The organism is Gimesia chilikensis (assembly GCF_007744075.1).
Lineage (GTDB): Bacteria > Planctomycetota > Planctomycetia > Planctomycetales > Planctomycetaceae > Gimesia > Gimesia chilikensis_A.
The window spans coordinates 3,042,461-3,100,131 of sequence record NZ_CP036266.1; the positions used below are offsets into that span (position 1 = coordinate 3,042,461).

At 49.7% G+C, this 57,671-nt stretch carries 36 protein-coding genes (2 of these 36 running past the window's edge); 13 read left to right on the forward strand and 23 right to left on the reverse strand.

The annotated features are described in order from the left end of the window. From HG66A1_RS11630 to HG66A1_RS11645, 4 genes are all read right to left on the reverse strand, one after another. Window positions 1-513, reverse strand: the 5' portion of a protein-coding gene (locus tag HG66A1_RS11630; RefSeq protein WP_232106806.1) for a TVP38/TMEM64 family protein. Its footprint begins 237 nt before the window's first position; the window shows 513 of its 750 coding nt (coding positions 1-513); the start codon lies at window positions 511-513; its stop codon lies off the left edge, out of view. 117 nt (window positions 514-630) lie between these two features. After that, window positions 631-2,013 (reverse strand): transcription termination factor Rho, encoded by a 1,383-nt coding sequence (gene rho / locus HG66A1_RS11635; protein WP_232102221.1) that lies wholly within the window; start codon window positions 2,011-2,013, stop codon window positions 631-633. Window positions 2,014-3,365: 1,352 nt separating this feature from the next. Beyond that, window positions 3,366-4,214: a M48 family metalloprotease gene (locus HG66A1_RS11640; RefSeq protein WP_145183664.1), complete on the reverse strand. Its 849-nt coding sequence runs from the start codon at window positions 4,212-4,214 to the stop codon at window positions 3,366-3,368. 97 nt (window positions 4,215-4,311) lie between these two features. After that, on the reverse strand, window positions 4,312-10,962 hold the full coding sequence (locus tag HG66A1_RS11645; protein WP_145183667.1) for a ThuA domain-containing protein: 6,651 nt from the start codon (window positions 10,960-10,962) through the stop codon (window positions 4,312-4,314). A 294-nt stretch (window positions 10,963-11,256) separates the two neighbouring features. Between HG66A1_RS11645 and HG66A1_RS11650 the strand changes: the two genes are divergently transcribed. Both HG66A1_RS11650 and HG66A1_RS11655 read left to right on the forward strand, forming a co-directional pair. Continuing rightward, on the forward strand, window positions 11,257-12,747 hold the full coding sequence (locus tag HG66A1_RS11650) for a sulfatase (protein ID WP_145183672.1): 1,491 nt from the start codon (window positions 11,257-11,259) through the stop codon (window positions 12,745-12,747). A gap of 159 nt (window positions 12,748-12,906) precedes the next feature. After that, on the forward strand, window positions 12,907-17,358 hold the full coding sequence (locus HG66A1_RS11655) for an amidohydrolase family protein (protein ID WP_145183676.1): 4,452 nt from the start codon (window positions 12,907-12,909) through the stop codon (window positions 17,356-17,358). Between the two features lie 7 nt (window positions 17,359-17,365). Here the strand turns inward: HG66A1_RS11655 and HG66A1_RS11660 are convergent, their stop codons facing one another. From HG66A1_RS11660 to HG66A1_RS11680, 5 genes are all read right to left on the reverse strand, one after another. Continuing rightward, complete coding sequence (locus tag HG66A1_RS11660) at window positions 17,366-18,307, reverse strand: thioredoxin family protein (RefSeq protein ID WP_145183680.1); 942 nt, start codon at window positions 18,305-18,307, stop codon at window positions 17,366-17,368. A gap of 265 nt (window positions 18,308-18,572) precedes the next feature. Further along, window positions 18,573-19,157, reverse strand: coding sequence for an anthranilate synthase component II (locus HG66A1_RS11665; RefSeq protein WP_145183683.1), 585 nt, complete (start codon window positions 19,155-19,157; stop codon window positions 18,573-18,575). Between the two features lie 22 nt (window positions 19,158-19,179). Then, window positions 19,180-20,667 carry an anthranilate synthase component I family protein gene (locus HG66A1_RS11670; protein WP_145183686.1) on the reverse strand — a complete coding sequence of 496 codons (1,488 nt, stop codon included), beginning with the start codon at window positions 20,665-20,667 and terminating at the stop codon, window positions 19,180-19,182. A 95-nt stretch (window positions 20,668-20,762) separates the two neighbouring features. Next, entirely contained in the window at window positions 20,763-22,196 is a 1,434-nt protein-coding gene (locus tag HG66A1_RS11675) for a DUF6513 domain-containing protein (protein WP_232106807.1), read from the reverse strand. A 14-nt stretch (window positions 22,197-22,210) separates the two neighbouring features. Next, entirely contained in the window at window positions 22,211-22,555 is a 345-nt protein-coding gene (locus HG66A1_RS11680; protein ID WP_145183689.1) for a 4a-hydroxytetrahydrobiopterin dehydratase, read from the reverse strand. A 331-nt stretch (window positions 22,556-22,886) separates the two neighbouring features. Between HG66A1_RS11680 and HG66A1_RS11685 the strand changes: the two genes are divergently transcribed. The 3 genes from HG66A1_RS11685 (at window position 22,887) to HG66A1_RS11695 (ending at window position 28,252) form a co-directional block, all read left to right on the forward strand. Then, a complete protein-coding gene (locus tag HG66A1_RS11685; RefSeq protein WP_145183692.1) occupies window positions 22,887-25,799 on the forward strand; it encodes a PSD1 and planctomycete cytochrome C domain-containing protein in 2,913 nt (970 codons plus the stop codon). Window positions 25,800-25,842: 43 nt separating this feature from the next. Further along, window positions 25,843-27,306 carry a DUF1501 domain-containing protein gene (locus HG66A1_RS11690; RefSeq protein ID WP_145183695.1) on the forward strand — a complete coding sequence of 488 codons (1,464 nt, stop codon included), beginning with the start codon at window positions 25,843-25,845 and terminating at the stop codon, window positions 27,304-27,306. A 214-nt stretch (window positions 27,307-27,520) separates the two neighbouring features. Beyond that, window positions 27,521-28,252 (forward strand): Swt1 family HEPN domain-containing protein, encoded by a 732-nt coding sequence (locus HG66A1_RS11695; protein WP_145183697.1) that lies wholly within the window; start codon window positions 27,521-27,523, stop codon window positions 28,250-28,252. Window positions 28,253-28,300: 48 nt separating this feature from the next. On the opposite strand, the gene HG66A1_RS11700 is transcribed toward HG66A1_RS11695, so the two are convergent. Next, a complete protein-coding gene (locus HG66A1_RS11700; protein ID WP_145183700.1) occupies window positions 28,301-28,663 on the reverse strand; it encodes a cupin domain-containing protein in 363 nt (120 codons plus the stop codon). A gap of 93 nt (window positions 28,664-28,756) precedes the next feature. Next, the gene (locus tag HG66A1_RS11705) at window positions 28,757-30,031 is read right to left on the reverse strand and encodes a TIGR00300 family protein (protein ID WP_145183703.1); all 1,275 of its coding nucleotides are present in this window, start codon (window positions 30,029-30,031) and stop codon (window positions 28,757-28,759) included. 573 nt (window positions 30,032-30,604) lie between these two features. Here HG66A1_RS11705 and HG66A1_RS11710 point away from each other — a divergent pair. After that, window positions 30,605-31,591, forward strand: coding sequence for a Gfo/Idh/MocA family oxidoreductase (locus tag HG66A1_RS11710; protein ID WP_409999472.1), 987 nt, complete (start codon window positions 30,605-30,607; stop codon window positions 31,589-31,591). Between the two features lie 48 nt (window positions 31,592-31,639). Here HG66A1_RS11710 and xerC read toward each other — a convergent pair whose 3' ends face one another. The 3 genes from xerC to HG66A1_RS11725 form a co-directional block, all read right to left on the reverse strand. Next, window positions 31,640-32,554: a tyrosine recombinase XerC gene (xerC, locus tag HG66A1_RS11715; protein WP_145193761.1), complete on the reverse strand. Its 915-nt coding sequence runs from the start codon at window positions 32,552-32,554 to the stop codon at window positions 31,640-31,642. Window positions 32,555-32,656: 102 nt separating this feature from the next. Further along, window positions 32,657-32,887, reverse strand: coding sequence for a hypothetical protein (locus HG66A1_RS11720; RefSeq protein ID WP_228030478.1), 231 nt, complete (start codon window positions 32,885-32,887; stop codon window positions 32,657-32,659). Window positions 32,888-32,992: 105 nt separating this feature from the next. Continuing rightward, window positions 32,993-34,117, reverse strand: a complete 1,125-nt coding sequence (locus HG66A1_RS11725) for a hypothetical protein (protein WP_145183709.1) — start codon at window positions 34,115-34,117, stop codon at window positions 32,993-32,995. A gap of 302 nt (window positions 34,118-34,419) precedes the next feature. Between HG66A1_RS11725 and dusB the strand changes: the two genes are divergently transcribed. Further along, window positions 34,420-35,505: a tRNA dihydrouridine synthase DusB gene (gene dusB, locus HG66A1_RS11730; RefSeq protein ID WP_145183712.1), complete on the forward strand. Its 1,086-nt coding sequence runs from the start codon at window positions 34,420-34,422 to the stop codon at window positions 35,503-35,505. 8 nt (window positions 35,506-35,513) lie between these two features. On the opposite strand, the gene HG66A1_RS11735 is transcribed toward dusB, so the two are convergent. The 4 genes from HG66A1_RS11735 to HG66A1_RS11750 form a co-directional block, all read right to left on the reverse strand. After that, entirely contained in the window at window positions 35,514-36,824 is a 1,311-nt protein-coding gene (locus tag HG66A1_RS11735; RefSeq protein ID WP_145183715.1) for a hemolysin family protein, read from the reverse strand. A gap of 125 nt (window positions 36,825-36,949) precedes the next feature. Beyond that, on the reverse strand, window positions 36,950-37,447 hold the full coding sequence (ybeY, locus tag HG66A1_RS11740; protein ID WP_145183718.1) for an rRNA maturation RNase YbeY: 498 nt from the start codon (window positions 37,445-37,447) through the stop codon (window positions 36,950-36,952). Between the two features lie 19 nt (window positions 37,448-37,466). Beyond that, window positions 37,467-39,788, reverse strand: a complete 2,322-nt coding sequence (locus HG66A1_RS11745; RefSeq protein WP_145183721.1) for an HD family phosphohydrolase — start codon at window positions 39,786-39,788, stop codon at window positions 37,467-37,469. 63 nt (window positions 39,789-39,851) lie between these two features. Next, on the reverse strand, window positions 39,852-40,811 hold the full coding sequence (locus tag HG66A1_RS11750; protein ID WP_145183724.1) for a PhoH family protein: 960 nt from the start codon (window positions 40,809-40,811) through the stop codon (window positions 39,852-39,854). Between the two features lie 598 nt (window positions 40,812-41,409). On the opposite strand from HG66A1_RS11750, the gene HG66A1_RS11755 reads away from it, so the two are divergent. After that, window positions 41,410-43,341: an ExeA family protein gene (locus tag HG66A1_RS11755; protein ID WP_197997110.1), complete on the forward strand. Its 1,932-nt coding sequence runs from the start codon at window positions 41,410-41,412 to the stop codon at window positions 43,339-43,341. 258 nt (window positions 43,342-43,599) lie between these two features. Next, window positions 43,600-44,979, forward strand: a complete 1,380-nt coding sequence (locus tag HG66A1_RS11760; RefSeq protein WP_145183730.1) for a LysM peptidoglycan-binding domain-containing protein — start codon at window positions 43,600-43,602, stop codon at window positions 44,977-44,979. A gap of 8 nt (window positions 44,980-44,987) precedes the next feature. Here the strand turns inward: HG66A1_RS11760 and HG66A1_RS11765 are convergent, their stop codons facing one another. The 3 genes from HG66A1_RS11765 to glgB all read right to left on the reverse strand — a co-directional run bounded on the left by HG66A1_RS11765 (window position 44,988) and on the right by glgB (window position 49,818). Continuing rightward, entirely contained in the window at window positions 44,988-45,806 is an 819-nt protein-coding gene (locus HG66A1_RS11765) for an MBL fold metallo-hydrolase (RefSeq protein WP_145183733.1), read from the reverse strand. A gap of 29 nt (window positions 45,807-45,835) precedes the next feature. Further along, window positions 45,836-47,131 carry a DUF1444 family protein gene (locus HG66A1_RS11770; RefSeq protein ID WP_145183736.1) on the reverse strand — a complete coding sequence of 432 codons (1,296 nt, stop codon included), beginning with the start codon at window positions 47,129-47,131 and terminating at the stop codon, window positions 45,836-45,838. Between the two features lie 617 nt (window positions 47,132-47,748). After that, window positions 47,749-49,818 carry a 1,4-alpha-glucan branching protein GlgB gene (gene glgB / locus HG66A1_RS11775; RefSeq protein ID WP_409999481.1) on the reverse strand — a complete coding sequence of 690 codons (2,070 nt, stop codon included), beginning with the start codon at window positions 49,816-49,818 and terminating at the stop codon, window positions 47,749-47,751. 514 nt (window positions 49,819-50,332) lie between these two features. Here glgB and HG66A1_RS11780 point away from each other — a divergent pair. From HG66A1_RS11780 to hemG, 4 genes are all read left to right on the forward strand, one after another. Then, window positions 50,333-51,130 (forward strand): hypothetical protein, encoded by a 798-nt coding sequence (locus HG66A1_RS11780; protein ID WP_145183742.1) that lies wholly within the window; start codon window positions 50,333-50,335, stop codon window positions 51,128-51,130. Between the two features lie 96 nt (window positions 51,131-51,226). Next, window positions 51,227-52,057, forward strand: coding sequence for a uroporphyrinogen-III synthase (locus HG66A1_RS11785; RefSeq protein ID WP_145183745.1), 831 nt, complete (start codon window positions 51,227-51,229; stop codon window positions 52,055-52,057). Window positions 52,058-52,183: 126 nt separating this feature from the next. Continuing rightward, window positions 52,184-53,242, forward strand: coding sequence for a uroporphyrinogen decarboxylase (gene hemE, locus HG66A1_RS11790; RefSeq protein ID WP_145183747.1), 1,059 nt, complete (start codon window positions 52,184-52,186; stop codon window positions 53,240-53,242). A 54-nt stretch (window positions 53,243-53,296) separates the two neighbouring features. Next, window positions 53,297-54,787 (forward strand): protoporphyrinogen oxidase, encoded by a 1,491-nt coding sequence (gene hemG, locus HG66A1_RS11795; protein ID WP_145183750.1) that lies wholly within the window; start codon window positions 53,297-53,299, stop codon window positions 54,785-54,787. Here hemG and HG66A1_RS11800 read toward each other — a convergent pair. Further along, window positions 54,750-56,552, reverse strand: a complete 1,803-nt coding sequence (locus tag HG66A1_RS11800) for an arylsulfatase (RefSeq protein WP_145183753.1) — start codon at window positions 56,550-56,552, stop codon at window positions 54,750-54,752. The genes hemG and HG66A1_RS11800 overlap by 38 nt on opposite strands. Before the next feature lie 140 nt (window positions 56,553-56,692). Beyond that, window positions 56,693-57,671: the 3' portion of a DUF1598 domain-containing protein gene (locus HG66A1_RS11805; RefSeq protein ID WP_145183756.1), read on the reverse strand. The gene runs 452 nt beyond the window's last position; the window shows 979 of its 1,431 coding nt (coding positions 453-1,431); its start codon lies beyond the right edge, outside the window; its stop codon occupies window positions 56,693-56,695.

The following is a 57,671-nucleotide window of genomic DNA, read 5'->3' on the forward strand; positions in this document are numbered from 1 at the left end:
ATTAATCAGAAAGAAGGGAAACGCGACTACGAGTCGCATGAAAAAGAGGTAGAACGCACCCTCTTTTTCAAACTGCTGATTGATCTGCTGAAATTTATTCTGGTAACGGGATTGAATCGAGGATCGGAATAAATAGCGACTGGTTAAAAATGCCAGAGTGGCTCCTGTTGTGGAAGCAAAACTGACCAGAATCAGTCCTTTCCAGAATCCAAAGAACCAGCCATAGGTCAGCGTCAGTGGCACTGCCCCAGGTAATGAAAGCCCCGTAATCCCCGCGTAGATCAGATAGGCGACGAGGTAGATTGAAACCGGATGCTGAGCTGCAAACTGTTTCCAGTAACTTTCCTGGGAAGCGAAGTATTCGAGTGTCAGCCGGTCCCGGAAAAAATAATAACCCAGCCCGATGACACAAGCGAGAATCAGAAATACCACCAGGCGTACAACGCCAACTACAGGCTGATGCTGCTCAGATTGATGATCAGGCTGTTCTGGTTCAGGACCCGCAGCGTTCACCTGGAAGATTCCCTCTGATCTAAAGAGGTTGGCTTGATGACTCTGACCCCGATCGCAACAATCGCGATGCTGTATGTCGAACTGCACTGACGTTTAAGATCCGTCAATGCAGGTCAACTAGAGAATAGCCCGGATCTTTTCCAGAAACTCTTTGTTGGTTGGGAACTTCTTGAGCGTGCTGCTCAATTGCTCCATGGCTTCAACAGGATTTAAAGAGATCAGACTTCTACGAAGCATGGTGACCCCTTCGAGTGCTTCCGGTTCGAGAATTTTTTCTTCGCGTCGCGTCCCGGACAGCGTAATATCAATTGCTGGGAAGATACGTCGGTCGGAAAGTTCCCGGCTGAGGACCATTTCCATATTACCGGTTCCCTTGAATTCCTGGAAAATCACTTCATCCATCCGGCTGCCGGTATCAATCAGGGCTGTGCCCAGAACTGTCAGTGAGCCACCTTCATCAAAGCGGCGGGCGGTTCCAAACATTTTCTTGGGAATGTCCATCGCTTTCACATCCAGACCACCGCTCATGGTTCGGCCGGTATTCCCAACCCATTTGTTGAAGGCACGAGCGGTTCGGGTGATACTGTCCAGCAGGATGAAGGCATCTTCACCGGCTTCCGCCAGACGCTTGCCCCGTTCGAAGATGAGCTGGCTGGTGCGGACATGGCTTTCAACATCCCGGTCCATTGAAGAGGAAATAACCTCGCCTTTAATGGAGCGTTCCATTTCGGTTACTTCTTCAGGCCGCTCGTCAATCAGCAGGACCATCAGGCGGATTTCAGGATGATTCTTACTGACGGCTTCAGCAATATCCTGGAGCAACATAGTTTTACCGGTTCGAGGAGGTGCAACAACGAGAGCACGTTGTCCCTTTCCGATGGGAGTCAGGAGATCCATTACCCGCATCGTGATCGGCATGGGGCCAGTTTCGAGTTTGATCTGCTCGAATGGATTGATTGGTGTGAGCTCATCGAAGGATTTGATTTCCATGTACTCTTCGATGGTGCGCCCATCGATAGTTTCGATGCTCTTCAGGCGAGGCCCTTGCCCTCTGGTACCCGGACCAACTTCGCCCCGAATCAGGATACCTTCACGCAGATTGTGTTTTTCAATCAATGAACTGGAAACAAAAGCATCAGAATCCTGAGCTTTGTAGTTCACTTTGGGGTCCCGGATGAATCCGTATGCTTTAGGGTGCAGCTCCAGAACACCTTCAATAACACCTGTGACATTTTCATTGGCGGCAGGTGATGTAGAACGGGACCGGCGTTGTTGGGGTTTGGCACCGGTACGCGACCGACCTCCCCGGTTATTACTATTGCCAGCGCGACCGCGATTGTTCGCTCCCTGCCCCGGGCGTCCCTGAGCATTGGGGGTATCTGATTTTCTTCTCCGTCTTCGACGACGGCGATTGCCTCCAGATTTATCGCCGGAACGGTCATTGTCTGTCTGGTTGGCGCTGGGCTCGTCGTCTATGGAATCAGCAGGAAAATCTGACATATTTTCATCTTCTCTTTCAGTGTCTGCTTCAGTAGAAGAGTGAGGGTTTTCGAAAAGCTCGAGGTTATCTTCTGCCTTACGATGATATTCGTCCTGCAGTGATTCAGTTTCACTTTGTTCGACAATTTCCTCGGCAGGTTTTTCCGCTTTTTTGCGTGTCCTGGTAGTTTTTCGACGGGTGGTTTTTGGTTTATCTGAAGTTTCAGAACTCTTTGCAGCCATACAGAAACACCAAATGATAATAAAGAAGTAAAGAAGTAATTAGAGATACAACTACGGCACTCACATGACACGACCAGCTCGATACATGATTTCAAATCAGACCACTGACAGCGCGGAGCTCACAGGGAGACTGAAAAGTAGCTGGCATTCTTCTGAATGTGCCGATTCTTTTTTCAGCGGAAACCGACTCGAGTCAATTCTTACAATTATGACCTGGTCTTGATCTCATGAAGAAAGATTTACACTGGGAAATCGTTCGCCCGCTTGAGGACTCGGCCGTCTTGGCCTGTTATCTTCCCGTATTAGGAGGGTCATCGCTTTGGCTATTGTAAAGAGATGAGGCCCTGGCGTTGAGAACAGCGAACTTGCAATGTCTGTTGACTCAAGCCTCTGTTAGGTGATGGTCTTGCCGATATCCTTTCAGGCAAAAATTATGGTCAAAACTGATACTAGAAATTCAATCGTTTCTTATGTACTCCGTCAACCAATAAATGGTTGCTAATACGGAACTTTTAAATGTTTTACTTGTGAGACAATCTCACTTTTTTCGTCAGAGGACTCCAGTGAATTGGGAGAATAAAATTGATCCAATCCTTGAGCCAGCTTGCTGTTTCGAACATAAATCAACCCCCCGGGTTGAATCATTGGTCGCATCTCAGACCAACAGAAAGCAAGGCTGTTCTGCCTCAGGGGCAGATACGCAAAGTCTCTTAAAGTGCATCCAGAAAGAGAAAAACTTTCAAGAAGAAGCATTCCCGAGTAAATCGGGAATAGTGCTGTTGAGGAACTGACGACCCGCTGGTAACGACTCAACTCACTTAAAAGCCAAATTGGTAACCAGTGAAATTAAATACTCACTGGATGCTGGAAATTTGATCTCAAAAAGCGGGAGAGATCCTCAGTGGAAATAACGGCTTACCAGAGATTGCTTAGTTAGTAGTGTTTACCAAAACCTACATGTAGCGTCAATACTAATCGGTTTGGAAGCCAAGTCTGCTAACATCATAACTTATCGTCAATTAAAGTCAATTGACTATTCTGTTTCTGACGAATGTTTTGTTCAGTCAGTTCGGAATGCAGTAATTATTCATTGTTGAGCCCATTTGTTGCTTCAGAAATAGACTCCTTGTTTAAGGTTCCAGATTGTCAGGCAATCCTTGGGGATAAGTGCGGTGGATATAATCATGAATACGCTGGATTCGATTCCCCGGGTCGGGATGCGTACTTAAAATTTCCGGTTGCCTCCCTCCTCCTGCAGAGCGTTTCAGAATCTCCATGACCCCGGTCATGGCATATGGGTCGTAGCCTGCCATGACCATGAGTTTGATCCCCCAGCGGTCTGATTCCAGCTCGTCGCTGCGACTGTATTTCATATTTACCATGGAGCCGATCATTTGTGCCATCTGGGCACTGCTGACATCTCCGCCTGCCACGCCTGCGGCTCCTACCAGCCCCTGCGTGAATTCCTGTTGGGCCATGTGCTGTGCTCCATGTCGCGACAAAACATGCCCCATTTCATGTCCCAAAACTCCTGCCAGTTGTCCTTCAGTTTCAAGTTGTCGAAACAGGCCGGCGGTAATAAATATCTGCCCCCCAGGTAAGGCGAAAGCATTGATTACCTGGTTGTCATTGAGCAGGTGGAAGTCAAATCGGTAGGGGTTCCTGCGCCCCTGTTTCCTCAAAGACGCATTCAGACTCACCAGCAGTTTTTCACCCACTCGATCAACGTATGCTTGTGCTTCCTGATCCGGATGCTCGCCATGATGCTGATCCAGAATCGCAGGGAGAGCCTGTAATCCAAGTGCAATTTCCTGTTGCTCGGTTAGAGCGACCCGCTGGCTTTCACCTGTGATCTCATTGACATCGGATTTCATCAAAAACGAAATCAATGAGAACAGCGCGATCCCGGCAGCGACAACCAGTCGCAGTTTCAGAGAAGAATCATGTGATCCATGTCCCGTACGAATATACCGCGGCATCGAGAGTAATTCCTGAATACATACATTAAAATAAAGTTGGAAGTGAGAAGAATTTTAACATGCAGTTCAGAAAAGACATCTGAGATTAATTAATTTTTCAGTCGGGGCGCGGGGTTATCGAATAGCTTCGCGAAGGCTCTTCCAGACTACGGATATAGTGCCAGATGGCCTCAAACTGTTGTCGGGCATCACCATTCAGAATTGTGGAAATCTTTGTCGTTTCTCCGTCTGCGGAAAGTTTTGGCATCTTGGTTGAGATGTCAAATCGAGGAGGATCAAGGACGAATCGATGATAATATTCCGGAGTCAGGCGTTCGCGAATATGCACAAAATTGATTCCGAGAGCGATTCTGGTTTTCTCATCTCCCGAAGGTTGCAAGTCCCCTATGCCATGGCACTGACGACAGTCCAGTGCCTGCCTGGTGGTAAGCTGCTTACCCGTATCAATCAGAGTCTCATGCTTTTCCTGCAGGCTGGAGTCAAGGTGGGAGTTAGTCTGTGAGGGGATGCCATGTTCCTCTCGGAGACCCGTAGCCAGGAGATGGGCATGTGCTGGGAATTGAGGCATACGGGATTTCAGCCAGGGACGGGGACGCCATTTGATTTCGCCTGCCAGAAAGGACTCCAGCCATCCCGATTTCAATTTCTCCCCCGCCCATGTCAGAGATGGTAAGGGTTCAGGCGGTAAGCCAGACTCCCCCTCATCAACGACAATCATGGCCCGTGGGCTCTGGATTGTATCGCGGTGATGGCAGGCGACACAGTTCAACTGTTTCGTCCAGCGATCTGAGATTTCGGAGAAGTTCCTCTGTTGTAAGGATTCAGTTCCAAAATGCAGGAAGGCCTGGATCGACTCTTTTTCAACTGTAGTGAGACTGAATTTCGGGATTCCACGAGCGATTTCATTCTCTTTTGACAGACAGCCATTCACAGTTGGCTGGCCGGTCAACACAGAGCGTTTGAGGGTGAGAGGCTGATCATCTCCCTTTAGGGAGCCGTGGCAGCGGGCACAGCCCAGCGTCTCATAGTATAGTTTTTGTCCCCGCTGTGCCGATCCAGCCGGGGGGATCATGGCGCTCGGGATTTTGCCTTCTGAACGCTCGATCAGAAATGCCGATAATTCTGCCGACTCAATTGGTGTTAATCTAAAGTCTGGCATCCTGCTCCAGGGGTGGTGAAGATGTGGTAACTCTAAAAAACGAGCCAGCTGTGAGTGACTGAATTTTCGTTTGAGCAATGCCAGAGAGTGTCTCTGGTATTCGTCGGCTTGGGGGTTATCTGTATTGAAGTGATGGCAGTTGATACAACCCAGATCCTCGAAGCGTTTCGCGCCAGATTCTACTAACTGCTCAGAGGCTGGAGGGTCGGGGTTCAGGGGCAACCCGGGTTCGGAACGAACAGGTTTAGTAGCCCGCGACACAAACCAGGCAGTTAGGTCTGCTGCCTGTTGAATCGTCTGTTTTGAATCCGGGGGGCCTAACAGGTGAGGCATGCGGGTATCTGGTTTCAGGCTGTGCGGGTTGCGTAGCCAGTGAAATAGCCAGCGTTTGCTGATCCGGTTTCCGATATTATCAAGGTCGGGAGGAGACTGGTTCAGCTCAGGCATCCTCGACAGAGATTGCGCTGACGACAACTGCTCAGCATCAAAGGTGAACCCTGTTGAGTTTTCCTGGTTAACCCCGTGACAGGTGTGACATTTGAATTCGGCGAATAACGCCCGCCCTGCCCTGATCTGTCGCATTTTCTCCAATAGCCGATCATCGCTTAAATGAGTTAGAATCGTGGGAGGCACGGGTTCGGTGGCAAACTGAGAACCCTGCCAGAGGATTCGTAGATGGGCTCCCCCCTTTAAAGGACTCTGGTAATTCAGACGAATTCGGTTATAGCCTTTTTCCAATGTAACTGCAGCGGGTGGGGCTTGTTTGAGATCAGTTCCTTCTGCTTTCAGAACAAGTTTCTGATTGATTGCCATGCGACAATTTCCACTGCCTTCCATACTGAAATAGTATTTTCCAGACAGGGGGACCTGCAGAAAACCTTCTGCTGTGGCTGAGAATGTTCCGGGTTTAAGAAAAGGGGTGACCGGTTCGTTCTCATTGACCGAAAGGGCCAGCATGCGGGATGAGCGTGCGTCATCGTTTATCTCTGATGTGGCATTATCCTGATGGAATTTCCAGAGAATACCTGGTTTCAGTTGCTGACGCTGCGTGAGTGTCAGCAATCGCATTTTCTTACGACGAGTCAACTTGTCCGAATCCATTTTCTGTGTGGATACGGAGTTGATTGTGTGGTAGTAAGTTTGTTTCAGGTTTGTGCCTGTCTCTGAGGTCAGGTGGTAAGAAATACCCATCTGCATTACTGGTTTGACGGACTGGAGTTCGAGGAAGACAGTCCGCTGATCGGGCAGCAAAGTCGCAGAAAGTACTTCCACTTCATCCCGCCCTTCAACCTGTGGGGCGGAGACTCGGTATTCCGGGGAACCGTAATTTTGAGACCAGAGGTAATTCCACTGCTGAATCGCATAGTTGTCTGGATTCTCTGCAGTTTTTCTTTCCAGTACATTTGAAAATGACAGAGAGATCCCGTTCTGCATCGTTTTGACAGCGACAGGGAGATCGACAGGCTGACCCGTGTAACGCACGCGCTGCAGGCAGCCATCTTGCACCGCATTTGTCACCCAACCTTTCATTCCACTGACGTAAAGTTGTCCATCCCGGGGGCTGAATCTTCCCCGCATTACGCCTGAATCAAAAATCAAGGGGAGCGTTAAAGTGCCACCCTGAGATTGCCCCTGGATTACCTCTCGAAGTGTCAGCATGAGTTTGCTCTGACCATAAGAAAGGTGCAGCAACTGGTTTTGGAGAGGCCCCCACTCACGACTGGTGACCCAGACCTGGCCGCCGCTCGAATTGTCCTGCAGGCGAGGGATCCAGCATAACGGCCGATCGTAGCCCAGCGGACGTTCTGTCGTGATACGTGGGCCGCCATATCCGTAGTATCCCCCGGGACTGATTTCTGTGATGTTTGAGGCGGGAGTCCAGTTACCTTCCTGGGGAGAAGCTGTGATGATATTGCCGGGCCCGATTCCCATCCCGTTAGGATTACGGAAGCCGGAAGCGATGTTGGTCAGTTGGCGACCATTGGAAGAAACCTGCATCACTCCCTTTTGGGCATGCATGAAATAAAAGTTGCCGAAAGAGTCGGTCTCCAGGCAGGTGACGTAATCATGGCCTCCGGGCGATGTGGAGTACTGATTATGAAAACATTCATAGAAGTCTGCTTCGTCATTCAGATTCTGGTCGTGCAGGATCGTAATTTGATCCCGTCCCAGCACATGAATTTTATTCTGCACAACTTTGAGTCCCAGGGGCTGAAACAGACCGGTCGCAAAGCGTTTCCACTTCAGGTTCTTCAGGTCCTGGTCGATCCCCTTCACCAGCCAGACATCGCCATGTACGGTGGCGACAGCCAGGTCTCCGTTATCCAGAAAGTCGTGACCGCTGATGAAAAAGAGGGCTCGATAAGGATTTTCGAAGGGAATAGAAATTGTATCCACGACATAGGGAGCGTCATCCATGCTGACGACTCCTTGTGTTCTCAGGAGTTCATTCCAGCGGGACGGCCCCGGTATCAGGAGTGGCTGTAAGGAAGCCGATGTCAGACTGGGAGTGGGGAACTTTTGCTGAGTGTCCTGAGCCGTATTGATTTGATAGAAGATGTTGAAATGTTGTGTAGATTTTCGGGGCGGAATTTCAAAGACCGCAGTTTGCGTTTTTCCATTGTCGATGATTCGGGGCAGGATTTGGTCCCAACCGTCGCATCCAATGGTAAAGGGAGACTGTGGATCCTTAGAAATAAACAGCATTCTACCATCAGGTACTGTTTTCACCTGACTGGCGTCCGCAATGTGCAGTTGCAGACTTTGGTTACCCGGACCGATTTCAAATGACCGGGTGAAACAATGGGGGCCTTGATTCTTCAGCAGCCAGGGGGACTCAAAAACAGTTGTCTCACCGATTTGATATTCCAGCGTGACACGGTCCCGATTGACGTGCGAGCCGAGAAAACGACAGGGGTATTCTGGACTCCAGCCGGGACCCTCCTGTGTCGAAAAGTGAATCGTTCCCTCCGGAGCCGGGGCCCGGATCAGTCCGAAACGCTCCGGATATGGTTTCAGGAAGCCCCCAGTCCAGAGACCACGCAGTTTACAGTGTCTGGTATCATAACAGGCGGTCCCTGTCTGCTGTTTACCGACCCGGATTGAGAGTCCCTTCTTAACGGGACCCGAGGGGAGAGGCACAATACTGGCCAGCCAGTTACCCATGTCTGTCTGTTGCCAGCGGTTGTCCTCGGTCGCCTGGACTGGTTGTTCAAAGCCGACCGATTCTTTGCCCCAGTGATCACGGACCTCTTTTTTTTTAACTGGTTCCTTTTGAGAAACCTGGGTTCTGGTTTCCAGGGGAATGAGCTTACCAGAGGCTTCTTCAAGTGTGTTTAAGTCTTTGCCTATCTCATCAAATGAGAACAGAATCAGCGTTTCGGCATCTGTTTTGAGAGGTTTGGGGGGCACCTGTGTGAAATCACGCGCCCCTTTGGTAATCCGTAATTCATCCAGCAGGCCGTCACTGAAGATTGACTTCTCTACCAGGCCGCCGATCCGAAGATTCCCCGAGGCCATCTCTGTTTGTTTTGGGGCAGGCAGTGAAGCTTCCAGCTCTCGTTTACCATCGACAAACAGTTGAATCCGGTCAGGTTCCAGGGTCATGGCCACGTGATGCCATTTCTGGTCACAGATGTTGATCCTGGTTTTGTATTCGCCTCCCTGCCCCGGGAGATATACACTGAAGAAACCGCTGCGGGCATAAGAATACATCTCCCAGTGGGCCGGGTTGCTCTTCTTGCTGGAGGCGAGGAAGACATTAAATCCTGATTTCGAATTCAACTTGACCCAACAGTCAGCACTCAGATGTTTCGATTTTTGAATTGTTTCAGCGGGAATGGAGATCGAACCTGCATTGGTATTGAGTGCCTTTCCCCACTTACCTGGACCGAGCAGAGAGACCGAATTATTGCTGGCTGGTTTCTCAGGGGGACGTTTGAGCTCGTGTATGTTTCTCCCCGCTGCCCAGGCTGTCGCCCGACGCAGTATTTCGCAAGCTTCGAAGGTGTCGTACGTTTTTTCACTGTGCCCCAGCAGTGTCTGGAAAATGCGTCCCTTACCGTAATGATAGGTCCAGGCCAGCGGCTCCCGTTTTCCGGTTACTTTAGATTTGGCCGTAATGATAGGTTCAACGGGCTCCGTGCCAGCCTGTCGAAAATAGAGTTCGTCGGTTACGGGGAAATTCTGCAGATTGTGCGTCAGCGGGTGAGAGTCATCAGTGATCAGTACTTCAAAATTTCCGAACGCATCGTGGCCGCTTTTCTGTTCCCCTTTTCCGTCATGGTTCCAGACCCGCCTGACGATTTTACGATACTCCGGCCAGTCAGATTCCCCCGCTTTGGGCAGCGAGAAATGAAAAGCGCCGTTGGAGAAGTGAATCAGGATCAGCCCCCCTCCTTTCTGGAGGTAATTCATAAAGGCGGTTCGCGACGCCTCACTTAATGGGGTTCCATCGTGCCAGTTGGTATAGTTTTGAATGATGACCTGGTAGTCTTGCAGAGGTTTTTGTGAGAGTTCTTCAATGTCATTTGAGACATCGACCTTGATACGCGGATCCCGCTCCAGCAGTTGTTTGATCGCAGGAGTTGTTTTTTTCCAGTTATGCCAGGTGTGTGCTTCATTGCCTGCGAACATCAACACGCGAATCGGGCGATCATCCACAAGCGCAGGTGTTGTCCCCTTGATTCCTGTGAGGGCCGAGGTGATTTCCGCATGGGTATAATAGCGTGCTTCAACACCCTGGGCCGGGACTGATGCTTGCGCTGTCCAGGCAATCGCGTTGAGAATGAATTTGCGAAACGCAGCGTTCTGCCAGTTATCATAAAAGTGGCCGCAGGTGGTCCCGAAACCACGTCCTCCATTTTCACGTTCTTTTGCCCAGGCGACGACATTCCCCTGCTCTGTTCTGCCTTGCAGGGCAGGAACTTCCAACAGCGGTGTCAGTCGCGGGTCATTCTGCTGAAAACGGAGATTGAAGTAAAACTCCTCGCGCATTTCAAACGGTTTGACTCCACGACAGACTGGATGATCTGCATGAGAAAGCACGACGGGGGCTTGCAAGGTTTTAATGGCAGAATACCATTTACGGACCCCGTTCTCCTCCCAGTCAAAATAGCCCCCTGACCAGTTTTGGATCTGTTTTGAGTACTGGTCCGGTGCGAATGTAGAGAAATGAAAGGTCAGAAAGCCACAACCTCGGTCGATCTGCCTCTGAATCTGCTGCAGGTGCTCCTGGTTTGCAAAGTGAGGAGCTTCGGTAAATTTCTCACCGTCCCGGCCATCGGAAATGACCATGATGGTGTCTGCGTCATTCAGAGTGGCGGGATTTTCTGGCCAGCCATCAAGATGATACTCAACACGAACCTGATCCTGTATATTGGAATTGTCCAACATGACTTTGAGTAACTTGACCGACCAGGGATAGTCGTGGATTCCATTTCCCACGGGACCATGGCTTTTGGGGCCGGCGATCAGGACCACTTTCTTCTTGTGAGTTTTTTCCACCAGTGACTCAGTGGCTTCGGCAATGGTCGAACTGGAAAACAGACATACGCAGAAAGTGAGAATGAGTGCTCGATAACAAGTCACGATAACTGTTCCTCTGGTTTTCTAAGCTGGCCCTGGCAATCCCATGCGGGACAAGTGCCAGAAATTATCGGGTGACGTTCATGGAACTATCCCAAATTCTACAGCGAAGTTATGGAAAAGACTTTCATTACAGGAGAAGATTATTCGTACCTCTCTGGAATTGTTTTCCTGTTTCAGCACTGACATTCCTGAAGTTCGGAATTGCGAGAGGTTTGGGGATCGTACATGATAGCCTTGCAAAGCTACTCTGGGCCAAATTTATCTGAATCCATATTACCATACAGGTTGAGCAGTATGAAATTAAAAAGCGTCTCACTATTTATTCTGGCAATCTCCCTTTTCAGTAATCAGGTTCAGGCCGCAGAAAAACAACAGGACCCTAAACCGAATATTCTCATCATTCTCTGCGATGACCTTGGGTATGGTGATTTAGAGTGCTACGGTCACCCACACATCAAAACGCCACACTTGAACCAGTTGGCATCACAGGGAATGCGGCTAACGGACTGCTATGCCAGTGCCCCGGTCTGTTCCCCTTCCCGTGCAGGATTACTGACAGGGCGAACCCCGAATCGACTTGGGGTTTATGACTGGATTCCAGAGGGGCATCCGATGCACCTGAAACGCGAAGAGACCACGATTGCCCAACTGCTCCAGCAGGCGGGATACGACACGGCACATGTCGGGAAGTGGCACTGTAATGGACTGTTCAATTCCAGCAAACAACCTCAACCGGGCGATCATGGTTTCAGGCACTGGTTCAGTACCCAGAACAACGCGATTCCCACTCACGAAAATCCGGTTAATTTCGTCAGGAATGGGGAGCCTGTCGGAGAAATCGAGGGTTTTTCCTGCCAGATTGTGGTGGATGAGGGAATTCAGTGGTTAACAGAGAAGCGTGACAAACAGAAACCGTTCTTCCTGCATGTCTGTTTTCATGAGCCACATGAACGAGTCGCATCTCCTCCCCAGTTGGTCGAACAGTATCTCAATCGAAGCATCTATGAGGATCAGGCTCAGTATTTTGCCAATGTGGCCAATATGGACGCTGCTGTGGGCCGCTTGATGAAAACATTGGACGAACAGCAACTCTCGGAGAACACATTTGTCTTCTTTACGTCTGACAATGGTCCTGAAACATTAAATCGCTACGGCAAAGGGTCACGTCGCTCCTGGGGATCACCGGGTGTTCTTCGGGGGATGAAATTGCAAATCTATGAGGGGGGAATCCGGGTCCCTGGCATTCTCCGCTGGCCCGGTCATATCACACCTGGGCAGAAGAATACGACTCCCGTCTGCAGCGTGGATTTGCTACCTACCCTGTGCGCATTGGCTGCCGTTTCATTACCAGACGAACGGCCGCTGGATGGAGCGAATCTGCTGCCCCTGTTTTCTGGAAAACCGATTCAACGAACAACGCCTCTTTTCTGGAACTACTATCGTGCGAACAGCACTCCCCGCGTCGCGATGCGTGAAGGAGACTGGAAAGTAGTGGCCCACTGGAGTGGACCAGAGGGGATTCTGCCTTTGGGGAACAATGTGAACTCAATTTCACAACAGTTCATCAAAAATGCAAAGCTGACCAAATTCGAGATCTACAATCTGAAGCAGGATATCAGCGAGCAGCATAATCTGGCCTGGCAGGAACCGGATCGCCTGAAGGAACTGAAGCAGAAGCTGGTTGAAAAGTATGCTGCTGTTCAAAAAGAAGGTCCGGTCTGGGATACGTCAGACTATGAGCAAGAGCGGGAAAAACGACTGTTTCCCCAGAAAACGAAGCAGTGAGTTTCAGTGGTGCCCAGAGCCACTAGTGAAATTACGGGCTTTCCTGCCTGATCAGCAGGGTTTCCCTATTCTCAGCAGCCCACCTGCCTGCTACAGTGAAAGCTCTATTAAGAACAGCTCTGCTGTGTGTCTTGCCTGCTTTCGCTTTATGGAACCGACATGCAACATTTTAAATACTTCAAACGTCTGCTTTTCATCTGTCTGCTGGGGGCGGTTATTCCCGTACAGGCTCAAGTCCAACGGCAACCAGGTTTTCAGCCACAGGTGTTTGCGCTGACGAATGCCACTGTGACGACGCGTCCTGGTACTACAATCAAGAATGCCACGGTACTGGTGCGGGATGGATTGATCGAAGCCGTTGGAACAGATCTAACTGTACCTGGAGATGCAGAGGTCGTAGATTGTCAGGGAATGCATGTCTATCCCGGATTCATAGATGCTGCATCCGCAGAACTGCTGGACAAAGACATCAAGCATCCAAAGCCAGAAGAACGCAAAGTCGACTTCGGCCGTTATGCACTGGCAGCGACCCGCCCGGATAATCGAAATTATCTCAGCCCCGAGTTTCTGGCGAATCGGGCTATCACATCCAGGAAAAATAATTTTTCTGACTATCAGAAAGCTGGTTTCACAGCAGTCCATGTACTTCCACTGGGTAAGATCGCCAGTGGTCAGGGAACTCTGATCTCCACCAGTGAATTACCTGTCAGAGAAGCGACCCTGCTGGAAACGACTCTGGGTTCATTTCGTCTCTATGCACCGCATGGAGATGTATACCCGACTACGTTGATGGGGGCGGTCGCACATCTGCGTCAGTCGTTTCTGGATACACGTCACTATGAACAGCACTGGGATATTTATCGGGACAAGGAAGCCTTCGTAAAACGTCCACCGACCGATGTTACCTATGTTGCTCTGCTGGAGACACTGCATGGTAAACAGATCCCGGTGTTTGCAGCTGACTCGCGGGACCAGATATTACGTGCGCTCGATTTTTGCCAGGAAGTCAAAATCAAACCGGTGATCCTTGGTGCCGCGGAGGCCCACCTCTGTCTGGATCGGCTGAAAAAAGACTCACAGGGAGTTATCTGCAAACTCGACTTTGCAGATAAGCCCAAAATCAAAGAAGAGAGTAAGTCGGAGAAACTGACAACTGAATTTTCAGAACCACAGCGCGTCCAGCAGGAGAAAATCAGACTCTGGCAACAAAGGATCCAGGGGCTGACACAGCTGGCAGAAAGTGGAATCCCTGTTGCATTTACCTCAGAGAAACTGAAACAACACATTTCTGACGTTGTTCCCCAGTTGAGGGTTGCCGTGAAAGCAGGCTTCTCGGCAGACGAAGCATTGCGCAGCCTGACGGTCGATGCAGCAAAAATTCTGGGAATTGATCAGCGACTGGGGACAATCGAAAAAGGAAAATTGGCACATCTGGTTGTGATGTCGCACCCCTGGGAAGAGGACGATTCGAAAGTACGCTATCTGTTTGTGGATGGTCTCAAGCTTGATTTCACGGAAAAAGAGAAAGAAAAAAAACAGGAGCCGACAAAGACACCCACTGAAAAGAAAGAGCAGCCAGTCAAAGTTGATCTGGCTGGTGACTGGGGGGTCGAAATCGAGTCCGCTCAAGGCAAAGTAATTGGTGAATTGAAGCTGGCTCAGGACCGTTCTGAACTGCGAGGCTCATTTTCCAGTGAAAAAGGGAATGGTAAAGTCACTGCAGGAAAAATAGAGAAGGACAGGCTGACAATCACCGTTGCCATTGGTGCGGGGGAACACTCAATCGAACTTCAGTTCAATGGGACTCTGGGAGCTGAAAAACAGCCCCAGAAACTTTCCGGGAAACTGAAATCTGCTTTTGGAACAGAAACTAGTTGGAGTGCCGTTCGAAAAACGCCACAGGGTGACTCTGCTCCAGAGAATCCGATTCAACTTTCCCTTGAAGGAATGGGGGACGACGAACTGGATTTCTCTCCAACAGAATCAGAAGTACTGGTTGCTGAAAAGCCGAAACACACTTCGTCTGAGGGAGCAGACATCAGTCGGCATCAGTTTCAGACGGAACTGGAGTCAGACCGGATCAGTCGTCATCCCTCGACAGGTGGGAATTTGCTGCTCAAAAATGGTACCGTGATCACCGTCACTGGTAAGACATTCTCCAAGGCCTCCGTGCTCGTAAAGAATGGAAAAGTAGCCGCCATCGGTACTGATTTGAAAGTACCAGGGGGAACGACCGAAATCGATGTCACTGGAATGTACGTGATGCCGGGCATCATCGACACACATAGCCATATTATGATTACCGAAGGGATCAACGAATCTTCCCAATCGATCGTGCCCGAAGTCCGCGTACGAGATGTGGTGAATACCGCTGACCCCTCCGAATATCGGGCTCTGGCCGGAGGAGTGACCACTGCCCGTCTGTTCCACGGTTCTGCAAATGTTATTGGAGGCCAGGATGCTGTCGTCAAACTGAAGCATGGCAAGACCGCTCGTGAACATGTCCTCCATGATGCACCGCAGGGGGTGAAATTTGCATTGGGAGAAAATGTGAAATTTAGAACTTCACGTTTCCCCAACACGCGGATGGGGGTTGAAGCCACGCTGCAGCGGGCGTTTCTGGAGGCTGTTGACTACCGTCGCCAATGGCAGCAATACGAGCGTGCGAAAAAAGCAGATCCTGATATAAAGCTGGTCCCTCCCCGACGAGATCTGCGACTTGAGGCACTGGCAGATATCGTCAATCACGAAAAATTCATCCATTCCCATTGCTACCGCGCTGATGAGATTCTGATGCTGCTCCGCGTCGCTTCCAATTTGGGGGTCCGTGTCTGGTCGCTGCAGCATGTGTTGGAAGGGTATAAGATTGCACCGGAAATTCTGGCGCATGGCGCCAGTTGCAGTACGTTTTCTGACTGGTGGGCGTACAAGATTGAAGCCTTTGATGCCGTTCCGCATAACGCTGCTTTGCTTAATGAAGCCGGGATCAATACTGTAATCAAAAGTGATGACTGGGAACTGATTCGGCACCTTTACCTCGAAGCGGCTAAAACAGTGCGCTATGGAAACCTGTCCTTCGGTGATGCCCTGCAGACGATCACAATCAATCCGGCCCGTGAACTAGGCTTGGATCAGCAGATTGGTTCGATCGAGATCGGAAAGGATGGGGATTTTGCCATCTTTAATGGACATCCTTTGAATGCGTATTCCCGTTGTGAAATGACCATCATTGAAGGCGAAGTTTACTTTGATCGTTTGAAGCAACCAACGGCGATGTCTGAAGCCGCGGAAAAGCGGTCGGCCCATTCCCGCACCGTAATTGTGGAGCAGGAAGATCTGCCACTGAAACTACCAGCCTCCAATGTGAATGAATTCGCCATCACAGGAGCAACTCTGCATCCAATTGATCGCGATGCGATTCCCGGTGGGATATTGATGGTTCGAAACCAGAAGATTGAATATGTTGGCCCAGCAAAACCACTTCCCAAGGGGCTTCCGCAAGTCGATGCGCAGGGACTGCACGTCTATCCCGGGATGATCGATACTGGAACGACCCTGGGGTTGACTGAGATCGATAAGGTTAAAGAGACCCGGGATTATTCCGAAAGTGGTGACTTACAGCCTGATCTGCGAACGGGAGTCGCCATCAATCCGGATTCCGAGCTGTTTCCCGTTGCCCGTGCGGGGGGGATTACAACTGTGCTGGTCTGCCCGCAGTCCGGTCTGATCGCCGGACAGTCATCTATCGTTCAGACAGCCGGCTGGACCGCTCCCGAGATGGTCATGCAACTGGAAGCGGGGCTACAGATTAATTGGTCGATCAAAAAAGATAGACAGGAGGAACTCAAAGAGTTTTTCAAGCAGGCACGCCTGTACCATAAACTGAAATCACAAACCAAAGCCGATGAAGTACGGCGTCCTGTAACAGATCCACGGTATGAGGCCTTGATGCCTTATCTTGATGGTAAAAAGCCAGTGTTGATAGAGGCCAATTCGCGAGAGGCGATTGCCGGAGCACTGCTTTTTGCAGAAGAACAGAAACTCAAGATGATAATTGCAGGCGGCGCTGATGCCTGGAAATTGACGAAAGAACTCAAAGAGAGAAAAGTACCAGTCATTGTTGGGCCGGTCATGCATCGGCCTGAAGAAAGCTATGATCCATTCGATGCACCTTACACAAATCCGGCTCGCCTTTATGATGCTGGAGTGCCATTCTGCATTCGTTCTAACAGTGCCTGGAACTCGCGGAATACTCCCTTTGAAGCTGCTATGGCGGTTGCTTACGGTCTGCCTGAAGAGGCTGCGATTCGTTCTGTCACTCTGTCTGCGGCTGAGATTCTCGGTGTCGAAGAACAGGTTGGTTCCCTGACGAAAGGGAAACTGGCCAATCTGATTATCACTGATGGCTCGCCATTACAGCAGACGTCACACATTAAAGCTGTCTGTGTGGGAGGCCAAATTATGCCACCGGAAAGCAAGCAGACCCGATTGTACAAGCGATATCGTCAACGTCTGCAGGAATTTCAGAAGTCTTCCGGAGACAAAGCGGTTCCCCTGCCCCTCGAAACTCAAAAAACAGATGCGTTGAAAAAGCCTGCTAACACGAAGTAAGCGGGGCTTATCGCAGGATGCTGCCGCCCACGTCTTCAATTTTAAGTACATGCATTGTGCGGCTGTAACGGTCTGGATTCTTTTTGAATTCTTCACGTGATTCCAGATCGACAAACAGGTACAGGTTGCGGTCATAATAGGCACCGTATTTGGTATCACCTGGAATGGCCCGATCCTGTTTGTTCAAGATCACTGGGTCGCAACCCAGTAACTGCGGTGCATATCGCCCCGGATCGACTTTGAAGATTTCCAGTTCAGTACGACTTGCCAGATGATAAGTGATTCCCTGGTAAGGCCAGCTGAATTCTTCCTGCCCCTTCTTCCATTCCCGATCTCTGGTCAAAGCGACCGGGCTGTAACCTTCCAGCCCTACGCGATCTGGAGTGGAAGCAACATAGGATTTCTGAGTATTTGCAGGTTCCGGCTCTTCTTCTGCCTGCTGCTCCATTTCCTGACGCTTGCGTTCCATCAGCTCCTGTTTGCTTTTCTGAGCCAGATATACCCGTCGATCTTTTTCATAGCGGGAGGCACCACGGCCCAGGAAACTGAGATAGACGTTTTGATTCTGAAATCCGTCCGTACGAGTGATAATCGTCCCCGTGGGAGTCAGTAGAATGTCACTGGGTAAGGAACGGACGTTGAATCGATCGACGAGATGACGGTTCTGATCGCTATCAATTTTGACACCGATCACTCGTTGACCGAACAGATTCTTAACGGCAGCGGTTCGCAATACCGTTTGTTCCATCTGATGGCAGGGACCACACCATGAAGCATGAAAATGCAGCAGGATAGGCAGGTCTTTAGTCTGGGCCTGTTTCTGGGCAGCGTCAAAATCATGTAACCATTCACCAGCAGAGGACTGGCTGATGGAGATCACGAATAGCGAGAACGTGACTGTTAAGATTGATAAACTTTGACGGTTTGGTTTGACGATGGTAAATCGCATTTAAGAGCCCCTACAAGACTTCCCGTATTCCTGTGCCTTCAGTGCGCGCAGAGAAGCGGATATCAGGTTCGATTGAGTTCTGATAACTTCATTTTTATCGGTTGATTGAGGGGTGGTTGTTCTGAAGTATTACGCAGTTCTTGAATCAGGAGGGAAGGAACTGCGAAAAACGGGGGATCATGACGGATAAGTTCAACCAGGCACGGTCATACTTCAACCAGTTTGACTAACCGGAACGATAACAAAGCGCAGGAAGAAAGACGCTTTACTCAGAGAGACAGGGCTGAACAAAGGAGAGAAAGTTTTCCAGCAGCTGTAACCCACACTCTGTGAGGATTGATTCCGGGTGGAATTGAACTCCAAAGAGCGACGCGGTCTGATGCTCAATCGCCATTGGTATTCCCTCACTGGTCCGCGCTGTGATTATCAGTTCAGCTGGTAAAGTAGTTTCATCAATGATCAGTGAGTGGTAGCGTGTGGCTGGAAACGGATCAGGTAAACCAGCTAAAAGTCGGGAACTCTGATGGTGTATCAGCGATGTCTGACCATGAATCGGTTCAGGTGCCCGGATGATCTTTCCTCCGAGACTCGCGGCGATAGACTGATGTCCCAGACAGACTCCCAGGATTGGAACCTGATTAATAAAGTGCCTTACCAGGTCCTGGCAGAGACCAGCTTCCTGAGGAGTACAGGGACCGGGCGAGAGAACAATCGCTGCCGGCGCCAGCTGAATGACTTCCACAATCGTAATCTGATCATTACGTACGACGTGAGTCTGCTGCCCGAGTTCTTCAATGTACCGGGCCAGATTAAACACAAAACTGTCGTAGTTATCGATAATCAGAATCATTTGTCTCTTCTCAAGAGAACGATCAGGGTTTCAGAGCGGCGAGCATACCAGCTGCTTTGTGCAACGTTTCCTCATACTCCAGTCGTGGTTGGCTCTGAGCTACGATGCCTCCCCCGACAGGAAATTGAATCCAGCCTTTTCTGATTGTAAAGGACCTGATCAGAATATTGCTGTCAAATTCACCATTAAGTCCTGCATAGAAGAGCGAGCCACAATAAGGGCCACGGACCGTAGGTTCCAGTTCGGCGATTATTTCCATGGCACGAACTTTGGGAGCTCCGCTGATTGAACCTCCTGGAAATGAGGCTGCCAGCAGATCCCAGACACTATGCTCTGGTTTAAGCTTTCCACGTACTTCGGAAACGAGATGTTGGACCGTTTCGTATGTCTCCACTTCACACAATTGGGGGACACGAATGGTACCCGGCTGACAAACACGTGACAGGTCATTCCGTAGCAGGTCGACGATCATGACGTTTTCCGCCTGATCCTTTTTACTTTCCCGCAGTTCATCACGAGTGAGTAAATCGGCTTCGGGGACTGTCTTACGCCTGCGGGTTCCCTTGATGGGGCGGGTCTCAACTTCGTTGTCCGATAGTTGCAGGAAGCGTTCCGGGGAGGCGCTGAGTACCGTCCAGTCATCCCAGGCAAAGTAGCCAGCAAAGGGAGCCGCATTACGTGATCGTAAATTGAGGTAGAGGTCTGCGGCTGGCATCGTAGCCGGACTGAGTAATCGCTGTGAGAAATTCGCCTGAAAAATATCACCTGCGTAGATATATTCAATGATTCGCTCAATACGACGCAGAAACTCGTCTTTGCTGAAATTGCTGAAGATACCTGGAAATCCAACAACCTCGTGGCAGGCAGCGAGATCCTTTTGTTCCAACCGCGTTCCCTGATTCGGTTGAGGAGACACAGGCTTGTGTTGCTGAAGTACAACCGCATCAATTCGTCGTTTGATTTCACGGAGTCGCCGGGCAGCCTGATCGGTACATTGTGAGTCCAGGGTGTCATCAAATCCGTGGACGATCAGCCAGGCACGATGTTGTTGATGATCCCAGGCGATGACCCAGTCATAAAAGCCGACAGCGAGATCAGGTAGCCCGAATTCATCATTGATTGCCCGGGGAAACTGTTCCCAACTGCGTCCAAGTTCATAAGAAAGCAGTCCTGCAAAGCCTCCCTGGAATGGGGGAAGTTCTGAAATCGCTGGTCTCCACAAATCTCTATGAAGTCTTCTGATCGTCTCGAAGGGATCAGTTCCCAAGCGGGCCTGTTGAATTTGAAAACGTTTCAAAGGGTTGCACATCAGGTAGGAGTAGCGGCCCAGAGATCCGGCATCACGGGCGCTGTCCAGGACGAGGAGCCCCTTTTCGCTAGTAAATTCCTGAAGCAGAGATTCGAGGTCCGGACAGGGGGTGAGCTCTTCGACGAGCGGGAGCTGGCTCGTATCACTGGTCCCCTGCACTGGGGAGCAATGTGAGAGATCCTGAGAGACATTACCGGACATAACTGAACAATTTCGTACCAAAACGCGAATAGAGCAGCTGTGAGAATCGTTGAAACCGACTTCAGTATATCAGGACCTGTTAAGTTAAGGAATCATCAGCGGGGGCCGCATTGAGGTCCTTTTCTCTCTTCCTGCCTGCGTTCCTGAGCGCTGACTTCCTCCTGTGTCAAAAAGCCCCAGCTTAACGGTTGATCCTGCTGATATTGTTTTCCCAATGTAAGTGCGGTCACAGCTTTACACATCTCGTACCCTAGATAAAACGCATGAGAAGCATCCAATGATTTAGAGACGACTGCCTGGAACTGATCAAACAGTTCATAGGGATCTGTCCCCTTCCAGTACCCATCACGATTCATGACGTGAATTTCGTTCTCTTCGGCAAAAATGCGATAGTTGGGGTCACGTATCTGACTGGCCAGATTCTGTAGTGCCTCGGCACCCAGTTGTTTCAGTTTGGGGGCCCGGAGCATCACCAGTTGATAGTGAATGTGCTTGGGTAGAGTTTTATTCTCAATCGCATATTTGACCAGTCGTCGGGCATGATCAAATTCTGTCACTGCGGTCCGTGCCCAGTTGATCACTTCCGTAGCCAGAACGCTCTTGATCCGTAATTCCTGACAGAGGGCAGCCAGGACAAGGTTCATACCTGCGGTGTCGACCTCGGTCAGTTCTGTCAGATTGCCAATCCCCATCATGATTTCAAAATCAGGGAACTCACGCCTTGCCCGGTAATATCTTTCCAGCGATGCACCGAAGCCGTACCCAATCGGCTCCAGAATGGGGTCGATACGAAATGGCGTGTTCGACTGCAGTAATTGATCCACTATTCTATGGAGCGAATCGAAATCTTCGGGGAGATCGGGAATTGCCACCACCTCTGTTCCCAGCCTGGAAACCCAGTCGAGATTTGAATAGTTACAACTCAAAATCAGTTCGGCTCCATTGTTAACTGCGGCTTCGACTTCTGCCTGATCGAAACTGTCAATGGAGACCCGGTGGCCAGCCTCGACCAAAAGTCGCACGACTTCTCCCGCTCTGCTCCAGCTTTCTCCCGGAATACAGCCGACATCGATCAGGTCGGCACCGCTGTTCCGATAAAGGTCTGCCTGTCGCAGAATTTCCTCGTCTGAAAGCAGAGGAGCATGGTTGATCTCTGCCAGAATTTCGATATCAAATCCTGAGAGATCCCGGGGAGGACGATTCGCCTGACCGAAAAACTCGGGGAGATCGAAGTGGTCTTTGGGACCTCGTTCAAACCGGACACCAAAATGATCGGTCAGTTCCTGCAGGTCTCCTTTACACATGCCGGGGAGCATAACCCAATCGATAGATTCTGGAACCTGCAGACGGCGTCTGATCAGTGGAACGTGCAATAAGGCAGCGACCTGCACATTCAAAACGGCGACTTCATACTCAAATCCCACCTGGGGAGCGAGTTTCTCCAGAACTTCCCGTAGCGAAAATTCGGCCAGTCTACCGGTAACAAACAGAATCCGTTCCGGATGCCCGATTGAGTCGTTTTTGTTCAAGCGTCCGTTTTCTCCTAGTGAACCCACTTTTTAGGGAAACCATCAAGTGCCGAATCCTCGTTTGGTTGCCAGAGAACAGTCTCTTCAATTTTTTGTGCGAGGCTGGTGTCCTTGGCTGTGATGGCACGAACTTTGTGCGTTTGCAGTTTAACGGTGACAGCAGCATAGCCAACGTTCAGGTCGGGATGGTGGTTTCCAGCCTCGGCCAGATAACCTATCGTATTCACCAGCATAAGGGTATGAGGCCAGCCGGGGGTTCCGAATTTGCGACGTAACCAGCCGTCGCGTAATTCCCATGCAGAGTAAGTGTTCAGGAATTCCTGCATCTGCTCTTCGGTTAAAGCCTGATCTTCAGTCATCGTAGTACCTCTTTTCTGAGCTATGAGTTCAGGAAATTCTATGGGATCGACCTTTGATCCAGTCGATATTGACGATAGTCCTACTGTAATACATTCACGGGACTAATTAAACATGGCGCTACTGCCCATTTACACAACAATGTTAAGAATACGCGTGAATTAGAATTGAACTAACTCTAAGATTCACAAGCCTTAAACGCAAAAAAGAGACTACACTTTGCGTTTCTGGCAGTGTAAAATACATGTAGCGGGGCTTGCCATGCTCACCATCTGTGGCGGTCCCTTCCCTCCTGATTGTTCCCACCGCGTTTTGCTGAGAAAGAGCTTAGAAATGAAGCGACTTCCGATTTGCAGTTCTCCCACTGTGAAGTCCCATCTGATTCCCAAAGCTTTCTATCTGGCAGCTTGTGTCTACCTGAGCTGTACAGCTTCCTTTGAAGCAAACGCTGCAAATACCAAAAAAATCCCAGCGGAACAGGTTGAGTTTTTTGAGAAAGAAATCCGTCCTGTTCTGGTCAAGCGGTGCTATGCCTGTCACGGTTCCCAAAAACAGGAAGCCAGTTTGCGTCTGGACTCACATGCCTGGATGATGAAGGGGAGCGATACCGGTGCTGCGGTTGTTCCCGGGGATCCTCAGAAAAGTCGTCTGATTCAGGTGATTCAATATCATAACGATGACAGTCAGATGCCTCCTGAAGGAAAAATGCCTCCCCAGGAAATTGCAGCTCTGACCCGTTGGGTCAAAATGGGAACCCCCTGGCCCTACTCGGAAAAAGACGCGAAAGCAGTTCCCGGCGATGGTGCCTATGATTACGAAACCTTATCCAGCAGTCACTGGTCGTTTCAGCCTGTGTCCAAGCCGTCTGTACCACCAGTCAAAAATGATCAGCAGGCAGTATCACCCGTTGACCATTTTGTACTCGCCAGACTGGAAGAAAAAGGACTGTCGCTCTCTCCGCCCGCCGACCAGCGAAAATTGATTCGACGTGCCTGTCTCGATCTCACAGGATTGCCTCCTTCGTATGAAGAAGTAGAAGCATTCGTCAATGATAAAGACCCACAGGCTTATGAAAAGCTGATTGATCGGCTGCTGGCTTCTCCCGGGTATGGAGAACGCTGGGGCCGGCACTGGCTCGATGTGGCCCGCTATGCCGATACCAAAGGGTATGTCTTTACATCCGAGCGACGTTATCCTTACAGCTACACCTATCGCGATTATGTGATTCGGGCGTTTAATGAGGATCTGCCTTTTAATCAGTTCATTCTCGAACAGCTGGCTGCAGACCAGTTGGATCGCAAAGGTGATGATCGTTCTCTGGCGGCTTTAGGGTTCTTAACCGTTGGACGCCGTTACCGAGGAAACATCCACGATATTACAGACGACCGGATCGATCTGGTTTCACGAGGACTGCTCGGACTGACCGCATCCTGTGCCCGCTGCCATGACCATAAATTCGATCCTGTGCCGATTAAAGATTACTACTCGCTCTACAGCGTGTTTGTCAGCAGTTATGAGCCCGAAGAAAAAGATTTGCCTTTGATCGGCAAGCCCAAGTCAGAGAAGGCTTATGAGAAGTATCAGGAAGAGCGGGCCAAACGCCAGAAAAAAGTAGACGATTATGTACATGCGGAAGCAGACAAATTCCGCGCACAAGCCCGTCTGTCCGTCGGCGAGGTATTACAGGCGGTTGCTGAAAAACAGAACCTGGCCCAAGGGGATGAAAAGCCTCAGTATGCCAAAGAAGCACCTCATCGGCGGTATGTGGACCTCTGGCGTGCTTTTCTGGGAAAGAAATCCAAGGACTATCGTACGGTATTTGCTCCCTGGTCGGAATTTGCTGGTCTCAAAAAACAGAAAGGTGATTTTGCCAGACAGTCGGCTGAAATCATTGATAAACTATCGAAATCGGAAGCTGAGACTGATCCGAATAAACGTATTAATCGCCTGGTGATCCATGCCCTCAAAAACAACCCACCGCAATCGATGTACGACGTCTGCCGGGTTTATGGTAGCGTTTTTAAGGAGGTTGAAGAGGCCTGGTTGAAAACGGTTGCTGACGCTACCAAAGCCAAAACTGCCGCACCTGAGAAGCTGGACGATCCGGCTGCTGAAGAACTGCGACAGATTTTATATGACTCTGAGACCCCCACTGCCAGCAGTGATGAAGTGGCTCTGAGCATGTTCAATCGGGCGCAGAGAAATCGCATTCGTCAGCTCGAAAAAGAGCTGGCCACATTGGATGTCACCTCTCCAGGTGCGCCACCGCGGGCGATGGTGATGTACGATAAAGACCAGCCGGTTACCTCCTTCGTACATCTGCGTGGAAATCCGGGCCGTCGTGGTGATAAGGTGCCACGACAGTTTTTCCGGATTCTGGCAGGCGAGGATCGGAAGCCGTTTGCGAAAGGCAGTGGTCGACTGGAACTGGCTCAGGCAATCGCCTCGGCAGATAACCCTCTCACAGCGCGGGTCTTCGTGAACCGGGTCTGGATGCATCACTTCGGGGAAGGACTGGTTCGTACTCCCAGCGATTTTGGCGTCCGCAGTGATCCTCCGACACACCCGGAGCTGTTAGATTATCTGGCGTCCCGCTTCATGGATGAGGGCTGGTCCGTGAAAAAACTCCATAAACTGATCATGTTGTCTGCGACTTACAAGCAGGGAGCACAAGATAATCCAGAGGCCATTCTGGTTGATGCCGACAACCGTCTGTTATGGAAACATGTTCCTCGACGACTGAGTTTTGAGGCGATGCGCGACTCCATCCTGTTTGTCTCCGGACAGCTGTCGGATGATCGAGGGGGGCGGAGTTTCCAGATCGATCAGATACCGACGGAACCCCGACGAACGGTATACAGTTTTATCGACCGAAATAATTTGCCCAACGTATTTCGGACGTTTGATTTTGCCAACGTAGAATCCAGTACCGCAGAACGGCCTTACACGACAGTACCACAGCAGGCATTGTTTGCGATGAACAGTCCGCTTTTACTGGAACAGTCGACTTTACTGGTCAAGGATCTCGACCTGGAAAAGGTGGCTGCTGACAAAGGCATTGAGGCTGCGATTACACAGCTCTACCAGAGGGTTCTGGCACGAAATCCTGCCCAGGAAGAAATTGAATTAGGGCAACAGTTTCTGGAACACCATAGGGATCAGGTTAAAACTCCTGCCCGAATGAGTGGATGGGAAAAATATGCCCAGGTGCTTTGCACTTCAAATGAATTCATGTTTGTAGACTAAGTCTTTTTTCAAAAGATTCAAATAGAATGGGGAGCCTGAACTCATGGCTGATACTAACCCACATTTCAATATTGATCCGATTTTAACGCGTCGACAGATGTTGCAGCGGTGTGGTACCGGTCTGGGCTCGCTCGGACTCGCCTCACTGATGGCTTCTGAAGGAATGTTGAATTCTGCTGAGGGAGCTTCTGGGGTCAATACAGAATCGCCAATGGCACCGAAAACCTCTCATTTTCCGGGTAAAGCCAAGCACGTCATTCATATCTTCTTGAATGGTGGCGCCTCCCAAGTCGATACATTTGACCCCAAGCCTGCGCTGGCAAAGTACACTGGTAAGATGCTGCCGACGGAAAACCTGCGGACAGAACGGAAAACCGGGGCCGCCCTGCCCTCACCGTTTAAATTTAAAAAGTACGGCGAGAGTGGTCTGGAAGTCAGTGAGCTGTTCTCCGAACTGGGAGACTGTGTCGACGATATCGCCTTTGTACGGTCGATGTATACCAACGTGCCAAACCATGAGCCTTCCCTGATGATGATGAATTGTGGCGATCTGATTCAGCCACGCCCGAGTATGGGAGCCTGGGTGACTTATGGTCTGGGGACCGAAAACCAGAATCTCCCCGGTTTCGTCGTGATGTGTCCGGGGGGATATCCCATTACGGAATCTGCTAACTGGCGTTCTGCTTTTCTGCCGGGTGCCTATCAGGGAACGCACATTGATACCAAACATACTGATATTGAGAAACTGATCAGCAATATCAGAAATAAGAAGCAGTCCCTGCCCGAGCAGCGTCGACAACTTGATCTGTTGCAGGCTTTGAACCGTCGTCACCAGGAAGCACGGGCCCAGGAGTCCGCTCTTGAGTCCCGGATTCAGTCTTTTGAGCTGGCTTATCGTATGCAGATGCAGGCATCAGATGTATTTGACGTCAGCCAGGAACCACAGCACATTCACGAGATGTATGGCTCTGGAGTGCATGCCCGTCAGATGATGATTGCTCGTAGACTGGTGGAACGTGGTGTCCGCTACGTGCAACTCTGGCACGGTGCCGGTCAACCCTGGGACAACCACGATGAAATTGAGAAGAACCATCGACGTCTGGCCGGCGAGTGTTCGCAGGGAATTGCAGCATTACTCAAAGACCTGAAACAGCGGGGATTACTGCAGGATACGATCGTTGTTTGTGGTGGTGAATTTGGACGGACCCCGGTTGTGGAACTCCCTACACCCGGAGCTAATGCTGGCAAAATGAATGGTCGTGACCACAACAACCATGGATTCACCGTCTGGCTGGCTGGAGGTGGAGTCAAAGGTGGTCAAGCCTACGGGGCGACCGATGAATTCGGATTTGCTGCTGTTGAAAATAAGGTGCATGTGCATGACCTGCATGCGACACTCTTGAAGCTGCTCGGATTTGATCATGAGCGTCTGACCTACCGTTTTGCAGGCCGCGATTTCAGGTTGACTGATGTTCACGGTCGTGTGGTGGATGAACTGATTGCCTGAATCTAATTTGCAATTAACCACCGCAAAGGCCTGCTAAATCGTTTCTACCAGATTAGTGGACAAAGAAATCCCCTGCTTTCGTTGAATCTGCCGGTTGCGTGCTTGACCTGTTCCCTAAAAAAAGGAAGTATTGTTCTGGTATCAGGAAACTTAAGAAAGGATTCACGAGCTTGACTTTAGGGAAATATTCTGTGAGGCGGAAGAGGGGAATTGCGTGGCAGGTGATAATGAGCGCATCAAGCTGGCTCTAGAGTTACTGGGGACAGGACTCTATCCCGTCATTGAGCAGGAAATGAAAGCGGTTTACCAGGACAGCTGGATTGACCGTGCCAAAGAGAGCTTCCGTAACTCTCCCCTGACTTCACAGCCTGAAGGTGACGCAATCCGCTGGGACGCGCACTCAACACTCCTGATTTTATGGGATCACTGGAACAGCGTCTTTCGTAACCGTTTCACTCCTCTGGAACGCAGCTTTGTAGGCGAACTGAGAGAGTATCGAAACCGCTGGGCTCATCAGAGCCAGATTAACACTGACGATACACTCCGTATTCTGGATACCGCTGCCCGTTTGCTGTCCGCCGCTGGTGCGAGGAAAGAAGCACAGCAACTCCAGAAAGAACGTGATCAATTGCTGTATCAGATCCTGCAGTACCAGGAGCAGGTAATTGTCGATTCCCCGGATAACCGCAGGGAGCGTCTGCGTGATGCGATCGTCTTTCTTGTCTGCGGAATCGTGATCGATCTGGGAATCTTCTTTTCTTACGGTACCGGTGGTTTGGCAATTCTGTTTGCTATCTTCGTCACAGCCGTATTCGTGTTTCTGGCTTACCAGCGCTGGGTAACACCCGATAAGCCATCCTACGGTGCACACGAATGTACGAATTGTGGGAAAATTATCTACGGAGAGTCCTGCCCTTATTGCAGTGAAACGACGGTGAATACATAAAGAACCGTTGCCTCTTTTTAACTGCTGATCGTATTTTGAGAAAGTGGTTCAATCGAGCCATTCATCAGCAGGGTCGAACTTCGGAAAAACGATGTTGATGATTTTCATGGTGCCGATAGCGCGATGACGGACCCCGGGAGGTATTACGATAGACATTCCGGCGTGTACAGGGATGATTTCGTCATCGAGTTGCATTTGAGCATCTTCACCACACTCCAGGAAGTAGTACGTCTCTGTGAGTTTGCGATGATAGTGCAGCTCAGCTGTTTCTGAGATCTCGGTAACGTGCAGGGTTCCGGGAAAGTCATCCACATCAGCAAATGCGCGGCGGGCAGTCCCACAAGGGCAAGCGGTCCCTTCGATCTGAGCGAAGTCAGCAACGTGATATTTCTTTTGAGTCGATTCCTGCATGGGGAATGCCCTTTCGGGGGAAACAGGCTGATTTAAAGATAACTAATGGCTAATTACTTACAGTATAACAAGGCGATCCAGCTAACAAAATCCTTACGATCCTTTATTGATTTCATCGAGCAGCACTCTGAGAAAAGGTTCCACATCAGTAACCAGCCCGACTGTCTGAAACGTGCCGCGATCTGCCAGTTTAGTGACAGTGGCCGGGTTAATATCCACACAGACCACTCTGACACTGGCCGGTAACAGATTCCCGACAGCAATCGAATGCAGAGTGGTAGCGATCATCAGACAGAAAGAGACTCCCTCTAACAGTTCACGCATTTTTCTCTGCGCATCGACCGTATCAGTGATGACATCGGGTAAAGGACCATCGTCACGAATACTCCCCGCCAGCAGGAAGGGGACCTGATTCTTCACGCATTCATACATGATCCCTGATGTTAAGACCCCCTGCTCGACTGCATTCTGAATACTACCCAGACGACGAATCCGGTTGATTGAACGTAAATGGTGTTCGTGACCTTCTTCACTGGATCCACCATGTTCCATCGAGATTCCCAGGCTGGTCCCATAAAACGATTCTTCGATGTCGTGGGTGGCCAGAGCGTTCCCGGCGAACAGCAGATTGACATACCCTTCCCTGATTAACTCGCTGAAATAAGCTCTACTCCCGGTATGTACAACCGCAGGACCGGCGACCACCAGTATCTTTCCGGCCCCCTGTTTCGCGCGTCGCATCTCGGCGGCGATTTCACGGACGGTAACTCCCTTGGGTTTCTCACTTGAAACAGTACTGTTCATGAATGAAAAACCGGCAACTTCCGGTGCACCTCTATCTATGGGAAAGACACGTGTGCCCCGGGTACCCAGCACGACCAGTTCACCCTCCTGAACATCAGCCATCGGCAGGCAATGAGCTGATTTATGATCTTTACTCACCACGATGCCACAATCCATTTCCTGGAGCGATACCGGAATCCAGTTTCCATCTACACGGATCTCGGTTTTCTGATTGGTTGTGCAATAGAACCCTTCCGGGAATGCACCACCCATGTCAGCCTGTGCCAGAAGACAGTCATGCTGTTCCAAGGGAACGGCCCCATGTTGGGCAATCTGAGTCAGGATTGTCTGCAGCGTTTCGTCGTCGGGGGCCGTGACTTTGATCTGGGCCCGACTGCTGTCAGACCGGGAGTGACCAATTGAAATCTCATCAATCGAGAAATCGCCACCTAAAACTGTAATTTCATCCAGAATCTTGGGCAGGAGCAGACTATCGATGATATGGCCCTGTAATTCGATTTCTTCGCTGACACTGAGTGAACTCTGCTTCTGGAGATCGGATGGTTTATCGGTTGTATCACCCATAACTGGCTCACCTTTCTGAATCAGTCATTTTGACAGGCGAAAAGGACTGATTGACACTGGATTTGGAGAGATCTCTTATCATAATTCTACGTTATTCAGCTAAAAAACATACACCCAAAATTTGTTTGAACTCCTGACTATCAAATTATTTGCTGTCTTTTTAAGATTTTGCAGGTAGATGGGAATTTTTCACGACAGACACGATATGAGCGGGAAAATCGATTTTCAGGTGATGGCTGCTGAGTTCACTGAGATCAGGATAACAGCATTCGATGGACTTAGCCTGAATTCAATCTCATTAGAGAATCTCTGTCACGTCAAGAGTCTGATTGCCTGGTCTTATATCGTCATCCTGGTAAATGTATTATCGGCCAGCTTGATCGAATGTAGCTCACTGATTCAGGGTATCGATGGCAACTGGCTCATACAGTCTTGATTCTATACATATTTAATGAATATCATATCTGTTTCTGCACTTGGATCTCTGGGTAGAAGATTCTGAATTTCTGATCAGGTTCTGTCTAGAGAATGTAATCTGTTTCATCCTGTTTCCCAAATTGTAATGTTCCCGGTATGGTCAGAATTGGAATAATAGGGCTCGGCCCATATTGGGAGCAGCGCTATGAACCTGTCCTGCGGATGATGGATCAAAGAATCCAGATCAAAGCCGTCTATGATCCGGTGCGCAGTCGAGCGGAACAGGTTTCATCTCAATGGAATGCAGCGGTCGCCTCAGGGATTGAGGCATTGACGACCCGGTATCCCGTTGACGCTTTCCTGTTGTTAAATTCGGAATGGATGAATCACTATCCATTGAAGGTGCTGAGTCAGCAGCATCGCCCCGTGTATATTGCCGGCAGTCTGGGAGAAGATCTGAATCTCCTGGGGGAAATTCATGAGCGGGCAACCGATCAACTGGTGACATTAATGCCGGAATTCAGCCGTCGTTATTCCCAGGCCACCAGTCGCTTTTTTGAACTGGTTGTCACACGGCTTGGTAAGCCGGTTTCGATCCATCTGCAAACCTGTCGGCCTGCGGCTGATCAACAGGTGGATATTCCGGGACAGAAAAATGAAACTGATTTTCTGGTCGGATTAATCGACTGGTGTTGTTACGTTATGCGCACCAAGCCGGTTAAAGTCCATTCCAGTTTCCATTCAGACTCGAGTATTCAGTCAGAGGATCACTGGAGAATTAAAATCGAATTTCTACCAGATCCGGTCACTGCTGCCGAGCGTTTTGCACTGATTGATATTAAACAACATCAGCAGTCGACTGACTCACTTTATCCCCGACATCAGGTTCGTTGCCGCAACGGTCACGCAGAATTTCATTCACCGGATGAGATCCATTGGGAAAATGACACAGAAACGATGACGGAATCACTAAAAAGTGACCGTCAGGAACTGGAAGTCATGCTGGATCACTTTTGTCGCAGAGCTGTGGGCGGGATTATTCCAGTGGCAAATATCAGAGATGTCTGTCAGGCAATCCGGCTGGTTCAACTGGCCCGCTGCAGTCTGGAATCAGGGACGCCTCAGATCTATCAAGTCGATTAAAATTCTGACTGGTTCTCTGGACACAAACAGCGGAAGAGATAGTTCAGCTCAGCGTTTCTTATATTGATTTTGGGCATGCGGGTGAGCTTTTTCATAGGTCTCACGCAGGCGGGCGGTGCTGACGTGGGTATAGATCTGTGTGGTTGTCAGACTTTTGTGTCCCAGCATTTCCTGAACACTTCGCAAATCGGCGCCGCCATCCAGCAGATGTGTAGCGAAGCTGTGCCGCAGTGTATGTGGGCTGGTCTTTTTATCCAGACCTGTCTGCAGCAGGTATTTCTCCAGCATCCGGCCGACGCTACGGGATGTCAGTCGCGTCTTTAGCCGGTTCAGAAAAAGAGCATCCGCATCAGGATGAGATTCTGGCTTACCCTCACGTTCTGCTGTCCAGCGCTGGAGTGCTTTGGCGGCATAACTGCCGATGGGAGCAATACGTTCCTTGCGGCCTTTTCCAAGCACTCTGATGATATTTGCATCCTGATCCCAGTCGCTTACATTGAGTGCAACGAGTTCGGAAACACGCAGCCCTGCTGAATACAGGGTTTCCAGAATGGCTCTGTCTCTTAAGCCCATTTTCTGATTGGCAGGTGGCGCTTCCAAGAGGGCACCAATCTGATCTGTTGTTAAAAAATGAGGCAGTTTTCTTCCGGTCCGCGGAGTTCGTAGCGGCTTGGCCGGATTCGTTTGAGTGAATCCTTCGCGGCAACAGTAACGAAAAAAACTCCGCAGGCACGCCAGGCGTCTGGCAATCGTAGTCTTTTCGTACTGACACTCATGTAAGTACGCGACGTAACGTCGTAATTCGCTGATTCCGATCTGATCGGGCGATAGTAGCGTCTCTTCGTACTCGGTCAGATATTCCAGCAGGCTTCCCAGGTCTTCTGAATACGATTTCAAGGTCAGTTCAGATGCATTTCGCTCGATATCGAGATACCTGAGGAAACTATCAATCGCATCGTGCAGTTCAACTGGCCTGACATGCTCAGAGGATATCATGTGATTGCTGGTCTGGCTGAATGAATGTGTGGATTTCAGAGTCTGAGAGAAGTGCTGTCAGCATCGTTCTCATGCAGTTTTGCGTAATCTGCCAGTCTGCTGTTCCTGCTCAGCTTCCCGTCTCAGTTTTCTGACTTTCTGACTCATGACTGCTGCATCATACCAGGTGAAGCTCAACTCTTTATCTGCTGCGTATTGTCCCAGGGTCTGAAGCATCTGGGAAGAACTGGCATCGTCATACAGAAAAACATAGCGTTCTGAATCTTTTACCAATGCAACGACATTCATTTGTTGTTTCACAGTAGCAGTCCTTTTTTATTCATCAGAGCACTTATGTCAGAGACAGGATTGGTTGGAAGTGCTCAAGCAACCGCGCTAATTAATATCGGCGGTTAAGAGGTGGGGTTATCGATATTTTCTGACCTTGAAGATCATCTGGTGCTCAGCCTGACCACCATGTAGTGTTAACATCTCTACAATCATTAAATGTGCTGTAAACCGTATAAAGTCCTCACTCCGATGCAGGTAAGCTTCCCAGCCTCCACTGCGGCGGTCTCCGCTGACTTCCAGGTAATCACGTAAGTTGGCAACCAGAGCGGCATCAGAACCGTCAAACAGCCGTGTATAAGACATGAATGGCTGGCGAGGATCACAGACGCCGATTTCTGTCGTAGCGGTGGGAGGGCAAAATTCACCAAACTGCTTCGTGTATGAAGGAGTTGTGGTGGAGTTTGTTCCGGGATGGTGATGTGGGGTGGGAGAAGGAGCCTCCATTGATTTTTGAACTGTTGGCGAGTTTACAGCAGGTTTAGCCTTCAAGGGAAGCTGCCCAAAGGGGGATGTTGAATCGGCGCCCTGATTCGATTGGGCAGAGACTTGGATCACCTGCTGCTGGTTTTGTGAATATGGCCAGGCTGCAAGCGGCTCTTCGGATTGACCTCTGAAAACTGGTTCGGTAGCAGGCTCAGGTACCTGGAATTCAGGGGGACATTCTGCCGATGCGGATTCCTTATATGATTTGAATTTGGCTTTCATCTCCTGGCGGGTTTGTTTCCGCTCCTGATGATTGGAATACCGGACTTCTTTTTTGCCTTCATGATTCACAATCCGATCCAGTTTAAACACCTGGTTCAGGACTGATTTTTTCTCACGCCGCTCTTCGACCAGGAGTGGAACTCCGGGAGTAAATTCCTGGGCATGAGGTGAGTACCAGGAGACTTGCAATCCAATTCGAGGCGGATAATAGGGGGAGTAATCAGTGACTGCACCGATCACAACGGCATCAACGTCAAGAACTTTCGCCAGCTTGAGCACGTCATCCGGATTATTCATCTGCAGTTGATGTTCTACCATCGCCACTTCTGCAACACCGACGGGCAAGACCTGGAACCCCGGAACCTTCTGTAGTTCTGAATAATAGGCGAGGGCAAAGCGGCGCCCGTCGACTTCTGGCTCCTGGCTCAAATTAAAAAAAGGAACCACAGCAACGGTTTTGAGTCTCGGATTTGGATTGGTCACAGTGGTCCGCATGATCACGCACCCTGTCAGGCTCGACAAACCAATCAATATTGCCAAAATACGAGTCAGCACCAGATCATTTCCCGCGGTGGAGGTTAGAATAAAGCGATATCGACTTTATCGGCATAATCGGTAGGGTGACTTCAATGAGAATTATTTTGTTATTCTCCCCATTTTGACATCGTTAATTTGAAAGAATCTGCCATCTTTTAAGCGAGTAAGAGCCTGATTTGGTCAGTATTTTCAGTTGTCTGATCCCCTGCTAAAATAAAACTCAGAATATAAGCACTGTCATATTTTCAATTTGAATGATCATGAATCAAACTTTACCCCCTAAGCCTGCGTTTCGTCCTGCCGTCTGTTATGGGACGCTGAAGCTCGAGTCGCGATATCTGCTTTCTCCTTTAGCAGGCTATACAAATTTACCTTTTCGACGAATTGTCAGAGAACTGGGTGGTGTTGGGCTGGCAACCACCGATCTGGTGAATGCACGGGGCCTGCTGGAAGGAAGTGAGAAAACGCTTCAGTTGATTCAGACCTGTCCAGAGGACTCTCCCTTTGCAGTGCAAATCTTCGGCAGTAAGCCGGAATACATGCGGGATGCAGCACAGTTGCTTGAGTCCCGCGGGGTCGATTCCATCGATATTAATATGGGTTGCCCGGTGAATCGGATTGTCAAGGGGGGCGCCGGGGCCAGTATGATGTGTCGCCCCAGTGACACAGTTTCCCTGGTGCAGACTGTAGTAGATGCTGTCAGAATTCCCGTCACAGTCAAGATGCGACTCGGTTGGGATGATTCTGATTTATCAGCCCCCTTCTTTGCCAGAGAGTTTGAGCAGGTGGGAATCGTGGCAGTTGCCATCCATGGTCGTACTCGCGAGCAGGGGTTTAAGGGAACTGTAAATCATGATGGCATCCGACAAGTCGTAGAAGCTGTAGAGTCCATTCCCGTAATCGGCAATGGTGATGTCACCTCGATTGCGGATGCGGATTTCATGCTGAAAACGACAGGTTGTGCAGGGGTATCGATTGGACGCGGAGCACTGGCAAACCCATGGATCTTCAGGCAGCTCGTGCAATGGGAGCAGACAGGAGACTGTTATCCCCCGGGTAATTTTGATGAGCGGCTTGAACTCCTCTTAAGGCAGTTTCGCTATCTGTTGGAGATGACCACCGAGAATCGGGCGATCTCCATGTTTCGGAAAATGGGGCACTGGTATTTGAAATCGATGCGCGTCAAACCGGCATTGCGGCATGAATTCCAGTGTGCCCAGACACTAGCAGACTTTGATCAGGCGATCCGCAATATTGCGTCGCAAGGACCTACTTCCGGATCGCGGACAGGCACATTACCTGATATGCATATCCCCGTGCCTGGTGGGCCGGTGGAACGCTGGTAAGTATTTGACTAGACGTCAGCGTCGATTTCTTCCATCAGAGAGGGGTCAAGTTCGATACGTAGTTTACTGATTCTGCGTTCGTCCGACTCGATGACCTCAATCCGCAACTGTTGCCAGGTCATGGTTTCTCCCGGTAGCGGGACTTTACCGAACTGGGTGATTACGAATCCTCCAATCGTATCAAAGTCTTTGCCTTCAGGCAGCCCATAATCATATTGTTCATTCAGGTCATCAATATGGACACGGGCATCGACTTCCACCAGGTTTTCACCCAGTTCAAAAATCATCTGCTCCTCTTCTTCGTCAAATTCATCGACGATATCCCCCACGATTTCTTCAAGAACATCTTCCATGGTGACGAGACCCGCTACTCCGCCGTATTCGTCGATGACGATTGCCATGTGAACATGTTCTTTCTGCATGGTTTCCAGCAGAGAATCGATTCCAGTTGTTTCAGGGATATAGAAGGGGGTAAACATCAGATCCTTGATCGTGAGCTGGTCTGCTGAGTTCAGGTTCTGATTTTCTTTGGAGTAATGTTTAAGAAGTTCCCGGGCATAGAGAATGCCGACGATGTCGTCTGTAGATTCTCCAATTACAGGGATCCGGGAATGTCCTACATCGATGAATTTGAGCAGCGCTTCATCCAGAGTTGCAGATACGGAAATGTATTCCATATCCATTCGCTGGGTCATAATAGCTCCGACGTCCTCATCCTGCAGTTCCATCACCCGCTGGATCATTTTGCCAGCTTCCGACTCCAGAATGCCTCCTCGGGCTCCTTCTTCCACTACCGAGAGAATTTCTTCACTGATGTTTGCCTCACGGCCGTTCTTGTTCTCTTCTTTCCCTGCCAGGCGGTGTGAGAACTCATCGATTTTCCAGGACAGCCACGTGACGGGGCTCAGGAAAACGGGTATCCAGCGTACCACGGGCCAGGAACGCTGCAGGAACTGTTCTCCCGCAATGCGGGCCAAAGTCCAAGGAAGAGTTAACATAACCAGAATGGCAGTCAAAAGGCCTAGCAGTAATTCAGCCGCAAACTGGGCAGTGATAACCAGTGAATTGAATTCGGCCGGTATGTGTATATACAGTCGCGTCAGGATAATTGAGAGGAGAATAACTCCAGTTAGATAGCAGATATCAGCGGCCAGCAGGACGGTTGGGTGTGAACGTAGAATTTCGCTGAATCGATCTGGGACTCCCGCCTCAGTACAAAGTGTTTCCAGTCGGCTGCGAGAGAAATCTCTCAGAGAAAAGCCCAGTAACCCTGAAAACAGGATCAAGGCGATGAGTACGGTAATAACCAGCGGGACCATTTGTCGATTAAATAACCAAATATCAGGGGAAGAAGTTGAAGCTGGAACTCGGCCAGTTCAGGTTAGAGTGTACCTTTTGGAAACTCAGAGATAAATCGGTAACTCGGGAATATTCTGATCATATTTCACTCTTCACGGCGAGGAATCTGTAATTTCCAGCGATCAAAAATCTGCTGTTCGCGGGCTCTCATCACTTTTAATTCATCTTCCGACAGGTCGTCGTAACCACACAGATGCAACAATCCGTGCACGACATACAGTAGAAATTCATCTGCAGCGGACCAGTGGTATTGTTCGGCCATGGAAATCGCCATCTCTGCTGAGATAATGACTTCACCTTCTATCGACTTCCCTGCTCCTCTGATGACTGATTGGTCCAGACTTTCGTCCTGGGAGCACTCCAGCAGAAAACTGAGCACGTCGGTGTCATAATCGTGTGACAGATATTGCTGGTTCAATTCCCTGATTGTGGGGTTATCCACAATCGCCAGACTGATCTCTGCCTGGATTACCTGTTCTGACTCCAGCAGGTAGCGGACTGCGTCTTGAAGCTGGGGCTCATTAATCGCGAGCAGATTTTGAGAGTTCTGGATATCGATCTGATACTGGTCGGTTGTGTTCATTCCGTGGTTGATTACTCGATTATGCAGAACGTTCTTCGGGGTACTTGATGCGTCCGTGATAGATCCCAATCAGAGATTTCACCAGGGATTCTTCGACAATATTAATCTCACTCAATGTCAGCGAACATTCGTTAAACTGTCCGTCCAGCAACCGTTTCATCACCAGTGAATGGACCAGAGACTTAATCCGTTTCGGAGTTGGGTCACTTAAGGTTCGACTGGCGCTTTCCACGGCGTCTGCTAACATCATGACCCCTGCTTCGCGAGTCTGCGGTTTAGGGCCGGGATAGCGGAAGGATGACTCTTCTGCATCGGTTTTGTGATCAGGACTCTGGTCGGCCTGTTTTTCCGCCTCACGGAAAAAATACTCAACCAGCGTGGTGCCGTGGTGTTGTTCAATGAAGTCGATGATCGGCTGTGGTAGATTGTGCTGACGAGCGAGGTCGACGCCATCTTTGACATGGCCGATAATGATCAGGGTACTCATCGCCGGGGCCAGATTGTCGTGTAGACTTTCACTCCCAACGACCATGTTTTCGATGAAGTACTGGGGTTTGAGCATCTTGCCGATATCATGGTAGTAGGCGGCAACACGGACCAGTAATCCATTTGCACCGATTTTGTCTGCTGCTGCTTCACCGATTGTAGCCATCGAGATGGAATGGTTATAGGTACCTGGTGCTCGACGGACCAGTTCCTGCAGTAGTGGGTGCGAAACATTACTCATCTCGAGCAGGCTGATATCCGTTACTACGCCAAAGAGAGACTCAATAAAGGGAAGACTTCCGGCAACCAGATAACCTGCTGCCAGACACCACCCTGCTCCCTGCAGGCTTTCCCAGAGGACCTGCTGATCAATCAGGCCGTTGGAAAGCTCCTGACTGTTGATTAGGTTGATTCCCCAGTAGACCAGAAAGTAGGTCAATCCCATGCCGAAACCAAGTTTGATTAAAGTGGAGCGGGATGAGACTGTGGCCAGCGAAGTAACCGCCACTGAGGAGATACTCATTAATACCACGAAATGCCCCAGCGAGCTTCCCGTGGAAAGACAAAGTATCAATGACAACGACAACGCTGTCAGGATCGCCATGATTTGGTCATAGACGATCGCGAAGACCATTACGGTGACTACCAGAGGCAGTACTTCTGCACGCCAGGGATCGTAGGAAAGAATCCTACCCAGAAACACGGTTAAGACAATGACGCTCAGATAGATACTCAATCTGCTGACGGTTCTGGCAACAGCCCTTTTATTTCTCAGCAGATGATATCCGTTTAAGACTGCCAGTACGATAAACATCAGAAAAATGAAACTGACTCGTACAACCCGCTCATAATAGGGGACCGCTTTTTCTTTCGTTTCGTACTCTGCTCGTAGCAGAGCCAGCTGATTGTCTTCGATCAATTGGCCAGGTTCGACCAGAACTGTGCCCCTCTGGAAAGTGTCGTAGACCTCTTCAACGTCCTGCCTTGCCTGTTTTCGTTCTGTCTGGGTTCGGGCAGCATCGTAAACCAGTGTTGTAGGAGCCTGGAAGTAAATCCAGTGAGACAGAGCCGACTTCATGGAATCCAGTTTGGGGAATTTACTCCATTCACGACCGATCACGCTGTTTGCAGAGAGCTGATCAGGCAGCCGGATATCAAAGGTGGTTACCTTCTTCTGTTCTCCCGTGTCTTTGTAAACGATTTCGATTTTATCACCGGGGCGAATCTGGTGTTTCGTCAGATCATTTTCGTTAACAATCCCATAGGTCTTGAGTGGTGCAATGAGTTTTGTAAAATCCTCAATGATTGCGTCGATTTTTTTTGTATCGTTGGAGTCAGGACTGGAGACCTGTGACTTCAATTCTGCAAAGGTCTGCTCAGATTCTTCCGGGAACTGATCTACAAACTGTTCCAGCCGACGTGAGGGGGTCAAACCCAGTTCAGCACGGGCATCGCTATTCAGTTCATCCAGTGATTTGGCATCGGCGATGGCTTTCAGGTCTTCTCTCAGAAGTTTGGGAAGGTTATCAATCAAGATGGGGTTCTGAATGAAGTAATACGGGACCTCAGACTCTTTTTGCGTCCGTTCCCGGTCGGTTTCGATGGGATTAGCTACCTCAAACGAAACACTGGCAAGAATCCCATGTTCGGAGTACATGCCTAATCGGTAGGGAAAAGGTGCTTTCCAGCTTTCGACTGCGACCATCAGAATCAGGATAGTCAGCAGACAGACGCTGAGACGGGACAGTGTACCCCGGTTGCTCAGTAATTCGCGCAGCCTCGAACTTAGTTTGGAAGAATCACGCAAACTGGCAGCAAGCGCCGTTCGGGATCTTTTAGGACCAAAAAAAGCCATGGAAGCAACCTGAGTCGTTCGTAAAGATGAGATTAAATTGAGAAAACGCGGTCAGAATCAGTATCAGGAGATGTCTTCGTTCTGGTAAGCCTTGACAATTTCACCTACCAGTCGATGACGCACAATGTCTTCATTCTTTAACTGAGTAAGTCCGACGCCTTTTATGTTTCGCAGGCGATTGATGGCATCCGTCATGCCACATGAGACATCGGGGGGCAAGTCGATCTGGGAGACGTCGCCTGTGACCACGATTTTGGATCCCATTCCCATACGGGTCAGGAACATTTTCATCTGGGTCACTGTTGTGTTTTGAGCTTCGTCCATAATGATAAATGTGTTGTCCAGAGTCCGACCACGCATAAAAGCCAGCGGCACGACTTCTACGATATCATTTTCCATGTAACGACTGACCTGCTCATAGTCGAGCAGACTGCCCAGAGCATCCAGGAGCGGACGTAAAAATGGATTGACCTTGGCCAGCATGTCGCCCGGAAGGAATCCCAGCTTTTCACCAGCTTCGACCGCCGGCCGTACCAGCACGATTTTGCGGACCTGCTCCGTGCGGAGGGCGTTTATAGCCATTGCGACCGCCAGGAAAGTTTTACCACACCCTGCTGGACCTGTGCAAAATACCAGGTCGTGTTCCAGGATCGACTTGATGTATTCAGACTGCCCCGGAGTTCGCGGATGTACTTTTCGTGACTTTTCATAGAGATCAATCGCCGAAGGCGTCGAGTCCGGGGTCTGTTTTTCTTGCTTGCTGCTGGAGTTTCCACCAAACAGGGCTGTTTGTACCTGCTCATTTTTGAGCTGGCCGGTCTTTTCGATGATGGCTCTTAACTCGGAAAAGATGCGAAGTGATTTCTGGAGTTGCGAATCATCGCCGATGATTCGTAATTCGTCGCCTCGATGAACGACGTTCACACCCAGTGCATCCTGAATTTGTCTGATGTGACAATCATGGGTTCCCAGCAGAACCGGGATCTGATCAGGATCAGAGAAAGAAAGTGTGGCTTCTGACATCAGAAATTCTACGAGTGCCTCCTGAGATGAGGAATAAAACAATTCAGAGCTTGGAAATAATGACAGGTATTTTTGAATTTCGCTACACTGAAATCGCTAAAACTGCAATTAAATCAGAGACCGGAACGCTAACGAAAACGGTCTCTGTTTCGAGCATGTTATAAAGTCTACTCCAGCAAACTGGGAAGAAAAAGGAGAGAGTTACGTATAATTGCTTACGTTTTCATAAAATATTACCAGGAAAAAACTTACATTCTTGTGAAATTGTCGTCAACTCAGAGTTTTCCGGTGGCTGGAGATTGGAATTGAGACGTATGTCCTTCAGGAACCTCTGAGTCCTCGAACAGGTAAGATTACCCATTCTTCACAATCGGAATATTTCCGATTTTCAATATCTGGGAATGTCAAGATCTAGCGTTTGGGTAATGCGCCCCTGTGACCCTGCTCAGATGCTGCCGATTGTAATGGTAATGTTCAAGAAGTGGGGGGAGCCTGTTCGATGAATTCTCCATAGGACGCGGGACCGGTAATGTCAGGATGCGCTTCAGGTTCTGAGTGTCCTTTTCTTGAGTCAAAATCATCCAGAAGGCAATCGGAAATGTACGAAACATTCTTTGGGTTCAAGGATCGACCCTTTAGCGTTTCACCCTCCCCTGCATGTTTTTTCAAGGCAGCGGAACACCAGAATGTACTGGACGAAATCCAGGTAACGATTTCCAGCTTAAATGGAATCACGATTCTTACCGGCGATGCGGGAACTGGAAAAACGGCAATTTGCCGGCAGTTGATTAATCGGCTTGAGGATCAGTTCCAGATTCAGTTTCTGGAGCACTGCAATTTTCCGACTGTCCGGGCATTACTGCAGACACTGCTCTATGGCTTGACTGACTGTTATGAAAAAATCAGCGAGCAGGAATTACGCCTGGCTTTGACCGCAGAAATCCGTTCTTCATTTCTGGTTCACGGACAGCCATTATTAGTGATTGTCGATGAAGCTCATTTGCTGGGAACTCCTTTTCTGGAAGAATTACGGGTTCTGTCAGACATCGCCTTTGACGGAAAGCCTGCTGTACAACTGCTGCTTTCCGGACAGACTGTGCTGGAAGAGACGCTTATCCAGCCAGGGCTGTCTTCGTTAAACCAGAGAATTGGATGCCAGACCTATCTGGATCGAATGACTCGACAGGAATCTGAAGAATACATTGAATACCGCATCAATCGCGTTTCAATTCAGAACAAACGCTGTTTTTCTGTCGAAGCAGTCAAGTTTATTACTCACGTAAGTGACGGGTTGCCTCGCTGTCTGAATCAAATCTGCGATCACAGCCTGATGCTGGCTTATATGCAGGATGTTCAAGAAGTTGATGAGGCGATCGCCCGTGAAGCTTTTGCAGACTTGCAGCAATTACCTCTTCACTGGAATGATCCCCTGCCGGTTCCCTCTCCCCTCGAAGAAATGCGAAAAAAAGAAGCACTTACAGAGCTGGATCAGTTTATTGATGATGATGTTCTACTGGAACATGACATTGATGAGTCGATCGAGGAGCGACTCCATCAGCTGGTAGATGAACCCTCGGAGATATTTGAAGAGCTGGCAACCTCCGAGGATGGTGCTTCAACCGAAGACCCGTTCTCGTTTGGTGAAGGATTAGAAGCGATCGAGATTGGCAGTGAGACCGTATCTTCTCAAACACCTGTCAAAAAGACCGTAGAAATCAACTTGGAGATCAATTCTCCGGTTGATAATCAGGAACTGGTGTCCGAAGCAGATTTAAACCCGGTTCTCTCGGCAGTGACAGAAACATACGGCGATTTTGTAGATGTCGTTGATCGATATGCTGCCATCGATGCCGGATTCGATCCTGCGTCCCTGTTTGGTGAAAAACATCAGAGTTTTGAGTCCACGACTTCCGTCTTTCAGTTACGTGCGCCTCAGTTCCAGTATGTACCACAGCTCCAGGCTCAGGGAGTATCTGACATAGAGTCGCTGAAGCTGCCAACTAAAGAATCAGAGAGTGAGCTTGGACATACCGTTGAGTTTTCCGCGGGAAATCCCCTTGAGCAGAATGAAACTTCTGAACTGGAATTTGAAGAAGCGGCACTGAATCAACTGGAGCCCGACGTGTTCCAGGAACTTGCAGCAGAGGCTTCACGTGGTGAGGGCTCTTTCGAGGAACTGTTGGCTGCCCAGGTTTATGAAGTCTGTTCGGAAACTCGTAAGGGGCTGCTCAATGCACTGAATGAGATCCGGAATTATTCGGTTCCTGAAGAAACCGACTTTGCAGATGTATATGATATCGTTCAGCCTGAGACGGAAGAGATCTCAGCAGTATCGGATTATCCAGAGTGGGAAAATGACTTGCAGCATGACAGTCAGCTTGAAACTGCATCAAAAACTTCTGTTCGACTGGATTCGCCAGCAACAGAAAAATCAGAGTCATCTGCGACTGCCCATCTGAGAGGCCCTGCTCTAGGCAGATACAAGAATCTATTCAGCCGGTTGAGACGCAAACAGGAGTCGCATTCCTGATCAGAGGTGTAGTCTTCCACAGGATGAGATGGCACGTCAGAGTCACGCTCTTTTCGCCGATCAATTTAATCACTACAGCCTGATCAACTGATGGGTCTGTTCTGACCGTTCTCCGTATTTTCAGCATGATCCACTCAAGTGTGATACTGGAAGGAGGATCTTCCTGCGCAGTGCCGATCTGCTCAATTTCTGATTTTCTTTTAAAGAACTTCGCCCGATACGCATTACTACACTGCGTTTTTTCGAGGCGAGGTTCTAATGCATCAAGATAAAAAAGTCGGTTTAGCTTTAGCGTTACTGGTAATTGGTTTCGTTGGCGCATTTTGTCTGCGCCAGGAAAATAATACTACAGTTGAGATTCCAGAACTCAACGACCCCCACTATCTGGATGAGCAAATCGCCGATAAAGATCGAACGCCTTATCTGGGGGCCACGACTAAGGACCCACTGGAAACTCAACTGGGAAGTGAGCAGACTCTGACCGGCATTTCGGACTCACCTCGGGCCACCAAAGAAACCGGAGTTGCTGTTCCGACTATTTCTCATACAAAACCAGGCGGGCAGGCTAAGTCCGGCAACGCCGAACGCTGGGGAGAAATGCCTGATTTTCTGAAGGAAATCGAACTTCCGGAAGAAGAAGTTTCGATTGAGAATCAGTTTACCAGTTCGGATCTTTCAGATGATCAATTTGAACCCAACCAGAATCAAACATTCGCACAACCGCAAGCTCCTGATTCAACGCAAGCTTCAGATCCTCTCAAGAACGAAACACGTAAACCCGCACACAATAATGCCTGGGAGGTGAATCCGGCTCAGAGGAATCCAGAGCCAGCAAACAGTGGCGAGAGACGTCCGCTGCAGTATCGAGTTCATACAGTGCGATCAGGCGAAACTCTGTCTGAAATTTCGATTCGCTACCTGGGGACGAGCCGGAAATATCGGGAAATATTCAATATCAATCGCGATCAGCTTCGTAGTCCGAACGACATTCGTGAAGGGATGAAATTACGGATTCCCGTTTACCCGACTCCTGAAATGAAGCCACAGTCAGCAGGTCGGCAGACTAATACCGGGACTCCTGCTGTTTCAGGCAAGCGAACTGTGGGGCAGATGGTTTCTCAGCCCAAGCTCAAATCAGAGAATGGCTCGGTTCAGTTTGAAGGGCTGATCGAGTCACTGTCACAGTCAGCAGAAAAAGGGGCTCCTGATACGCAGGATGTTGGTAAAGCCGTTAAGCGACTCGAGAATTCATTGAGTTCTCAACAGCTGGAAGACTCAGCGGGAATGAATTCAATTCCTGACAGTTACCGTAAATTCATTCCAGTCCCCCGCTCTCCTCTGACACCTGGGACCACAGATAAGGGAACACGTACCGGGCATTCACTCTCTCAGGTCCAGCCTGAAAATGTGGATGAAATTGTAGAAGATCTGTTTGAAAGTCTGCCGGATGCGTCTAAAAACAGTACTCAAGGGGAACAAGCGAAGACCTATGTAATTCAGAAGGGAGATACACTGGAGTCAATCGCTCTGCGGATTTATGGTAAACGTTCCGCTGCGTTTCAGATCTACCAGAAAAACCGTGATCTTCTGAAGAATGCAAATTACATCATGCCGGGAATGAGGCTCCAGCTTCCGTAACTGGAGAATCACTTCGTCCCAGTTAAAGGTAATGATAAACCATCGAATGCCAGTTCGACATGCTCAGGCAGACTGGCGTTCGTTTCTTCATGCTCAAGCGAGTGCGAAATATGCGTGAAGTAAGCACGTCTGGGTTTTACCCTCTCAACGACTTCCAGTCCCTGTTCCAGATTAAAATGTGTGGGGTGTGGTTTGATTCTTAAGGCATCGATAATCAGGTACTCCAGACCTTCCAGGTACTGCCAGCTTTCTTCCGGAATATGACTAACATCGGTACAGAAAGCGATGTCGTTAATCCGGTATCCCAGGATTGGCAGTGTGCCATGCATCAGTCGGATAGGTTGAATTCTCAAGCCCAGCAGATCAAAAGGCTCCAGGGTAACACGTTGGAAATCCAGCCTTGGCCTCGACATGTGGTGAAGATTGTGGGTAGGTTCTTCAAAGGCATAGTTGAAAGAACGGCGAATCTGTTGTTCCACGATCTCTTCACAGTGGAGTGTAACCGATTTTTCCAGTCGATAGCCGCTGATTCTGACATCATCCAGACCGAATAGATGGTCGGCATGGCTATGAGTATAGAGTACCGCGTGAACCCAGGGGATATTTTCCCGTAGCATTTGCAGTCTTAGCTCAGGTGGTGTGTCTATTAAAAAGCCACCTTCAGGAGCGCCAATATATACGGAAGTGCGTCCTCTCTGGTTCTTCGGATTGGGGGATGTGCAGACTTCACAATCACAGCCAAAGATGGGAATTCCCACGCTGGTTCCAGTTCCCATTGTGATGAATTCACCCGGTCTCTCGGAGAAGATATTTGATTCCTGTTGCATTACTCTTTTATCACTTTAGAAATCCAGAATCAGCCTACACCGCAATATTCGCTGACTCCATCCGCAGTGACAACCAGTAGCTGATCCGTAAGCGGGTGGTCCATTTTCAAATAATCACAGGCAATATTGTGCTGAATTTTTTCAATTATCTGTGACTCACTTAAGCTGAGCGCCAGCAGAAAGTCACGGTTGGGGACCCCGGCCAGAAATTCGCTTCCCAGAAACCGGCGTGCCTGCTGATAAAAGCCCCTACTCAGTACCTGCGATGCATTATAAGCATCAGGTTTACTTTGAATGATCATGTCTGGCCCGTCTTCCCGGGACATGCAGATCAACTCAATTTGGTGATACTCAAAATACCGGTCCAGGTTTGTCAGGGCCAACTCGTGAATTTCTTCGTAGTTGATTCCCCACTTTTCCAGCAGCTTCTCATGAATATACCAGTACGCGTTCGATTCGTCGACCACATACAGGATGGCCAGATTCGCAATCCAGTTCTCCCCGACAAAATTGGGGAAATGGTTCTGCCAGGAGTCTCGGGATAACAGGATCGGCATGATTCGATCCCGCACCTGTTCAAATTCCGGTTCCGTTTGATCGGTTCCCCATTCATTGATCTGCAGAATCGTGGCGAGGGCTGTCGTGATATTTTTCTCGAATTCAGATCGGGAATTCAGATAGGCTCGATAAAAATTGCTCAGATTCAACTCTGCTTCACCAAATTTGAGCCGGAACCCAGGTAATAAATGTGAAGGAATCAGCGGGAACTTCGCTTCTGCCAGAGTCAGGACTTCCTGTGCGAATAGTTCTGGAGGATGTGCAGGATCGAGAGTAATCTGAATCGAGTGTAAGATTTGCTGAACGATTTTAAAATGTTCGTCTTTGATGCGCGGATCGTAAAAATAGGTGACGACCATCTGGATCGAGCGCTCCCGTATCAACCACAGGTTCCAGAACTGCCAGTTCTGGGGGAAACCGGGGATCCACGACACCAGGTTTTGCCACCAGCTCCGTTTCTTTTGAATGATGGCTTCACCAGAATAGGCACTCGATTCATGTTCGATTGCTAATGGGGGGCGCTGCTGGATATTACGATGCCTGACGAACAGTTGATCGAAATCCATTTCCATGCCAGCAACTGTAGAGGTCTGCGGCAGGACTGATTTCCAGTGACAGCTGATAGTAAGAGTGGACTCACCTTCCGGGGGGCTGAGTTGCAGAATCCCATCTTTCTCATCTTTGACCCAGTCACCGGGATAGGATAGTGAATACCAACACGCAGGTCCCGTGTAACGCGACCATTCTTGAAGTTCTAAGTCAGACAAGAAATCACCATCAGCACAAGAAATGATTCTGACTGGACCAGTCGAGGGATTATGCAATCATCGATCCTCAGCAAGTCCCTGATTCTTTTATTTAACCTTCATAGTAGACGATTGCCCGGAATAACTCTATCTGAATCTTTGGCAGCACATTTGATAACCATCTGCTGTGTATCTAAGCAGCAAAATGCCTTCGAGGAGGGCAGATTTGGAGCTTGGAGGGTGGTTGTAAAAAAAAGAAATAATATTTTTATATTGTAAGTCGCGTTGAAGTATGGACTTATGGAAATGCGATCGAGAGGGGGTTGTCGCTGGTACGGTGTTTGCTTTGTTACCAGCTACAGAGTGAGGAAACGAGCAACTTCCTCACTCTGACTTGAACTTCACCAAAGGATACGCTGCTGGGGAGTATAGCCGAACTTTCCCTCGTCGGGACTGTTTGGGCGAGCGCCTATACACTCAGCGGCGTCCTTTTTTTATCAGTACGCAAAATGTGCTGATAAGTTCAATATCATAGAACGGTGGAACCGCAATTTCCACCCTTTTCTTTGCAGAATTTCTCTATCTGCACGGGTACTAGACGAAGTTCAGTACCATCTGGCATCCCCAAAACACGCATTCTACTTTGTGTCCGATTTTATTTTCTTCTGCGGTGCTGCTACCGGTTTCATAATCAGCAATGCCAGCGGGGGCAAATTCAACGTGATGCTGTCGTTCTTACCATGACTGCTGATTTTCTCGCTGTAGACCCCACCTGCATTTCCGATATTGGAGCCACCGTAAATCTTGGCATCACTATTAATGATTTCATGGTAGTAACCCGCTTTGGGGACCCCAATTCGATAGCCTTCCCTTGGCACAGGTGTGAAGTTAGCAATCACAATGACGTGCTCCTCATCATCTGTCGAATTTCGCTGGAATGCAAATACGCTGTTTTTCGAGTCATCACACTGGAGCCAGGAGAATCCTTCCTGAGAAAAATCAGTCTCATATAAAGATTTTTCGGTGCGGTATAAGTAGTTCAGGTCACCGATCAGGCGACGAATTCCATCGTGTTTTTCGTGACCGATCAGTTTCCAGTCAAGTTCGTTATCATGATTCCATTCGGTCCACTGTGCCAGTTCTCCCCCCATAAAGAGCAGTTTTTTGCCTGGCATTGTATATTGATATCCGTACAACAGTCTTAGATTTGCGAATTGTTGCCACAGATCGCCAGGCATCTGGGATAGCAGGGAACGTTTACCGTGTACGACTTCATCGTGAGATAAAGGCAGTACAAAGTTTTCTGTAAAGGCATAGATCATGCGAAAAGAAAGTTCGCCTTGGTGATGTGATCGATATATCGGATCGAAATGCATGTAACGCAAGGTGTCGTTCATCCAGCCCATATCCCATTTCATGCTGAAGCCCAGTCCTCCGTTATAAACCGGGTGTGATACACCTCCCCAGGAGGTAGATTCTTCAGCAATCGTGAGAATTCCCGGATAGGCTCCGTGCAGGCTGATGTTTGCATCCTTCAGGAACTGAATTGCTTCCAGATTTTCACGGCCTCCGCTGGGGTTGGGAACCCACTCCCCTTCCTCTCGTGAATAGTCCAGATACAGCATTGAGGCAACGGCATCTACGCGGAGACCGTCAAAGTGATACTTATCAATCCAGAAATGGGCACTCGACAATAGAAAATCGCGAACCTCATTCCGCCCATAATTAAAGATGTAGGTCCCCCAGTCGGGGTGGAACCCTTTGCGAGGGTCTGCGTGTTCGTATAGGCAGGTGCCGTCGAAACGGCCGAGGGAGTGACCATCTGTGGGAAAATGGCCGGGAACCCAGTCGAAAAGTACACCGACTCCCGCCTGATGGCAGTAATCGACGAAATACATCAGATCATGCGGGGTGCCGAACCGGCTGGTTGGTGCGAAATAACCCGTCGTCTGGTAGCCCCAGGATCCATCGAACGGGTGCTCTGTGACAGGCATCAGCTGAATGTGGGTGTAGCCCATCTGATGCACATAATCGACCAGTTCCTTGGCCAGTTCCCGATAAGAAAAGAACTGTCGCCCGTCTTTGGGGCGTTTCCAGGAACCCAAATGGACTTCATAAATTGAAACAGGTTCATTATGCCAGTTGGTCTCCTGGCGTTTTCGTAACCACTGCTGGTCCTGCCAGGGGAAGTTTTCAATATCATAAACGATCGAAGCGGTCTTCGGGCGCAGTTCGGAGTAAAAAGCGTAGGGATCGCTCTTTTCGAAGAACTCACCGTTCTGGCCTCGCAGACTGAATTTATAAGCGTCTCCCTGGCCTACCTCGGGGAGAAACCCCGACCAGACTCCAGCATCACTGGAATGAAGGTAATTTTCTCCATGTTTCCAGTGGTTGCGATCACAGATCACACAGACTTCCTGTGCATTTGGTGCCCAGACAGCGAAGCGTGTGCCTTTAATTCCATTAACTTCGTCGGGGTGAGCTCCCATTGATTGGTACATGGTGCAATGCATTCCTGTCTTTAGTGCGTGAAGTTCGGCGGAGGTAAATAATGGTCGACGAGTCTGAATCTTATTGTGCAGGCTTTGGGGCCGCCACGGAACATTGGGGCGGTTTTGGTTTGTTTCAGGATGAAAAGATTGGCTCATTTTGATCTGTTTTAAGGGTCTGTATTCAGTATCTGATGGTACAGTCGGCCTCTGCGCCATCATAATCGGTAAGTCCAGTATAACAAGATTTCGGTTAGATTGTTACTGATCCTTGATGGGGTTTTACCGCGTTCTTTCTGCATCTCCGGGAACAGTATTAGGCCATCTGTTAAAATGAACCAATCATGAGGGTTTTGGTGATTGGGCAATTCGCGGCGATCAAGGCAGATAATATATTCAAGCGGGCTGCAACATGTTCTAAATTTCAAAAACCGGCAAGCTTTACTCAAGTGGACCATCGGCAGGTGATCTATAATTACATGTCATCTTTTTGATAGATCCATCTGTCATTTGAGGCAGTCTGAATTCATGTCAGACCGACTCTGTCAAAGGTTTGCTTTTGTCTATTCATCGCACTACTCTGCTGATCGCCGGGCCACTTGGTCTGATCGCCGGATTTTACCTCCTGGTATTTTCTGGTACAGAGGAGAACCGCGCACTAGCTAATGTCGTTCGCCTCAGCCCACCAGAATCCTGGCAAGCACTTCCAGATAGACCTTCTGAATCAGTACCCTTGCAGCTTCAGACGGCTTGCGAGTTACAGGCGCAGGCAATTCAGAAACGCATTTCCCTGCCGACCAATCGTCTAATCATCGCACCTTATGTTCTGATTGGTGATTATGAGGTCAGCACTCTTGATGCACTTTACCGCAAAGCGATCCAGCCCACAGAGTACGCACTGAATGTCTCATATTTTGACACGAAACCAGATCAACCTGTCACAATTGTCGCTCTTTCCAGCCAAGAACGGTATCAGCAGGTCGCTCGCGATCTGGATCAGCGACAGACCGGATCTTATTATGGTTACTTCATGGCTGATGAGTTGCGAATTGTCCTGAACCTGACCACAGGAAGCGGCACTTTGGGACATGAATTGACCCACGCACTGGCCGAGGTCGATTATCCTGGCATGCCGGAATGGTTTGACGAAGGTCTCGCTTCCCTACATGAGCAGTGTGAGTTTTCCGACCAGGGTAATCGACTTTTGGGGACGACTAACTGGAGGGTTCAGATCCTGTTATCCGCCCTGGAGCGAAATCAGCTTCCACCTCTCAATGATCTTGTGGTCCAGGCCAGAATTCGAACGGATCGGGAAGCTCTGACATATGCTTACGCTCGTTGTTTCTGTCTGTATCTGCAACAAAAGAATCTCCTCTCCCCATTCTATCGCAAACTCAGAACGAATCAGGCTTCTGACCCCACAGGCCGACTGACTTTGTGCCAGATTCTGAACGTGGATGATCTCTCTGCAGTTGATGCAGAATTTCGTGAGTGGCTGGGATCCTGTCGCCGAAATACAGGTTCTCTCTAAGAAACTGCAAATCGGTCATTCAATGTCTCTGCTGCGCGCTCTATAATAACTGCACAGCCACCCTCTTTTGTTTACGTTTACAGTGAAACTCGCTCTATGAATGCTACCGGTTTACGCGTCTGTAGTTTTGAAAGTCGAAAACAGGACGCCATGCAGGCTCTGATCGAACGCAATCAGGGGATTCCTACTCTGGTGCACTCCATGGATGAAATCCCATTGGAAGACAATGCGCAGGTTAAAGCGTTTTGCGAACGGTTGTTTCGTGGTGAAATCGATGTGATTGTCTTTCTGACCGGAGTCGGAGCTACAGCTCTGCTTCAGGCTGCAGAGGCATATTATCTCCGGGAACAGGTTCTCGACGCTTTGCGAAAAACAATAGTTACGGTACGCGGACCTAAGCCAACTGTTGTACTTCGCAACTGGGAAGTTCCCATTCATTATTCCGCCCCGGAACCCAATACCTGGCACGAAATTATTTCGATCTGGGATGAAAAAGAATTCTCCGTTACCGGTAAGCACATTGTCGTTCAGGAATACGGAAAGCCGGTTCAGGAATTTTATGACGAACTCCGAAACCGGGGAGCCCAGGTGACGCCGGTGACTGTATATCGCTGGGCGCTTCCTGAAGATACTTCCGGGCTGCGAAATGCAGTTCATGCGACGATCAGAGGAGAATTTGACATCCTGATGTTCACGAGTGCACAGCAGGTGTCTCATGTTCTGCAGATCGCTGAAGAGGAACAGGTCCGTGATAAATGGATCGCTGCAGCAGCCAGGGCGATGATCGCTTCAGTCGGTCCCGCCTGCTCCGAGGCCCTGAATCAGGAAGGGCTCCCTATCGACTTCGAATCGAGCCCACCTAAAATGGGGCCGCTGGTTAAAGGGGCCTTAGAGGCCGCTCCTGAAATCCTGGCCCGGAAAAAATGACTTATCCAGTCTCCTGACCTGATTCCGGAATCGATGCTGTCCTGAATTTCAGAAGACCGACCTACCTGATAGAATATTCCCACCTGATAGATATTCTCAATACGTTACGTACCGGAAAGAAATAGAATGAATTCGCCGCAGGCTGATACAGCCTATTGTCAAAACAGTCGGTTTATGAAGGCTGTCCGTCGCGAGCCCGTTGATACCACTCCCATCTGGATTATGCGACAGGCAGGGCGTTATCTGCCGGAATACATGGAAGTTCGTAATCGGGTCACCTTTATTGAACTCTGTAAAACTCCAGAACTCGCAGCGGAGGTCACGCTCACAGCACAGAGTGTACTGGGGGTGGATGCTGCCATCCTGTTCGCTGATTTACTGCCGATTCTCGAGCCGATGGGCTTGAATCTGGAATATGTCAAAGGCGAAGGCCCAGTTATTCACAATCCGATTCAGGAATCTTCTCAGGTTGATCGTCTGACAGATATCGCTGATATGAACTGCCTGGAATTTGTCTTTGATGCCGTCAAACTGATCCGTGCAGACTTGCCGACAGATATTCCTCTGCTCGGTTTTGCCGGCTGCCCCTTTACCCTGGCGAGCTATGCCATCGAAGGGGGAAGCTCAAAAAATTACCGACGTACCAAGCAGATTATGTATAACGATCCGGTTGCCTGGGATGCCCTGATGAACCGCTTCGTTGACAACCTGATCATCTATCTGCAACGCCAGATCACAGCCGGATGCCAGGCCGTGCAGATCTTCGATAGCTGGGCCGGCTGTCTCTCCCCTGAAGATTATCAGCAGTACGTTCAGCCTTATACCGCGAAGCTGGTGGCCGGGGTACAGGATCATGCTCCTGTTATTAACTTCATGACAGGGAACCCCGCCCTGATCCCACTTCAAAAGCAGACCGGCGGTCAGGTCTTTGGGCTCGACTGGCGTATTAACCTCGCAGATGCCTGGGAAATCCTCGGTCCAGAGGTAGCAGTTCAGGGCAATCTGGATCCGATTGCTCTCTATGCCGATCTGCCGGTTCTCAAGCAGAAAGCAAAGTCCGTCCTCGATGCCGCCGGCGGTCGCAACGGTCATATCTTTAACCTCGGACATGGCGTGATGCCTGATATGAATCCAGACAACGTCAAAGCGCTTGTTGAAATGGTCCATGAACTCGGCTGCAGATAACTGTTTCGCCTGAAATAAGTTCTTTTTGTTGTCCTGTTGATATTGAACGACCTCATGACTGACTCCAATCCTTCAACAGCAGTAAAACGCATCGCCGTGATTGGTGGTGGAGTGACCGGTCTATCTGCTGCACATCATATTCTGGAACTGTCTGATGAGCAGCAGCAGCCTGTGGAAGTGACCCTTTACGAATCGCAACCAGAATCTGGTGGGTGGATCGGGACCATCGATCAGGGGGATTACCTGATCGATACTGGTGCCGACATGTTTATTACCAACAAACCTGCAGGCATCAATCTCTGTAAACGTCTGGGATTGGTAGATCAGTTGATTTCCACTGATACCCGCTACCGGGGAGCACTCGTGTTGAGTCGAGGGTTAACAGTGCCTGTCCCACTCGGGTTCGAACTGATGACCCCCTCGCGAATGCTCCCTATGCTGCGTACTCCGTTGCTGAGCTTCTGGGGGAAAATTCGCATGGGGCTGGAATACTTTCTTCCTCGTCGGCACAGTTCAAGCGGGCTCGATCAGGACGATGAAAGTCTTGCCCATTTCGTAACCCGCCGATTTGGTGGAGAAGCTCTGACGCGACTCGTGCAACCACTGGTAGCTGGTATTTATACCTCCGATCCAGAGAAACTAAGCTTGCGGGCGACACTTCCACGCTTCCTGGACATGGAACGGGATCATCGCAGCCTGATCAAAGCGGCCCGGCATCAGAAGAAAGCAGCCCGCTCCCAGTCCGATGCCACAGGTGCCCGTTATGGTCTGTTTGCTGCGTTCAAGGGAGGTATGCAAACGCTGACACGCACTCTGGCGGAGCGTGTCTCCGAGCGGGGAACAATCCTCTATGAACATTGTGTTACCCATGTTGTGCCTTCGGCGGGGGGGGGATATGAGGTGACCATGGCCTCAAAGGGGGCTGCTCAAACGCAGCATTTCGACGCCGTTTTAATCGCAGCGCCCACACATCAGGCGGCAAGCATGACCACCGGTTTCGCTCCCGAACTCTCCAGCCTGCTTGCGCAGATTGAATATGCGTCTACTGCAATCCTCGTTAATATTTATAAGCTCTCGGATATCAAACATCCGCTCCGCGCTTTTGGTCTGGTAATTCCTGCTGCAGAGAAACGCAAAATATTCGCAGTGGCATTTGCCAGTCGTAAGTTTCCTGGTCGGGCGCCGGAAGATTGTATTCAACTGCGTACTTTCATCGGCGGTGCCATGCAATCAGAAATGCTGGAACACACCGATGAGGAGCTGCAGGAAATTGTGCGCAGCGAACTCGACGATATCCTGGGACTGCATGGCAAACCTCTGTTCTCGAAGTTGCTCAGGCACAATCAGTCCATGCCCCAGTATCATCTTGGGCATCTGGAACTGGTCGAGCAGATTGAACAACAGGCGTCACGCTATCCCGGGCTGGAACTGGCCGGGAATGCCTATCGTGGTGTTGGCATTCCTGATTCGATTCAGAGTGCAGAGGACGCAGCAGACCGGCTCATGCTTACTCTGACTGCAGACGCATCAGCTCAATCCCCTTAACGTCGATCAGTTCATTGCCTGGCTTTTTGATGCCTGTGAGCTTGAGATCGCAGGTGCCCTTTTTCAGTACCAATGTGCCTAGTTTAAGCTCCGCCCAGTCTTTTCGCTGATAGTTATCTGACTGCTCAACCCGATCCTGGTTTCCAACCTTGGGCGGGTCGTGAGGCTTGGAAATTGTCGCACTCAGACTCTGGTCACCAGTTTCCACGGCAATCTGGCAGCCCACATCAGCTTTGGCACAGGTGTATTTCAGAGTTGCTGTATAAGTTCCTGGCGTTAATACTTCCAGGTGCCAGACTGCATTTGCTCCGGTGTCGGTCCAGTCTTCGATCCAGCTGTTAGCATAACCATTGTGTCCTTTGCCACTGTAGTTAATCCCCTGCCCGGCTTCCGGCTTCAGAAATGATTCATTTGCGGGCAGAGATGTTGTTGATGTTTTTGGATGTCCTATTGGAATGGGTATCGGCTCAAAGCCGAGTTCTGATACATCCTGAAACCACTTGCTGTAAGCTGTCTTCAATCGATTTAGAGCCTTCGGGTTCTCTTTAGAAACATCGATTTTCTCTCCCGGGTCGGCTTGCATGTCGTACAGGCTCCACTTGTTTCGCTCATATGCGGCTCGCCAGCGGTCGGTACGCACTGACCCGACGGGAAGCTCCGTTCCCGGAATCGAGTTGCGGAATAGACGATCGACAAACAGCATTCGCTCTGGCCACTTCGCTTCAGCAGACTTGGTCAACAGCGGCACAAGGCTTTTGCCATCAACGGGAACCCCGGATGTTGATTCCACGTCACAGAATTCCAGCAGCGTTGGCAGAATGTCAATGTGTGCGGCGATCGGCTTGACGACTGTTCCAGGCTCGATTTTTCCCGGGTACCGTACGAACAGCGGTACGCGAATACCTCCCTCGTGGATCGAGCCTTTACGACCGCGCATATCACCATTGTACCGATTGCTGTTCGGACCGTTGTCTGTCAGGAACAGCACAATCGTGTTGTCAGCCAGCTTCAATTCATCCAGGGTTTTGAGTAATCGGCCCAGATTTTCATCGACGCAATCTACCATTGCGTAGGCACAACATGCTTTGTCATCCAGGCCTTTGTCGGCATACTTGTTCCAGTATTTCTCTGGAACGATCCAGGGCGAATGCGGTGCATTATAGGGGACATAACAGAAGAACGGCTGTTCCTGGTTTTGTTTGATGAAATCGATCGCCTTGTCAGTCAGCACATCTGTGATGTAGCCCTCTGTTTTAACCGGCTGTCGATTATGTTCCAGGTTTGTGTCGAAATAACTGTTCCAGTGACCTCCACAGAAACCGAAGAACTCGTCAAATCCCTGGCCGTTGGGATGCATCGGATAATGTCGCCCGTTATGCCATTTCCCAAAGGCACCGGTTGCATATCCGTCTGATTTCAGAATCTCAGCAATCGTGACCTCTTCTGCTCGCATGTTCTCGAAACCGCGGGTTACGCCATGCACGCCCGTCCGCAGACTATAGCGTCCCGTCAAGAGGGATGCTCGAGTCGGGGCACAGACGGGCGAAACAAAGAATCGCTCAAATTGGGCTCCCTGTTGTGCCAGTAGATCCTGGTTCGGCGTCTCAATCAACGGATTATCATGCAGTCGGACGTCCCCCCATCCCTGGTCATCAGTCATAATCAACAGCACGTTCGGTTTCGCCGCAAAGACGAGAGTTCCGTTCGACAAAACGAAAGAACAGACTAGAAAACAGAATAGAGTTAATAAGGAAGCGCGTCTCATTATGAATTCAGTTTCTTTTAATAGGTCGTGTTGATTAATAGGTCGTGTTGATTTCAGGTGGCCAGTCACTAAGGTATCGGCCTGCAGTGTCTGGAGGGTGACGAGAATCAGTTTCAGTAAAACGTATCACATATCGAACGTCAATCCCACCACCAGCGGGATTTCAGGTCACCTTCCCCTCGTTGAACTGACTGTTTTCGTTCAGTCAGTGAATCATCCCGCATCGTTACAAACTCGGTCTGACGTAGTACCGATCGAGCATTGATCGTCACACCGCCTCCTACCAGGCAGATCATCAAACGCCCTGCCTTCTTATAATTCATCGCCGTTGGTACTTGTGTAGGAATATTTCCCTGGGGGACCAGATAATCGGATTCAGCAAGAAAGAACCGATAATCCCATCCCACCTGGTCGTCGAGTCGTTCTTTCCGGATCAATGCCGCCAGGATGGTGAGGTCAGTGATAGACTGGAGTTCGGCAAATGTGGGGTGCAGATCTGCCAGTTTTGCGAAATATTTTGTGAACTGCTGCGCATACCGGGTTGTTGAATTTCGGGTCTCTGAAGCTTCTGTTCGCTGTCCCGCCTGGTTAACGAACTCTTCCTGGGACATCATCTGTAATCGCTGTCCAGAGAACTGAAATGCATCCCGGTTTGCTGTGGTTGTGAATGCATCATAGAGGGGCGTGAACCACCATCGTTGAGTGCTGTTGCCTCCACCCCGCAGGGTCGCGAGGTGACTTTTGATCTCACGAATTCCCGAGGGCTCCAAACCAATCGAAATTCGTTTCAACATGTAGTCCGCTTCAACCAGTACCCGGGCATAATGAGAACCTGCCGGCACTCCAGTCACGGTTACATCCTGCATCCCCAGGATCTGAGCCATGGTGCGGAAACGGGTTACCGCGGTCGCCGTCGAAGAGGCATTGTTTGTTCTGCGAATGTATTCATGCATCCGTGCCAGGTTTTCCTGTTTCGCATCAAACGAACAGCCAGTCACCAGGTCTTGTTCCTGCGATTGCAGTGCCACTACCAGATCGTCCAGCCGGATTGGCGGCCTCCCTGAATTCACACAGACCACCCGGTTCTGCGCATTCGTTGCAAAGCCCTCTGCCGGGCCA

Bases quoted from the DNA above. Each gene is read 5' to 3' on its own strand.
- rho (WP_232102221.1), bottom strand. From the start codon at position 2,013: ATGTCAGATTTTCCTGCTGATTCCATAGACGACGAGCCCAGCGCCAAC.
- HG66A1_RS11640 (WP_145183664.1), bottom strand. From the start codon at position 4,214: ATGCCGCGGTATATTCGTACGGGACATGGATCACATGATTCTTCTCTG.
- HG66A1_RS11650 (WP_145183672.1), top strand. From the start codon at position 11,257: ATGAAATTAAAAAGCGTCTCACTATTTATTCTGGCAATCTCCCTTTTC.
- HG66A1_RS11655 (WP_145183676.1), top strand. From the start codon at position 12,907: ATGCAACATTTTAAATACTTCAAACGTCTGCTTTTCATCTGTCTGCTG.
- HG66A1_RS11660 (WP_145183680.1), bottom strand. From the start codon at position 18,307: ATGCGATTTACCATCGTCAAACCAAACCGTCAAAGTTTATCAATCTTA.
- HG66A1_RS11665 (WP_145183683.1), bottom strand. From the start codon at position 19,157: ATGATTCTGATTATCGATAACTACGACAGTTTTGTGTTTAATCTGGCC.
- HG66A1_RS11670 (WP_145183686.1), bottom strand. From the start codon at position 20,667: ATGTCCGGTAATGTCTCTCAGGATCTCTCACATTGCTCCCCAGTGCAG.
- HG66A1_RS11680 (WP_145183689.1), bottom strand. From the start codon at position 22,555: ATGACTGAAGATCAGGCTTTAACCGAAGAGCAGATGCAGGAATTCCTG.
- HG66A1_RS11685 (WP_145183692.1), top strand. From the start codon at position 22,887: ATGAAGCGACTTCCGATTTGCAGTTCTCCCACTGTGAAGTCCCATCTG.
- HG66A1_RS11690 (WP_145183695.1), top strand. From the start codon at position 25,843: ATGGCTGATACTAACCCACATTTCAATATTGATCCGATTTTAACGCGT.
- HG66A1_RS11700 (WP_145183700.1), bottom strand. From the start codon at position 28,663: ATGCAGGAATCGACTCAAAAGAAATATCACGTTGCTGACTTCGCTCAG.
- HG66A1_RS11705 (WP_145183703.1), bottom strand. From the start codon at position 30,031: ATGGGTGATACAACCGATAAACCATCCGATCTCCAGAAGCAGAGTTCA.
- HG66A1_RS11710 (WP_409999472.1), top strand. From the start codon at position 30,605: ATGGTCAGAATTGGAATAATAGGGCTCGGCCCATATTGGGAGCAGCGC.
- HG66A1_RS11725 (WP_145183709.1), bottom strand. From the start codon at position 34,117: ATGCGGACCACTGTGACCAATCCAAATCCGAGACTCAAAACCGTTGCT.
- dusB (WP_145183712.1), top strand. From the start codon at position 34,420: ATGAATCAAACTTTACCCCCTAAGCCTGCGTTTCGTCCTGCCGTCTGT.
- HG66A1_RS11735 (WP_145183715.1), bottom strand. From the start codon at position 36,824: ATGGTCCCGCTGGTTATTACCGTACTCATCGCCTTGATCCTGTTTTCA.
- ybeY (WP_145183718.1), bottom strand. From the start codon at position 37,447: ATGAACACAACCGACCAGTATCAGATCGATATCCAGAACTCTCAAAAT.
- HG66A1_RS11745 (WP_145183721.1), bottom strand. From the start codon at position 39,788: ATGGCTTTTTTTGGTCCTAAAAGATCCCGAACGGCGCTTGCTGCCAGT.
- HG66A1_RS11750 (WP_145183724.1), bottom strand. From the start codon at position 40,811: ATGTCAGAAGCCACACTTTCTTTCTCTGATCCTGATCAGATCCCGGTT.
- HG66A1_RS11755 (WP_197997110.1), top strand. From the start codon at position 41,410: ATGTACGAAACATTCTTTGGGTTCAAGGATCGACCCTTTAGCGTTTCA.
- HG66A1_RS11760 (WP_145183730.1), top strand. From the start codon at position 43,600: ATGCATCAAGATAAAAAAGTCGGTTTAGCTTTAGCGTTACTGGTAATT.
- HG66A1_RS11765 (WP_145183733.1), bottom strand. From the start codon at position 45,806: ATGCAACAGGAATCAAATATCTTCTCCGAGAGACCGGGTGAATTCATC.
- glgB (WP_409999481.1), bottom strand. From the start codon at position 49,818: ATGGCGCAGAGGCCGACTGTACCATCAGATACTGAATACAGACCCTTA.
- HG66A1_RS11785 (WP_145183745.1), top strand. From the start codon at position 51,227: ATGAATGCTACCGGTTTACGCGTCTGTAGTTTTGAAAGTCGAAAACAG.
- hemE (WP_145183747.1), top strand. From the start codon at position 52,184: ATGAATTCGCCGCAGGCTGATACAGCCTATTGTCAAAACAGTCGGTTT.
- hemG (WP_145183750.1), top strand. From the start codon at position 53,297: ATGACTGACTCCAATCCTTCAACAGCAGTAAAACGCATCGCCGTGATT.
- HG66A1_RS11800 (WP_145183753.1), bottom strand. From the start codon at position 56,552: ATGAGACGCGCTTCCTTATTAACTCTATTCTGTTTTCTAGTCTGTTCT.